At 58.1% G+C, this 41,093-nt stretch carries 38 protein-coding genes; 27 read left to right on the top strand and 11 right to left on the bottom strand.

Going from position 1 to position 41,093, the window contains the following annotated elements:
* Positions 1 to 131: 131 nt before the first annotated feature.
* The 3 genes from ACIOZM_RS15630 to trxA all read left to right on the top strand — a co-directional run bounded on the left by ACIOZM_RS15630 (position 132) and on the right by trxA (position 2,303).
* Positions 132 to 596, top strand: a complete 465-nt coding sequence (locus ACIOZM_RS15630) for a YbaY family lipoprotein (protein ID WP_401215422.1) — start codon at positions 132 to 134, stop codon at positions 594 to 596.
* Complete coding sequence (locus tag ACIOZM_RS15625) at positions 593 to 1,246, top strand: class I SAM-dependent methyltransferase (RefSeq protein ID WP_401215420.1); 654 nt, start codon at positions 593 to 595, stop codon at positions 1,244 to 1,246. The genes ACIOZM_RS15630 and ACIOZM_RS15625 overlap by 4 nt, the downstream gene beginning before the upstream one ends.
* 184 nt (positions 1,247 to 1,430) lie before the next feature.
* Complete coding sequence (gene trxA / locus ACIOZM_RS15620) at positions 1,431 to 2,303, top strand: thioredoxin (protein ID WP_401215417.1); 873 nt, start codon at positions 1,431 to 1,433, stop codon at positions 2,301 to 2,303.
* Between the two features lie 79 nt (positions 2,304 to 2,382).
* Here trxA and ACIOZM_RS15615 read toward each other — a convergent pair whose 3' ends face one another.
* A complete protein-coding gene (locus ACIOZM_RS15615) occupies positions 2,383 to 2,739 on the bottom strand; it encodes a hypothetical protein (protein ID WP_401215415.1) in 357 nt (118 codons plus the stop codon).
* Positions 2,740 to 2,874: 135 nt separating this feature from the next.
* On the opposite strand from ACIOZM_RS15615, the gene ACIOZM_RS15610 reads away from it, so the two are divergent.
* The 5 genes from ACIOZM_RS15610 to ACIOZM_RS15590 all read left to right on the top strand — a co-directional run bounded on the left by ACIOZM_RS15610 (position 2,875) and on the right by ACIOZM_RS15590 (position 7,047).
* Positions 2,875 to 3,477: a DUF2796 domain-containing protein gene (locus tag ACIOZM_RS15610; RefSeq protein ID WP_401215412.1), complete on the top strand. Its 603-nt coding sequence runs from the start codon at positions 2,875 to 2,877 to the stop codon at positions 3,475 to 3,477.
* 130 nt (positions 3,478 to 3,607) lie between these two features.
* Positions 3,608 to 4,318, top strand: coding sequence for an ABC transporter ATP-binding protein (locus ACIOZM_RS15605; protein WP_401215409.1), 711 nt, complete (start codon positions 3,608 to 3,610; stop codon positions 4,316 to 4,318).
* A gap of 1 nt (position 4,319) precedes the next feature.
* Positions 4,320 to 5,585: an ABC transporter permease gene (locus ACIOZM_RS15600; protein ID WP_401215406.1), complete on the top strand. Its 1,266-nt coding sequence runs from the start codon at positions 4,320 to 4,322 to the stop codon at positions 5,583 to 5,585.
* Positions 5,586 to 5,596: 11 nt separating this feature from the next.
* A complete protein-coding gene (locus ACIOZM_RS15595; RefSeq protein WP_401215404.1) occupies positions 5,597 to 6,115 on the top strand; it encodes a DUF3299 domain-containing protein in 519 nt (172 codons plus the stop codon).
* Positions 6,116 to 6,348: 233 nt separating this feature from the next.
* Positions 6,349 to 7,047, top strand: coding sequence for an OmpW family protein (locus ACIOZM_RS15590; RefSeq protein ID WP_401215403.1), 699 nt, complete (start codon positions 6,349 to 6,351; stop codon positions 7,045 to 7,047).
* A 170-nt stretch (positions 7,048 to 7,217) separates the two neighbouring features.
* Here ACIOZM_RS15590 and ACIOZM_RS15585 read toward each other — a convergent pair whose 3' ends face one another.
* Positions 7,218 to 8,150 (bottom strand): NAD-dependent epimerase/dehydratase family protein, encoded by a 933-nt coding sequence (locus tag ACIOZM_RS15585; protein WP_401215401.1) that lies wholly within the window; start codon positions 8,148 to 8,150, stop codon positions 7,218 to 7,220.
* The gene (locus tag ACIOZM_RS15580; RefSeq protein ID WP_401215399.1) at positions 8,143 to 9,027 is read right to left on the bottom strand and encodes a sugar nucleotide-binding protein; all 885 of its coding nucleotides are present in this window, start codon (positions 9,025 to 9,027) and stop codon (positions 8,143 to 8,145) included. The genes ACIOZM_RS15585 and ACIOZM_RS15580 overlap by 8 nt, the downstream gene beginning before the upstream one ends.
* A 593-nt stretch (positions 9,028 to 9,620) precedes the next feature.
* Between ACIOZM_RS15580 and ACIOZM_RS15575 the strand changes: the two genes are divergently transcribed.
* A complete protein-coding gene (locus tag ACIOZM_RS15575; protein ID WP_401215397.1) occupies positions 9,621 to 13,916 on the top strand; it encodes a DEAD/DEAH box helicase in 4,296 nt (1,431 codons plus the stop codon).
* A 116-nt stretch (positions 13,917 to 14,032) separates the two neighbouring features.
* On the opposite strand, the gene ACIOZM_RS15570 is transcribed toward ACIOZM_RS15575, so the two are convergent.
* A complete protein-coding gene (locus ACIOZM_RS15570) occupies positions 14,033 to 16,135 on the bottom strand; it encodes a mechanosensitive ion channel family protein (protein ID WP_401215394.1) in 2,103 nt (700 codons plus the stop codon).
* Positions 16,136 to 16,507: 372 nt separating this feature from the next.
* Here ACIOZM_RS15570 and ACIOZM_RS15565 point away from each other — a divergent pair, with 372 nt between their 5' ends.
* The 5 genes from ACIOZM_RS15565 (at position 16,508) to ACIOZM_RS15545 (ending at position 21,921) form a co-directional block, all read left to right on the top strand.
* Positions 16,508 to 17,710, top strand: coding sequence for an MFS transporter (locus ACIOZM_RS15565; RefSeq protein WP_401215391.1), 1,203 nt, complete (start codon positions 16,508 to 16,510; stop codon positions 17,708 to 17,710).
* A gap of 221 nt (positions 17,711 to 17,931) precedes the next feature.
* Positions 17,932 to 18,858, top strand: coding sequence for a DUF72 domain-containing protein (locus tag ACIOZM_RS15560; RefSeq protein ID WP_401215389.1), 927 nt, complete (start codon positions 17,932 to 17,934; stop codon positions 18,856 to 18,858).
* Positions 18,855 to 19,652 carry an endonuclease/exonuclease/phosphatase family protein gene (locus tag ACIOZM_RS15555; RefSeq protein ID WP_401215387.1) on the top strand — a complete coding sequence of 266 codons (798 nt, stop codon included), beginning with the start codon at positions 18,855 to 18,857 and terminating at the stop codon, positions 19,650 to 19,652. Before ACIOZM_RS15560 ends, ACIOZM_RS15555 begins: the two co-directional genes overlap by 4 nt.
* The gene (clsB, locus tag ACIOZM_RS15550; RefSeq protein WP_401215385.1) at positions 19,649 to 20,935 is read left to right on the top strand and encodes a cardiolipin synthase ClsB; all 1,287 of its coding nucleotides are present in this window, start codon (positions 19,649 to 19,651) and stop codon (positions 20,933 to 20,935) included. The genes ACIOZM_RS15555 and clsB overlap by 4 nt, the downstream gene beginning before the upstream one ends.
* Entirely contained in the window at positions 20,932 to 21,921 is a 990-nt protein-coding gene (locus ACIOZM_RS15545) for a lysylphosphatidylglycerol synthase domain-containing protein (protein ID WP_401215383.1), read from the top strand. Before clsB ends, ACIOZM_RS15545 begins: the two co-directional genes overlap by 4 nt.
* A 94-nt stretch (positions 21,922 to 22,015) precedes the next feature.
* On the opposite strand, the gene ACIOZM_RS15540 is transcribed toward ACIOZM_RS15545, so the two are convergent.
* The 3 genes from ACIOZM_RS15540 to ACIOZM_RS15530 form a co-directional block, all read right to left on the bottom strand.
* On the bottom strand, positions 22,016 to 22,771 hold the full coding sequence (locus ACIOZM_RS15540; protein ID WP_401215380.1) for an alpha/beta hydrolase family protein: 756 nt from the start codon (positions 22,769 to 22,771) through the stop codon (positions 22,016 to 22,018).
* On the bottom strand, positions 22,761 to 23,870 hold the full coding sequence (locus ACIOZM_RS15535) for a DUF3182 family protein (RefSeq protein ID WP_401215377.1): 1,110 nt from the start codon (positions 23,868 to 23,870) through the stop codon (positions 22,761 to 22,763). The genes ACIOZM_RS15540 and ACIOZM_RS15535 overlap by 11 nt, the downstream gene beginning before the upstream one ends.
* Before the next feature lie 296 nt (positions 23,871 to 24,166).
* A complete protein-coding gene (locus tag ACIOZM_RS15530; RefSeq protein WP_401215375.1) occupies positions 24,167 to 25,156 on the bottom strand; it encodes a GlxA family transcriptional regulator in 990 nt (329 codons plus the stop codon).
* A gap of 101 nt (positions 25,157 to 25,257) precedes the next feature.
* On the opposite strand from ACIOZM_RS15530, the gene ACIOZM_RS15525 reads away from it, so the two are divergent.
* The 7 genes from ACIOZM_RS15525 to ACIOZM_RS15495 all read left to right on the top strand — a co-directional run bounded on the left by ACIOZM_RS15525 (position 25,258) and on the right by ACIOZM_RS15495 (position 30,416).
* The gene (locus ACIOZM_RS15525; protein ID WP_401215372.1) at positions 25,258 to 25,806 is read left to right on the top strand and encodes a cysteine hydrolase family protein; all 549 of its coding nucleotides are present in this window, start codon (positions 25,258 to 25,260) and stop codon (positions 25,804 to 25,806) included.
* A 212-nt stretch (positions 25,807 to 26,018) separates the two neighbouring features.
* Positions 26,019 to 26,600 carry a YjfI family protein gene (locus tag ACIOZM_RS15520; protein WP_401215533.1) on the top strand — a complete coding sequence of 194 codons (582 nt, stop codon included), beginning with the start codon at positions 26,019 to 26,021 and terminating at the stop codon, positions 26,598 to 26,600.
* Between the two features lie 17 nt (positions 26,601 to 26,617).
* Positions 26,618 to 27,316 carry a PspA/IM30 family protein gene (locus ACIOZM_RS15515; protein WP_401215370.1) on the top strand — a complete coding sequence of 233 codons (699 nt, stop codon included), beginning with the start codon at positions 26,618 to 26,620 and terminating at the stop codon, positions 27,314 to 27,316.
* Positions 27,317 to 27,468: 152 nt separating this feature from the next.
* Positions 27,469 to 28,116, top strand: a complete 648-nt coding sequence (locus tag ACIOZM_RS15510) for a DUF2491 family protein (protein WP_401215367.1) — start codon at positions 27,469 to 27,471, stop codon at positions 28,114 to 28,116.
* A gap of 16 nt (positions 28,117 to 28,132) precedes the next feature.
* Entirely contained in the window at positions 28,133 to 28,558 is a 426-nt protein-coding gene (locus ACIOZM_RS15505) for a DUF350 domain-containing protein (RefSeq protein WP_401215364.1), read from the top strand.
* A 17-nt stretch (positions 28,559 to 28,575) separates the two neighbouring features.
* Positions 28,576 to 29,256 carry a DUF1190 domain-containing protein gene (locus tag ACIOZM_RS15500; protein ID WP_401215361.1) on the top strand — a complete coding sequence of 227 codons (681 nt, stop codon included), beginning with the start codon at positions 28,576 to 28,578 and terminating at the stop codon, positions 29,254 to 29,256.
* A gap of 2 nt (positions 29,257 to 29,258) precedes the next feature.
* Positions 29,259 to 30,416, top strand: coding sequence for a glutathionylspermidine synthase family protein (locus tag ACIOZM_RS15495; protein WP_401215358.1), 1,158 nt, complete (start codon positions 29,259 to 29,261; stop codon positions 30,414 to 30,416).
* A 77-nt stretch (positions 30,417 to 30,493) separates the two neighbouring features.
* Here the strand turns inward: ACIOZM_RS15495 and ACIOZM_RS15490 are convergent, their stop codons facing one another.
* The 4 genes from ACIOZM_RS15490 to ACIOZM_RS15475 form a co-directional block, all read right to left on the bottom strand.
* On the bottom strand, positions 30,494 to 31,777 hold the full coding sequence (locus tag ACIOZM_RS15490) for an acyltransferase family protein (protein WP_401215355.1): 1,284 nt from the start codon (positions 31,775 to 31,777) through the stop codon (positions 30,494 to 30,496).
* A 385-nt stretch (positions 31,778 to 32,162) separates the two neighbouring features.
* Entirely contained in the window at positions 32,163 to 32,651 is a 489-nt protein-coding gene (locus tag ACIOZM_RS15485) for a hypothetical protein (RefSeq protein ID WP_401215352.1), read from the bottom strand.
* A gap of 14 nt (positions 32,652 to 32,665) precedes the next feature.
* Entirely contained in the window at positions 32,666 to 33,259 is a 594-nt protein-coding gene (locus tag ACIOZM_RS15480) for an antitoxin Xre/MbcA/ParS toxin-binding domain-containing protein (RefSeq protein WP_401215349.1), read from the bottom strand.
* The gene (locus tag ACIOZM_RS15475) at positions 33,252 to 33,665 is read right to left on the bottom strand and encodes a hypothetical protein (RefSeq protein ID WP_401215346.1); all 414 of its coding nucleotides are present in this window, start codon (positions 33,663 to 33,665) and stop codon (positions 33,252 to 33,254) included. Before ACIOZM_RS15475 ends, ACIOZM_RS15480 begins: the two co-directional genes overlap by 8 nt.
* Positions 33,666 to 33,758: 93 nt before the next feature.
* On the opposite strand from ACIOZM_RS15475, the gene ACIOZM_RS15470 reads away from it, so the two are divergent.
* The 6 genes from ACIOZM_RS15470 to tnpB form a co-directional block, all read left to right on the top strand.
* Positions 33,759 to 34,073 (top strand): helix-turn-helix domain-containing protein, encoded by a 315-nt coding sequence (locus ACIOZM_RS15470; RefSeq protein WP_401215343.1) that lies wholly within the window; start codon positions 33,759 to 33,761, stop codon positions 34,071 to 34,073.
* A gap of 587 nt (positions 34,074 to 34,660) precedes the next feature.
* On the top strand, positions 34,661 to 36,196 hold the full coding sequence (locus ACIOZM_RS15465; RefSeq protein ID WP_401215340.1) for a hypothetical protein: 1,536 nt from the start codon (positions 34,661 to 34,663) through the stop codon (positions 36,194 to 36,196).
* Between the two features lie 191 nt (positions 36,197 to 36,387).
* Positions 36,388 to 37,764 carry an SIR2 family protein gene (locus ACIOZM_RS15460; RefSeq protein ID WP_401215338.1) on the top strand — a complete coding sequence of 459 codons (1,377 nt, stop codon included), beginning with the start codon at positions 36,388 to 36,390 and terminating at the stop codon, positions 37,762 to 37,764.
* Entirely contained in the window at positions 37,761 to 39,863 is a 2,103-nt protein-coding gene (locus tag ACIOZM_RS15455; RefSeq protein ID WP_401215335.1) for an ATP-binding protein, read from the top strand. Before ACIOZM_RS15460 ends, ACIOZM_RS15455 begins: the two co-directional genes overlap by 4 nt.
* Positions 39,864 to 40,450: 587 nt before the next feature.
* On the top strand, positions 40,451 to 40,774 hold the full coding sequence (gene tnpA / locus ACIOZM_RS15450; RefSeq protein ID WP_401215332.1) for an IS66-like element accessory protein TnpA: 324 nt from the start codon (positions 40,451 to 40,453) through the stop codon (positions 40,772 to 40,774).
* The coding region (tnpB, locus tag ACIOZM_RS15445) for an IS66 family insertion sequence element accessory protein TnpB (protein ID WP_401215329.1) at positions 40,771 to 41,093 on the top strand (323 nt) is incomplete at its 3' end. The genes tnpA and tnpB, both read left to right, overlap by 4 nt.

Below are 41,093 nucleotides of genomic sequence, written 5' to 3'. Positions count from 1 at the left end.
CATGGTGGCTGGCAACAAAAAAAGGGAGGGCCATGGTAGCGCATCCCGGTGGCAAGACAAGCCATAGGGTTTGCGGTATACAGACTGGCATGATCGTTTGATCCATGGATTTCATTTTGCTGGAGCAGCCAATGCCGTTACGTCCGCTCATTTTGCTCAGTCTTTTCAGCCTGCTGGTGGCCTGCGGCAGCGACAAACCCAAGCCGCAGCCGCCAACCCCGGGCCCGGCGCCGCAACAGGCGCAGAAAAAAGCCAAAGAGGCCGCTGATCTTGGCCCGCTGCCGGCCTATCAGCGTGAACTGAGCGGTACCTTGCAAGGCGTGCCGGCCGGCGCCGAAGTCGAACTGGCGTTGCTGGTGATCGATGAAAAGGATCGCCCGCAGCAATTGCTCGCCAGTTCCAGCCTGATCGGCAATAACCAGATTCTGCCGTTCCGTCTGCGTTTCAACCCGGAAGCCTTTCCGGCCGGGGCCCGTGTTGAATTGCGTGGCCGCGCCAGCCAGTCCGGCCAGTTGATCCTGCATCTGCCGTCGCAGGCCATCACTCAGCCGACCACCCAGGCGCTGGGACAACTGCAATTCGTCAAAGCACCATGAATGCACCGTTCGACCTGCAACAGGCATTAGGTGAATTGCTCGGCGATGCCCGGCTGGTGGCTTGCCCGCTGCCGGACACCGATCTGAAGCTGTGGCTGATCGACGGCGACAACATGGATCGCGCCTTCAGCCCCGATGAAACCCGGCGGATTCTGCACGAACCGCCGTACTGGAGTTTCTGCTGGGCCAGCGGCCTGGCGGTGGCGCGCTATCTGGCGCAATTTCCCGAGTGGGTCCGGGGCAAGCGAGTGCTGGATTTCGGCGCCGGTTCCGGGATCGCCGGGATTGCTGCGGTGAAGGCCGGTGCGCTGGAGGTGGTGGCGTGCGATCTGGACCCACTGGCGATTGCCGCGTGCCGGGCGAATGCCGAACTCAATGATGTGCAGATGGGTTATTCGACGGATTTCTTCGCCGAGGCGGATCGCTTTGATCTGATCCTGGTGGCGGACGTGCTGTATGACCGAGAGAATTTGCCATTGCTGGATGCTTTCCTCAGCCGAGGCCGGGAAGCGTTGGTGGCGGATTCGCGGGTACGGGATTTTCGTCACCCGTTGTATCGGCGCATTGAAATGCTTGAGGCGATGACGTTGCCGGATCTGGCGGAGCCGGAAGAGTTTCGCTATGTCAGCCTCTACCATGCGCGGCGTTAGCTGAAAGCATCGCCAGCAGGCTGGCTCCCACATTGGATCTGTGTCGTTTACAAATCCCCTGTGGGAGCCAGCCCTGCTGGCGAAGGCGTCCTGCCTGGCGACACCCCTCTCAAACCTGCGCCGCTTCCGGCCACACCCCGCCAAGCCGTATAGTTGCCCCATCCACGCTTTTACGAGATCCCCCATGAGTCAGCAAACGCCGTACATTTTCGACGCCACGACGGCCGATTTCGACCAGTCGGTGATCGAGGCCTCTTTCCAAAAACCGGTGCTGGTGGATTTCTGGGCCGAATGGTGTGCGCCGTGCAAGGCGCTGATGCCGATGCTGCAAACCATCGCCGAGAGCTATCAGGGTGAATTGCTGCTGGCCAAGGTCAATTGCGACGTCGAGCCGGACATCGTTTCGCGCTTCGGCATCCGCAGCCTGCCGACCGTGGTGCTGTTCAAGGACGGTCAACCGGTGGACGGTTTTGCCGGCGCACAACCGGAATCCGCCGTGCGCGCCCTGCTCGAGCCGCATGTGCAGATGCCGCCGCCAGTCGCTGCCGATCCGTTCGAACAGGCGCAGGCGCTGTTCGATGACGGCCGCTATGCGGATGCAGAAGCCACGCTGGTGGTGCTGCTCAATGAAGACAACACCAACGCCAAAGCACTGATCCTTTATGCCCGCTGCCTCACAGAGCGCGGTGAACTGGGCGAAGCGCAAGCCGTGCTTGATGCGGTCAAAAGCGATGAGGACAAAGCCGCGCTGGCCGGGGCCAAGGCGCAGATCAAGTTCCTCGGTCTGGCCAAGGATCTGCCGGACGCCGCCGACCTGAAAAGCCGTCTGGCGCAAAACCCGCAAGACGATGAAGCGCTGTATCAACTGGCGATCCAGCAACTGGCCCGCCAGCAATACGAAGCGGCGCTGGACGCGTTGCTCAAGCTGTTCATCCGCAATCGCAGCTACAGCGAAGGCTTGCCGCACAAAACTCTGCTGCAGGTGTTTGAGCTGTTGGGCAATGATCATCCGCTGGTGACGGTGTATCGACGCAAGTTGTTTGCGGCGCTTTATTAAGAAGATCAAAAGATCGCAGCGTGCCGCAGCTCCTACCTTGGAATGCATTCCCCTGTAGGAAGCTGCGATCTTTTGCTGTCTATTCGATCCAGCTGTAGAGCGGCGTATCCCCACCACTGGCGACTTTGACCTGCGTCGAATGGCGCAGGCGCACCAGCAAGCGCTTGCCCGCTGCCGCACTGCCGGTCAGTCCTTCAAGCTGTTCCAGCAGATCCGGGCCGCTGAGTTGCCCGGCCTTGCGCAACAGATCCTTGGCAACCTGCCACAACGCATCGTCCTGATTCAGCTGTTTCGCCGCTGGCGCCGCAACGGCTTCAGCTTGAGCGGTCGGCGTCTGCGCACCCAGTGCCGAACCGAGCCGCGCCCAATCGCTGTCATCCAGCTCTAAAGTCAAATCCACCGGCAAGTCACCGACGGTTCCGCGTATCCGCAACATTAGCTTCGCTCCTGCACATTTCTGACCTGCATGCTCCCATGGGACTTGTGCAACGCCAAGCAGGCGGGCAAACTCTGCGCACTTTCGTTATAAGATTACATAACAAACTCTTCACTTTACTTCCCGGAGACCGCCATGCGTCGTCTGCTGCTCGCTTTGCCGTTTGCCCTGTTGCCGCTGGCCATCGCCCACGCCGCCGATGAACACGACCATGACCATGAACACGGCAGCCTCGGCGCCCACGAACATGGCGTCGGCCGCCTCAACGCGGCGCTCGACGGTCAGACTCTGGAACTGGAGCTGGAGAGCCCGGCGATGAACCTGGTGGGTTTCGAACACGCCGCCGCCAGCGATGCCGACAAAGCCAAGGTCGCCGCTGCCCGCGCCCAACTCGAGAAGCCTCTGACGCTGTTCAACCTGCCTGCCGCTGCCGGCTGCAAAGTATCCAGCCAGGAACTGCAAAGCCCATTGTTCGGCGACAAGCCGGATGCCGACGATCATGACGATGATGACCACGACCAACCGGCCAAGGCTGGTGAAGAGCATCACCACGAGCACAGCGAAATCCATGCGCACTACCAATTCACCTGCGCCGCTCCGGGTGCGCTGAAGACGCTGGATCTGGCGAACATCTTCAATACCTTCCCGGCGACCCAGAAAATTCAGGTACAACTGATCGGCCCGAGCGGTCAGCAAGGTACGGAAGTCACGGCCAAGGCTGCTGCCCTGAAGTTCTAAACTCACTGAAGATCCCTGTAGGAGCTGCCGAAGGCTGCGATCTTTTGACTTTGTTTTAAAAGCAAGATCAAAAGATCGCAGCCTTCGGCAGCTCCTACAGGGTTTTGTGCTCAACCAAGAAATCGGCGCCATGACTCAAGCACTCATCGAACTGTCCGACCTGGGCTTCAGTTGGCCCGGTCACCCACAGCTGCTGGACATCCCGGCGTTTCGCCTCGAACCTGGCGAAACCCTGTTTCTCAAAGGCCCCAGCGGCAGTGGCAAGACCACCCTGCTCGGCTTGCTCGGCGGCGTGCAGAAACCGGATCGCGGCAGCATCCGCCTGCTCGGCCAGGAGTTGACCGAACTCTCCGCCGGCGCCCGCGATACTTTCCGCGTCGATCACACCGGCTACATCTTCCAGCAGTTCAACCTGCTGCCGTTTCTCTCGGTACGCGAGAACGTCGAACTGCCTTGCCACTTCTCGAAGCTGCGCGCCCAGCGCGCCAAACAGCGCCACGGCAGTGTCGATCAAGCCGCCGCCACCCTGCTCGCCCATTTGGGCCTGAAGGACGAAAGCATCCTCAGCCGCCGCGCCGACTCGCTGTCGATCGGTCAGCAGCAACGCGTCGCTGCCGCGCGGGCGTTGATCGGCCAACCGGAACTGGTGATCGCCGACGAACCGACCTCGGCGCTGGATTACGACGCTCGGGAAAACTTCATTCGGCTGTTGTTCGCCGAATGCCGCGAGGCCGGATCGAGCCTGTTGTTCGTCAGCCATGACCAGAGCCTCGCGCCGCTGTTCGACCGTCATCTGTCCCTGGCCGAGCTCAATCGCGCCGCCACGTCTGCCGAGGTCTGAGATGTATTTGTTCCGTCTGGCCATGGCCAGCCTGGCTAACCGCCGCTTCACCGCCCTGCTCACCGCATTCGCCATCGCCCTGTCGGTGTGCCTGCTGCTCGCCGTCGAACGGGTGCGCACCGAGGCCAAAGCCAGTTTCGCCAGCACCATCAGCGGCACCGACCTGATCGTCGGCGCGCGCTCGGGCTCGGTGAACCTGCTGCTGTACTCGGTGTTTCGCATCGGCAACGCCACCAACAACATCCGCTGGGACAGCTTCGAACACTTCGCCGCCAACCCGAAAGTGAAGTGGGCGATCCCGATGTCCCTCGGCGACTCCCATCGCGGCTACCGCGTGATGGGTACCACCGAAGCCTATTTCGAGCATTACCAGTACGGTCGCCAGCAACATCTGGAACTGGCCGACGGTCGCCCTTTCGCCACCGATCCGTTCGAAGTGGTGCTCGGCGCCGAAGTCGCCGATGCGCTGCACTACAAACTTGGCGACAAACTGGTGCTGGCCCACGGCGTGGCAGTGATCAGTCTGGTCAAACACGATGACAAGCCGTTCACCGTGGTCGGCATTCTCAAGCGCACCGGCACCCCGGTGGATCGCACGTTGCACATCAGCCTCGGCGGCATGGAAGCGATCCACATTGACTGGCACAACGGCGTGCCAGCGCAGGGCAAAGGCCGGATCAGCGCTGATCAGGCGCGCAACATGGACCTGACGCCGCAAGCGATTACCGCGTTCATGCTTGGCCTCAACAGCAAGATTTCCACCTTCGCCCTGCAACGCGAGATCAACGAGTTCCGTGGCGAACCGATGCTGGCGATTCTGCCGGGCGTGGCGTTGCAGGAACTGTGGAGCCTGATGAGCACCGCCGAAAAAGCCCTGTTCGTGGTCTCGCTGTTCGTGGTGTTGACCGGGTTGATCGGCATGCTCACAGCGATTCTCACCAGCCTCAACGAACGTCGCCGCGAAATGGCGATTCTGCGTTCGGTTGGCGCCCGGCCGTGGCACATCGCGAGTCTGTTGATACTGGAAGCCTTCGCCTTGGCGCTGACCGGTGTCATCGCCGGGCTGGCGCTGCTGTACATCGGCATTGCTGCTGCGCAGGGTTACGTGCAGGCCAACTACGGTCTGTTTCTGCCGCTGGCCTGGCCGAGCGAGTATGAATGGACGCTGCTCGGTGGCATTCTGGCAGCCGCGCTGCTGATGGGTAGCGTGCCGGCCTGGCGTGCGTATCGCCAGTCGTTGGCCGACGGCTTGTCGATCCGTTTATGAGGATGTTCACCATGCCCCGCGCTGTACTCGCGCTGTTATTGCTGGTCGCCCTGCCCGTGTGGGCAGCGGCGCCGAAAGATCTGACCTGGTCGGAAATGATCCCGCCGGACGCCGCCCCCGAAGTGCCGAACATGACGCCGCTGCACGACATGTCGAAGATGGGCGATGCGCTGTCCGCCGAAGCCGCCCCGGCCGCGAAACAGGACCTGCCCGATGCGCCGGTAGTGCAGAGCCTCGACGGGCAGAACATTCGCCTGCCGGGTTACATCGTGCCCCTGGAAGTCAGCGAAGAAGGCCGCACCACGGACTTCTTGCTGGTGCCGTATTTCGGCGCCTGCATCCACGTGCCGCCACCGCCGTCGAACCAGATCGTGCATGTGAAAAGCGAAGTCGGCGTGAAGCTCGATGAGCTGTATCAGCCGTACTGGGTTGAAGGGCCGTTGCAGGTCAAGGCGTCCAGCAGTGAACTGGCGGATGCCGGGTATCAGATGGAGGCGGACAAGATTTATGTGTATGAACTGCAGGAGTGAATCTGTCGGTTCTGTGTTGTTTGATCGATTGTCATCGCTAGCAGGCTAGCTCCCACAGGGGATTTGGGTTCAGACACAGATCCATTGTGGGAGCCAGCCTGCTGGCGATGGGGCCGGCAAAGGTTCCACAAAACCTGCAGGGATGAGTGTTTCATTGAGCTGAGTCAAAAGACCGTATCAGTTGGCTTCGTACCATAGGACATCAGAAATTTTTAACGTCCTCTGGAGCCCTCATGAACAAGTCCTTGCTCAGCGCCTCGCTGTTTGCCCTTGCGCTCGCAGCCCCTCTCGCCCACGCCCACGAAGCCGGTGACATCCTCATCCGCGCCGGTGCGATCACCGTCAACCCGAAGGCCGACAGCTCCAACGTCAAGGTCGATCAGGGTCCGTTGAGCGGCACCAATCTGGGCGGCAAGGCGACCATGAGCAGCGACACCCAACTGGGTCTCAACTTCGCTTACATGCTCACCAACAACATCGGTATCGAGTTGCTGGCGGCCACTCCGTTCGAGCATGACGTGAAAATCAAAGGCACCGCGCTGCCAGCTGCCAACGGCAAACTCGGTACCCTGAAACACCTGCCGCCAACCCTCAGCGTCGTGTACTACCCGCTGGATTCGAAATCGCCGTTCCAGCCCTACGTCGGCGGCGGTATCAACTACACCTGGATCTACGACGAGCACGTCGGCAGCGAAGCGCAGGCCAACGGCTTCAGCAACTTCAAGGCGAAAAACTCCTGGGGCCTGGCATGGCAGGTCGGTGCCGACTACATGCTGACCGACAACATCATGCTCAACGCCCAGGTGCGCTACATCGACATCGATACCCGCGCTACTGTCGACAACAACGCCGTGGCCCAGGGCACTCGGGCCAAAGTGAATGTTGATGTCGATCCATTTGTGTACATGGTCGGTCTGGGCTACAAGTTCTAAGGAACATTCGCGTGGTGGTGAATGAGGCTTTGGGTGAGCAGGCTTGATACTGACGACGACTGCAATGCAGTCGAACGGGGGATAAATCCCCTCGCCACAGGGATAGCGACAAATTCCGGCCGTGAAAAAGGCGCCTGTCAAAAGGCGCCTTTTTCATGCCTGCGAAAAGCCTATTTTTTGCCGAGCAGTCGCGCCAACCCGACGCTCATCGGCGTTTCCTGTGGCAGTTCGAAGCGCTCGATCAAGCGACTGTTGTTCGCCCGCGAATGGCGGATGTCACCGGAGCGTGCCGGACCATAACTGATCGGCGGCAACTCACCGACTACCGCACGCAGCGACTCAAGCATCTGCTTGAGATTCGTCGCCTTGTTCCAGCCGACATTGACCGCGCCGATTTGCACTTCAGGCTTTTCCAGCGCCTGAACCAGAATCTGCACCAGATCTTCGACGTAGAGGAAATCACGCGTCTGTTCGCCGTCACCAAATACCGTGATCGGCAAGCCCTTCTGCGCGCGTTCGCTGAAAATGCTGATCACCCCGGAGTACGGCGAGGACGGATCCTGTCGTGGGCCGAAGATGTTGAAGAAGCGGAAAATCACCGGTTCCAGCGCGTGCTGGCGACGGTAGAAATCGAAGTAATGCTCACCGGCCAGTTTGTCCGAGGCATACGGCGTCAGCGGTGCTTTGGGCGTGTCCTCGTCAATCGACGCGCCTTCGCCGTTGTTGCCGTACACCGCCGCGCTCGAAGCGAACAGCACACGCTTGACCCCGGCCTGGCGCATGGCTTCGCAGACATTCAAGGTGCCGATGAAATTGCTCTGGTGCGTCTTCACCGGATCGTCCACCGATGCCTGCACCGAAGCCACGGCAGCCAAGTGTGCAACGGCGCTGCAACCGAGCATCGCCCGCGCCACCAGCGCAGCATCGGCAACATCACCGACGATCAGTTCGACCTTGGGATTGTCCAGCGGCAGGTTGCTGCGTTTGCCGGTCGACAGATCATCAAGAATCCGTACCGAATGACCATTGGCCAGCAACGCGTCGGTCAGGTGCGAACCGATGAAACCGGCACCGCCGGTGATTAAAACAGGACCATCAACCATGACGATAAAACCTATCCAGTAAGCCCGGGAGTGCGGCGCGCCAGGCGCGCGGTTTGATCCCGAATGTGTGCAGAATTTTCTTGCAGGCGAGCACCGCGTGTTGCGGTTCTTCGGCGGCGTCCGGACGCGCGGCGTGAGCCTGGGCGGTCGGTGCTTCAATGGCCAGCTCATGCAGGCTGCGCGCTTCGGTGAGAATTGCCTGTCCCAGCGCCAGCGGTGTGGTCGCTTCGTGGCCGGCGTAGTGGTAAGTGCCCCACAACGGCGCCGCGCAATCGAGTTGCTTGAGCACCGAGATGATCACTCGCGCCGCATCGTCGACCGGGGTCGGATTGCCCCGGCGATCATCGGCCAGCAACAGTTCGTCCGGCTGTTCGGCGCGAGCGAGGAAACGCCCGAGCGTACCGTCGGCGCTGTCGTCGAGCAGCCAGCCGAAACGCAACAGCACATGCTGCGGGCACGTCGCACGCACGCTTTGCTCGATGCGCCACAACGCCTGACCACGCAGGCCAAGTGGCACCGGTTCATCTTTTTCGCTGTAAGCGGTCGCGCGCGAGCCGTCGAACACCCGATAACTGGAAGGCTGCACCAGGACGATGTTGTGATGCTGGCACAGTTCGGCCAGACGCTCGATGGCGCGTTCTTGCCCGGCCAGACGGCTTTCGCTGACCGTCTCGGCCTGGAACCAGTCGAAATAGTAGGCAAGGTTGATCAACGCATCGGGACGGGTGTCGTCGAGCAGTTGCGTCAGGCTCGCGGCATCCCAGCCGTCTTCGGGCGGGCGGGGGGCGAGGAAACCGATGTCTTCTTCCGCACCGAGGCGAATCAGCGCCTGCCCAAGGGCATTTCCGCCGCCCAGTAACATAAGGCGCATTCGCATAAAGTCAGCAGGCCCAGTCTGGTTGGAACGATGGCTTTGGCGACAGCGCTTGTGGCGCCATCGTCGATAATTGCCGGAATCGTTGCATTTTGCGGGTTTAGTGCGCAACCGTCACCCGTAAAGTATCGATATCCGGGATTTGTAACATGGCGACTGGCCCCATCGCTGGCAAGCCAGCTCCCACAGGGATTGCGCTGCATACAAAACCTGTGGGAGCTGGCTGCCAGCGATGAGGCCCTGAAGGTCACTCGAGATCCCCAGCGGTACTTGCAGCTCCCACAGGGATTGCGCTGCATACAAAACCTGTGGGAGCTGGCTTGCCAGCGATGAGGCCCTGAAGGTCACTCGAGATCCCCAGCGGTACTTGCATCTCCCACAGGGATTGCGCTGCATACAAAACCTGTGGGAGCTGGCTTGCCAGCGATGAGGCCCTGAAGGTCACACGAGATCCCCAGCGGTACTTGCATCTCCCACAGGGATTGCGCTGCATACAAAACCTGTGGGAGCTGGCTGCCAGCGATGAGGCCCTGAAGGTCACACGAGATCCCCAGCGGTACTTGCATCTTCAAGCCTGCGCCCGCATAACTTAAGCCATGAATCTGCCCATCCCCAAGGACGTGGCCCTGGCAGGCTTTCACCCTGCCGTCAGCGCCTGGTTCAACAACACATTCCCGACGGTCACCGCCGCCCAGGCCCGCGCATGGCCGTTGATCCGCCAGCGTCGCTCGACATTGATCGCCGCGCCCACCGGTTCCGGTAAAACCCTCACCGCGTTCCTCGCGGTACTCGACGACCTTGTCCACCGTGGTCTGGAAAGCGCCGAAGGCTTGCCCGACGAAACCCTGGTGGTCTACGTCTCGCCGCTCAAGGCGTTGTCCAACGATATCCAGATCAACCTGCAAAATCCCCTCGCCGGCATCACCGAACAGTTGCGCCAGATGAACCTGCCGCCGCTGGAAATCAGCACAGCCGTACGCACCGGCGACACCCCGCAGAAAGACCGCGCGGCCATGCGTAAAACCGCGCCGCACATTTTGGTGACCACGCCGGAATCGCTCTATGTGCTGCTCGGCTCCGAGTCCGGACGGAAAATGCTTGGCACCACGCGCACGGTGATCATCGACGAAATCCATGCCGTCGCCGCCAGCAAACGCGGCACTCACCTGGCGCTGAGCCTGGAACGCTTGCAGGCGCTGTGCACAGAACCGCTGACGCGCATCGGTCTCTCGGCCACGCAAAAGCCAATTGAAGCGGTGGCGCGGTTTCTGGTTGGCGTCGATCGCCCATGCGAGATCATCGACATCGGCCACGCCCGCCCACGGGACCTGGGAATCGAAGTGCCACCAGTGCCGTTATCCGCCGTGATGGCCAATGACGTCTGGGAACTGGTCTACGATCGCCTCGCCGAACTGGCCCGCGAGCACCGCACCACGCTGATTTTCGTCAACACCCGACGCCTCGCCGAACGCTTGAGCCGACACCTCAGCGAACGCCTCGGCAAACACGCGGTAGCGGCGCACCACGGCAGTCTGGCCAAGGAATTCCGCCTCGACGCCGAGCAAAGGCTCAAGCGCGGCGAACTGCAAGTGCTGATCGCCACTGCGTCGCTGGAGCTAGGGATCGATATCGGCGAAGTCGATCTGGTCTGCCAGATCGCCTCACCGCGTTCGATCGCCGGATTTCTGCAAAGAGTCGGCCGCTCCGGGCACCAGGTCGGCGGAACGCCCAAAGGCCGATTGTTTGCGACCACCCGTGATGACCTGATCGAATGCGCCGCCCTGCTCGACTGCGTGCGGCGCGGCGAACTCGACACCTTGCACATTCCCGTCGCACCGCTGGACGTTCTCGCGCAGCAGATCATCGCCGAAGTCAGTTGCCGGGAATGGTCGGAAGACGCGCTGCTGGCGACGTTCCGCAAGGCCTCGCCGTACCGAGATATCGACGAAAAACATTATCAGGCGCTGCTACAGATGCTCGCCGAAGGCTACAACGGACGGCAGGGAATACGCAGCGCCTATCTGCATCGTGATGCGGTCAGCCGCACCTTGCGCGGCCGGCGCGGCGCACAACTGGCCGCCGTGACCAGCGGCGGCACCATCCCCGACAACGCCGACTACAGCGTGCTGCTCGAACCTCAGGGCTTGAACATCGGCAGCGTCAACGAAGACTTCGCCGTGGAAAGCATTGCCGGCGATGTGTTCCAGCTCGGCAATACCTCCTACCGGATTTTGCGCGTCGAGACCGGTAAGGTCCGGGTCGAGGACGCGCATGGACAGCCGCCGACCATCCCGTTCTGGCTCGGTGAAGCGCCGGGGCGCAGCGCGGAATTGTCATCCGCCGTGGCGCGCCTGCAAGCGCAACTTGATGAGCTGCTCGGCGCCAGCCCCGGCAATCTGCAACCGGCGCTCGACTGGTTGACCACGACCCTCGGCCTCAATCTGGCCAGCGCCGAACAACTGGTCGAATATCTCGCCCGCGCACGCCAGACACTCGGCGCCCTGCCCTCGCAGGACACGTTGCTGATGGAACGATTTTTCGACGAGTCCGGCGGCACGCAACTGATCATTCATTCGCCATTCGGCAGCCGGATCAATCGCGCCTGGGGCCTGGCCTTGCGCAAGCGCTTTTGCCGCACCTTCAACTTCGAATTGCAGGCGGCCGCCAGCGAAGACGCGATTGTGCTGTCGCTCTCCACCAGCCACAGTTTTGAACTCGATGAAGTCTGGCGTTATCTGCACAGCAACAGCGCCGAGCACATCCTGATTCAGGCGATTCTCGATGCACCGCTGTTCGGTGTGCGCTGGCGCTGGAACGCCGGGGTGGCGCTGGCCTTGCCGCGTTTTACTGGCGGACGCAAAGTCGCGCCACAAATCCAGCGGATGAAAAGCGAGGACCTGATCGCCAGCGTCTTTCCGGACCAGATCGCCTGCCTGGAAAACCTCGCCGGCGAACGTGAAATCCCCGACCATCCCTTGGTTGAACAGACCCTCGACGATTGCCTGCACGAGGCGATGGACAGCGAAGGCTGGCTCGAGCTGTTGCGGCGCATGGAACGTGGCGAAGTGCGTTTGATCAGCCGCGACTTACCGGCACCCTCGCCGCTCGCCGCAGAGATTCTCAGCGCCCGGCCCTACACCTTTCTCGACGACGCACCGCTGGAAGAACGCCGCACACAAGCGGTGATCAATCGGCGCTGGAGCGATCCGCAATCCACTGATGATCTCGGCGCCCTCGACGCCGACGCCATCGCGGCCGTGCGTGAAGAGGCCTGGCCGGCGCCGGGCAATCTCGATGAAATGCACGAGGCGCTGATGAGTCTGGCGTGCATCAGCGATGCCGAAATGCAGGCCAATCCGCAGTGGAGCGAATGGCTGAAAACCCTCGCTGAAGGTGGGCGCGCCTGCCGCTTGCAGATTGATCCTGAGCATTCACTTTGGCTCGCACGCGAGCGGCTGAGTTGCCTGCAAGCACTTTATCCACAGGCCCGCGTACAACCGACGCTGGAAGCGCTACCCGGTTTCGATGAGGTCTGGTCTGGCGAAGACGCCCTGGTCGAGGTGATTCGCGCACGCCTCGGCGCCTTCGGCCCGCTGCCGTTGCAAGCCATTGCCGAGCCGCTCGCGCTACCTGCGAATCAAGTAACCCAAGCCCTCGCCCAACTGGAACGCGAGGGTTATGTGCTGCGCGGCCAATTCACTCCGGGGCTGAACATCGAGCAATGGTGCGAGCGGCATCTTTTGGCGCGAATCCATCGCTACACGGTCAAGCGCCTGCGCCGGGAAATCGAACCGGTGGCGTTGCAGGATTTCATGCGTTTTCTGTTCGACTGGCAGCATCTGACACCCGCAACACGCGGTCAGGGCAGTGCCGTGTTGCCGGCGATTATCGGCCAGTTCGAAGGTTATCCGGCGGCGGCTTCGGCGTGGGACAGCGATATTCTTCCGGCGCGGCTCAAGGACTATTCGCCGAGCTGGCTGGATGATCTGTGCCGCAACGGCAAACTGGTGTGGACGCGCCTCAGCGCCCGGCAAAAAGTCAGCGGCACCGCGTTGCGCAGCACACCGATTGTGCTGCTGCCCCGAGCCATGGTCGGATTGTGGAGTGCGCTGGCCGAGCAGACGCCGGTCAGCGAGTTGTCAGCGAAAACCCGGAAGGTGTTCGAGGCGCTGAGTCAGCACGGCGCGTTGTTTTTTGATGAGCTAATTCACGAGGCGCACCTACTGCGCTCGGAACTGGAAATCGCCTTGCAGGAATTGGTCGGTGCCGGGCTGGTCAACGCCGATAGTTTCGCCGGGCTGCGGGCACTGATCACCCCGGCGAGCAAGCGCCAGCAACGCAGCAGTCGACGTGGACGCGGGGCGTTTGTCGGTGGCATGGATGACGCCGGACGCTGGGCGCTGCTGCGGCGTGGGCCGGCGCCGCTGGCCAAGGATTCGTCAGAGGCGCTGGAACATATCGCCATGACCTTGCTGCGCCGCTATGGCGTGGTGTTCTGGCGTTTGCTGGAGCGTGAGGCTGACTGGCTGCCGAGTTGGCGTGAATTACTGCGCACGCTGCATCGACTGGAAGCACGCGGCGAGATTCGTGGCGGGCGGTTTGTCAGTGGTCTGGCGGGGGAACAATTTGCGCTGCCGGAAGCGATTCCGTTGCTGCGCGAAGTACGTCGGCGGCCGCATGATGGAAGCCTGATTGCGGTGTGCGGGGTCGATCCATTGAATCTGGCCGGGACGTTGTTGCCGGGGACGAAAGTGCCGGCGCTGGCGAGTAATCGGCTGGTGTACCGGGACGGGATTCCGGTGGCGGCGGAGATTGCCGGCAAACCGCAGTTCTGGGGGGATCTGGAGCCCGAAGTCTTGACGAATGTGCGGGACAAACTGATCCGGCATTGATGTTGTCTGATCTCGCTTCATCGCGAGCAGGCTCACTCCTACATTTTGAAATGCGTTCCCCTGTAGGAGTGAGCCTGCTCGCGATAAGGCCGGCAAGCCCACCACAAAATCTCCTGCTAAGTCCGGGTCTGCTCAGGCAACACGACCGACGAATGCTCCGGCGCCACCTCATCCTCCTGCCGCTTCGGCAACAAAACCTGCTGTGGATAAGTCTGCGCGAAATGCACCGACGGGCTGTTATCCACAAGCTTTTTCAAGCGCTGATTGAACGCCCGGCTCACCGCATATTGCCCACCCGACACCGTGCGGAACTGCGCTGTCAGCACCACGCCATTCAGATCCATCTTGTCCACGCCAAACACATCCAGCGCCCCTTGCAGGTTGTATTTGAGGAACGGGTCTTCGCGGATTGAATCACCGGTCTCGCGGATCAATTCAATGGCCTTGTCGACGTCCGTGTCGTAAGTGAACTGCACCGAGAAAAACGCATAAGCAAATTGCCGCGACTGGTTGGTGACAGCCTTGATCTGCCCGAACGGCACCGAGTGCACAAAACCCTTGCCGTCACGCAGGCGCAGCGTACGAATGGTCAGGCCCTCGACGGTGCCGGCGTGCCCGGAGTCGAGTACCACCCAGTCGCCAATCGACAGCGTGTCCTCGATGATGATGAACAGCCCGGTGATAACGTCCTGAACCAGTTGCTGCGAACCGAAACCAATCGCCAGACCGACCACCCCGGCACCCGCCAGCAACGGCGCAACGTTGATCCCCAGATTGGCCATGGTGGTGATTGCGCAGATCACCACCAAAATGATTTTGATCGCATTGCGCAGCAGCGGCAGGATGGTTTTCACCCGCGTACTGGGCTGGCGCGCTCCACGTTTACTGACCGGTGGTTTCAACGCTTCCTGAATCGCCGTGTCGAGCACCACCCATAACAGCCACGTCACCAGAAAGATCAGGCCGATACGACTGAGTGAATCGCTGATCGCCCGTCCGACCGTGCTGCTCTGGGCGAAGTCGATCAGCGACACGCCCCAGATCCGCCCGAGAATATCGATGAAAGCAATCGCGATGACGATCCGCAACAAGGCATGCAACAGGCTGAGAAAACGTTCCTTGTAGGCGCTGCTGCGCTGGATCGCCTCGGCTTTGCGCGACTTGAACAGATGCTGGAGGACGGTGCTGAGAAACACGGTACCGATCAACAACACCGTGGTGAACAACGCACAGCGCAGTGCTTTCTGGTTGTCCTCACCGATGCCGATCAGATTGACTGCCGAGACCAGCACCATCAGCACAATCGGCCAATACCAGAGCCCGGAAAAAATCCGCAGCGACTCCTGCAATGACGGCTGTTTCAAGCGCTGCGCCAGCGGGCGGTTGCGGATCAGGTGCGCCACTGGCCGACGCAGGCGGATCACCAATAAGCCGAAGATGATCGACGCCGTCAGTCCGGTGAACACCGCAACGCTGCTGGTGATATTACCGCCCAGTTGTCGGGCGATCTGCGGACTGGTGAGGGCGTCGCTAAGGGCGGCGAGGAAGCCGATCAGGAACAGCGGTCGTGGACAGTAATCGCGGATGATGCGTGCAGCCGGCCGTTTGTGCCCGACGTTGAACATCACCACCACGCACAACAACATCGAGGTGGAGAAAATCCCGCTGCTGGTGGCATAGGCAAAACACAGCGCCAGCGCTCGACCGACCGAGGCCTCAAGAAAGTGGCTGACATACAGGGTCAATGGCAGGCAGATCAGCGCGGGCAGCGTGTAGGGCAGCAAATAGCCGAGCAAGTCCTGACTACGCTGGCGAGTGCGCAGCCAGCGGCCTTCGCGCAGACGCTTGGCCAACAGACTGCCGAGCACCGTGAGCACGGCGAACGTGCCGAGCCATACGCCGGAGAGCATCAGGAAATCGCCAGCAACGCTCCAGCCCGAGCGGTCCGAAGGTTGGTTGACCAGTCTGTCGACTTCGTCTGCGGCGCGGTCGGCACGCAGGCGCCAGGCATCGACCAGATGCTCGTTGAGATCGAGTTTGTCCTGCACGTCGTCGATGCTCGAACTGATGGCGCCGAGCAGACCGCCCTGGACGATGGGCTCCGGCTCCGCCGCTTTAGTGCTGGCCGCCGGGAGGCCCGGCAATGCGGCGGCTTCTAGCTCGTTGGCGCCGAGAAACAACAATGCTCCCAGCAGAATCACGATCCTGAACTTGATCAAAACTCCGATCTCCCTTGGCTGAACCTGTAAGGAACTGATCGGTAAATGCCCGGCAAGTTCGGTTTTCACCTGATTTGCGTGCCGAACATTGGCTCCCGTGGCGAGGGGATTTATCCCCGTTCGGCTGCGCAGCAGTCGTCAACCGAACAACCGATATGCCAGAGAAGCAGGCGGGCTCTGGTATTGGGGTCGCTTCGCAACCCAACGGGGATAAATCCCCTCGCCACAAAATCTCCTCACCACAGGACTCGGTGTTGCAGCCGGGATCTTTGCGCCCAAGGCAAATATCAAATGCCCACCCCTATATTTTTCCGCCCCCACCAAACCCCGACACTGCGCTCCATCCAATCTACTCACCCCAGGAGTGCCGTCATGCCCATTGCCCTGCTCGCGCTGACCCTCAGCGCTTTCGCCATCGGGACGACCGAGTTCGTCATCGTTGGCCTGCTTCCCACCATTGGCGCCGATCTCGGCGTCAGCCTGCCCTCCGCCGGGCTGCTGGTCAGTCTCTATGCGCTGGGCGTTGCCATCGGCGCGCCGGTGTTGACCGCCCTCACCGGCAAAGTCCCACGCAAACTTCTGCTGCTGTCGCTGATGGTGTTGTTCACCCTCGGTAACTTGCTGGCCTGGCTCGCGCCAAGTTATGAATCGCTGGTGCTGGCGCGGATCGTCACTGGTCTCGCCCACGGCGTGTTTTTCTCGATCGGCTCGACCATCGCCACCAGTCTGGTGCCCAAGGAAAAAGCCGCCAGCGCGATTGCGATCATGTTCACCGGCCTGACCGTGGCGCTGGTCACCGGCGTGCCGCTGGGTACGTTTATCGGTCAGCATTTCGGCTGGCGTGAAACCTTCCTCGCCGTGTCGGCGCTGGGTGTGATCGCGTTCATCGGCAGCCTGATCTACGTACCGAAAAACATCGCCCACAGCAAACCGGCATCCTTGCTGCAGCAATTGCAGGTGTTGAAACAGCCACGCCTGCTGCTGGTGTACGCCATGACCGCCATCGGTTACGGCGGCTCGTTTATCGCTTTCACTTTTCTCGCGCCGATCCTCCAGGACATCTCCGGCTTCAGCGCCGGCACCGTCAGCCTGGTGTTGCTGGTGTACGGCGTATCCGTGGCGGCCGGCAATATCTGGGGCGGCAAACTGGCGGACAAACGCGGGCCGATCAGCGCGCTGAAAATCATCTTCGCCCTGCTTGCTGCGGTGCTGTTCGTGCTGACTTTCACCGCAGGCAATCCATGGTTGGCGCTCGCAACAGTGCTGGTCTGGGGCGCCGTCGCTTTCGGTAACGTGCCGGGGCTTCAGGTGTATGTGGTGCGTCAGGCCGAACACCACACGCCGCATGCGGTGGACGTGGCGTCGGGGCTGAACATTGCTGCGTTCAACCTCGGGATTGCCGGGGGCGCCTGGGGTGGTGGTCTGATCGTTGAACATCTCGGCCTGATTCACACCGCATGGATCGGCGGCCTGGTGGTGTTGGTGGCACTGGCACTTACGGCATGGAGCGGTCGTCTTGATCGGCTCGGCCCCGTCTACGCCGAAAGCAATTCCCGCGTCGTCACAGGCCATTGATTCAACACAAATCCCCTGTGGGAGCTAGCCTGCTAGCGATTGCGAAGTGTCAGTCAAAGACAAGCTGACTGACCCACCGCCTTCGCTAGCAGGCTAGCTCCCACAGAGGTTTGTGGTGTTCGGGAGCATGCACCGTCCGTAATGCCGTCGAAACTTTCCCGAACCGCCCGCAGTCATCAGCAAACGCAGGCGGTAAGGGGATTTTTCACGGGAGGGACGGCATGACCACGATTCACATCGGTATTTCCGGCTGGCGCTACACTCCGTGGCGCGGGGGTTTCTACCCGAAAGGACTGGCGCAGAAACGCGAGCTGCAATTCGCTTCGCGCGCGGTCAACAGCATCGAAATCAATGGATCGTTCTACGCCCTGCAACGGCCCGAACGCTATGCCCAGTGGTACGCCGAAACGCCGGAGGACTTCGTCTTCAGCGTCAAGGCGCCACGCTTCATCACCCATATCCGTCGCTTGCGTGACATCCACATTCCACTGGCGAATTTCTTTGCCTCCGGCGTGCTGGAACTCAAGGAAAAACTCGGCCCGATCCTTTGGCAATTCCCGCCGAACTTCAAATTCGACGCCGAGCTGTTCGAACACTTCCTCAGCCAGTTACCCCACGATACCGAAGCAGCCGCCGCCCTCGCCCGGCAACACGACTCGCACCTGCACGGTCACGCGAGCCTAAAGGCTTATCGAAAAAAGCCGCTGCGCCACGCCGTGGAAATCCGCAATGAAAGCTTCATCGATCCCGAGTTCGTCCGATTGCTTAAACGCAACAATATCGCGCTGGTGATCGCTGATACCGCCGGCAAGTGGCCTTACCGCGAAGACCTCACCAGCGACTTCGTGTACCTGCGTCTGCACGGCGCTGAAGAGCTTTACGCCAGCGGCTATACCGCGCCAGCGATCAAGCGTTGGGCCGAGCGAATCGACGCCTGGCATCACGGTCGCCAACCGGGCGATGCGCATCTGATCGCCCCACGTCTGAAACCCCGGGCACGCAAATCCCGCGAGGTGTTCTGCTACTTCGACAACGACGTCAAAGTCCACGCGCCCTACGACGCACGGCAACTGCTGGAGCGTTTCGACCTCGACAAGCAACTCGCCGTCACCCCCGGCAAACCCGCTGCCGAAGGGGTGCTGGCATGAGCATTCCCGAGCCGGTCGGCGTGACCGACGAACAGGAAACGGTGATCCCCACGGTGCATCGCTTCACTGTGCTGACGGTTAATACCCACAAGGGTTTCACCGCGCTCAATCGGCGCTTCATCCTCCCGGAATTACGCGAGGCGGTGCGCAGTGTATCCGCCGACGTGGTGTTCTTGCAGGAAGTCCACGGCACTCACGAACAGCACCCCAAGCGCTACAGCAACTGGCCGGCGATGCCGCAGTATGAATTCCTCGCCGACAGCCTGTGGCCGCAGTTCGCCTACGGGCGTAACGCGGTGTACCCGGCCGGCGATCACGGCAATGCGCTGCTGTCGAAATTCCAGATTATTCGTCACGACAATCTCGACGTTTCAATCAGCGGCCACGAGAATCGCGGCCTGCTGCATTGCGTATTACGTCTGCCCGGCGACGGCCCGGAACTGCATGCGATCTGCGTGCATCTGGGGTTGCAAGAAAGTCATCGCAACGCGCAGATCGAACTGTTGAAAAAACGCATTGCCGAGTTGCCGGATGACGCACCGGTCATCGTTGCCGGCGACTTCAATGACTGGCGCCAGCGGGCCGACGCGTTACTCAAACCGTGCGGCTTGCGCGAGGTTTTCGCTGAACATCATGGCAAACCGGCGCGCAGTTTCCCCGCGCGTTTACCGGCGCTACGACTGGACCGCATCTACGTACGCAACCTCAAGGCCAGCCAGCCGAAAGTCCTGGCGAACAGGCCCTGGTCACACCTCTCCGATCATGTCCCGCTGTCAGTGGAGATAGAACTATGAGCAGCGCGCCCATGGGGAAATCCGTCGTCGAACCCTTATCCGCCGCACCGCCGACCGGTGAGCCAGGGACAGTCGATGTCGAGTACGGCTGGCAAGGTAACAACCGTGTCGAGATTCTGGAAAACGGCGAGGACTATTTCCCTCGGGTATTCGAAGCTTTACGCGCGGCGCAGAACGAAATCCTCCTCGAAACCTTCATCGTTTTCGAGGACAAGGTCGGCAACGAGCTCCAGCAGATTTTGATCGATGCCGCACAGCGCGGCGTGCGCACCACCGTGAGTTTCGACGGCTTCGGCTGTGGCGAACTGACCACCGGTTACCTCACTGCACTGAGCAAGGCTGGCGTGCATCTGCAAATGTTCGATCCGGCGCCGAAACGGCTGGGTTTCCGCACCAACTGGTTCCGCCGTTTGCATCGCAAGATCGTGGTGATCGACGGCAGCATCGCGTTCATCGGCGGGATCAATTTCTCGGGTGATCATCTGGCCGATTACGGCCCCGAAGCGAAGCAGGATTACGCGGTGCAAATCGAAGGCCCGGCGGTGGCAGACATTCATCATTTTGCGCTGCTGCAAAGCGGTCGGCCGGCGCGCGCCAAATACTGGTGGCAACGCCGCAGACAACGCCGCGCCGAGCTGGCGATGGAAGATCACGACGGCCAGGTACGCCTGGTGTTTCGTGATAACGATCAGCACCACACCGATATCGAAGACGTGTATTTGCAGGTGCTGCGCAAAGCCAAACGGCGGGTGGTGATCGCCAACGCCTACTTCTTTCCCGGTTACCGCTTGCTGCGCGAGATCCGCAATGCTGCTCGGCGTGGCGTCGATGTGCGGCTGATCCTGCAAGGACAGCCGGACATGTTGGTAGCGAAGATCGCCGCGCGCATGACCTACGACTATTTGCTCAAGGCCGGGGTGCAGATCCACGAATACTGCGACCGGCCATTGCACGGCAAAGTGGCTCTGGTGGATGAAGAATGGAGCACCGTTGGTTCAAGCAATCTGGACCCGTTGAGCCTGTCGCTGAACCTGGAAGCCAACGTGCTGATCCGCGACCGGGCGTTCAACCGCGAACTGTTCCAGCGCCTCGAAAACCTCAGCCAGAACCACTGCAAAGTGATGACGCCAGGCAACGCCCCGAACGGGCGGTTGTGGCACATGACCGTGGGCTTTCTGGTGTTTCACTTTCTGCGGCATTTCCCGGCAATGGCCGGTTGGCTACCGGCGCACAAACCGCGCTTGAAACTGTTCAAACATACCGTCAAGAGTGATCCGTCATGAGCCGCTCTGAGAGCCAATCCGCCGGTCATGCGACGCCCACAACCCAGTCTCGCTGGAGCCGCTGGAAGCGTCCGCTGACCGTGCTGTTTTTTCTTGCGCTGATCGCCCTGCTGACCATGTTCGCCCGACGTATCGAATGGGCCGAGGTGCTGACTACCCTTGCCGATTTCAAGGTGCGCACGCTGATCATCGCCGCCAGCCTGACCTTGCTGAGTTTTCTGGTGTACGCCAGTTTCGACCTGATCGGCCGCACTTACATTCGTCAGGATCTGACCTGGAAACAGATCCTGCCGGTGGGCGTGATCAGCTATGCGTTCAATCTCAATCTTAGCGCCTGGGTCGGCGGGATCGCCATGCGTTATCGCTTGTATTCGCGGCTCGGGGTGAGCAAGTCGAACATCGCCAAAATCCTCGGTCTGAGTCTGGCAACCAACTGGTTCGGCTACATGACCGTTGCCGGTGCGGTGTTCAGCAGCGGGCTGGTGAGCATGGCGCCGGGCTGGAAACTCAGCAGTACCGCGCTGCAAGGTGTTGGTGTGTTGTTGCTGATAGTGAGTGCCGGGTATCTCGCGGCGTGCCAGTTTTCCAAACGCCGGGAATGGTCGATTCGCGGGGTGGAAATCAATCTGCCGTCGCTGCGTATGGCTGTCCTGCAACTGCTGCTCGGGGCGTTGAACTGGTCGCTGATGGCCGCAGTGATTTTCACCTTGTTGCCGAGCAAACTGGATTATCCGCTGGTGCTTGGCGTGTTGTTGATCAGCGCGATTGCCGGGGTAATCACGCACATTCCTGCGGGGCTCGGGGTGCTGGAAGCGGTGTTCGTTGCGCTGCTGCAACATGAGGCGTCGCGGGGCAGTCTGGTGGCGGGGTTGCTGGCGTATCGGGCGATTTATTTTCTGCTGCCGTTGTTGATCACGGTGGTGATGTATCTGGTGGTGGAGGCCAAGGCCAAGGCTCTACGAATTGAAAAGAAACCGAAGCACTGACAGGCAAGATCAAAAGATCGCAGCCTTCGGCAGCTCCTACAGTTGGAATGCGTTTCCCATGTAGGAGCTGCCGAAGGCTGCGATCTTTTGATTTTTACGACTGGATAATGCTCAACCGCTCGCCAACAACCATCTCGGTAATCCAGTCGACCAGAATCGAGGTATAGGCCTGCTGCGAAACCGGGTCGCTCAGGGCATGGTCGGCGCCATCGATAATCCGGTGGGTCAATGAATGCGTCTGCTGACACGCCGCCCGATAACTCATGATCGTCGCGTGGGGCACGTAGTCGTCGGTTTCCGATTGCACCAGCAATACATCTCCGGTGAATTGCGAGCAGGCATGCAATGCCCGATTGCTGTCGGCGCGCACCAGCGTGCCGCGATAGTCACGCAGGTCAGCCTTGTCCAGATCACGCTTGGGCGTGTGCCATTGCTCGTCGCGATACAGCGCCGGTACGCGCAGCGCCAGCCAGCGCACCGGGCGCAGCGAGGTAAGGATCGAGGCGAGATAACCGCCATAACTGGTGCCGACCACGGCGATCGCCGAGGTGTCCAGCGCCGGGTGCGAGAGCAGCCGATCATAGGCCGCCAGCAAGTCGCGCAGGTTGTCTTCGCGGGTTACCCGACTCAACGAAAGGCCGGTGCCGCCAGTGTGCCCGCGCAGGTCGAACGTCAGGCACACGCAGCCAAGACCGGCGATGCCTTTGGCTCGCTCAAGGTCTCGCTCCTGGCTGCCGCCCCAACCGTGCACGAACAGCACGCCGGGGACTTTCGATTTGGGACTGAGAAAAGTCCCGCTCATCTGTTCATCATCGATGTCGATTTGAATGCTTTCGCTTCTAGCCGTCATAAGATTTGACCGTTACGTATTTGAGAAGAAAGTCGCTGTTTTCAGCCGGGCCGCGATAGACCTCGATGGCGTCTGCCGGCAGCGGCTGATCGATGTAGGTTTCCACCGAAGACACGCGGATCGCGCGCATCTCAGGACCGTTGATAAAGCTTTGCAGCGCGGCCACTTCGGCACTGCTCGCGCCGCCCATGCGCCACGATTGTTCGAGCACACCGCTGCGGGATACGCCGCCGCTGTCCAGCCCCTGGGCAATGTCATAGTTACGACGAGAGGCGTAAAAGCGCGGATAGGCTTCATCCGCCGCACGGTCGAAAACTTGCGCCTGTTCGATGGCAAGACGTACATCGTCGGCCAGATCCAGCGCCAGCAAATCCTCATAACCGCCCTGCACCACCAACAGGTTTGAGCCGCCGTAGACCTCTTCGCCGTGAGCGTCCTTGGTCAAGTATTGATCACCGCAGTAACTCAGTACTGTCCCGGCGATGAATGACTGGCCGACGCTGTGAGTGATGACCTCGCTCAAGTCCTGTTCCAGCACCACGCCTTCGCTGAACAGTTTCTCGGCTTCGAGTCGAGCGAGGATTTCGTCGAATGCGTCCAGACTTTCGATCACCTCCTGACCGCGACCGGCACAGGCATGAACCGGTTTCAGACGGATCGGGCCGCCGTACAACAGATGCTCGGCGGCGGGCCGCGCATCTTCCAGCGCGAACACACTGAGACCGTCGAGCACCACGTTACGCGTGCGCTCGGAAAACAGCGGCGCCCAGCCCTTTGGCGCATGGGCCTGATAGCTGCGCAAACCGTGGCTGATGGCTTTGGTGCAGATGAAATCGTGCTCGACCACGCCACCCCACAAGTCGTCCGGGCCTTTGACACCCAAGTCGCACGCGGCGGCAGCGCCGACGATGGTTTGCGTCGGCAGCAGATACAGTTCACGCCCCTTGTGCTTGGCCGGGTCGTAACTGCCACCGTATTTCAGCCCGAGAATTTGCGCCAGCCAACGCGCGAGGGCCTTGTTGGTTTCCACTTCGTGCTGCGGCGCATCGGGGCGCACAGAGTGGGCGAGCACCAGTTTTTTGCCAGGTGTCGGGGTCATGCGGCCCCCTTCAACGGTTCGATGAATGTAGTCGTGAGAGGTGCAGAGATCAGGCCAATACGGGATCTGTGGAAAACTTTGGCGAATCAGCTATTTGCGAAAAACCTGATGGCACCGCGCCTGTTTCAATCTGCACGACTGAACGCAGAGCCCCGGCAAATTGCACGATTATGAGCATTCCCTAAAACCATATGTAAGAGTGAGCCTGCTCGCGATAGCGGTAGATCAGCCACCATTGAATGATAGAGGGCTATCGCGAGCAGGCTCACTCCTACAGGGGTTTTGTGGTGTCTGGGCTAGCGGGAGCCGAACCGCGCCCGATAATCACTCGGCGCCAGCCCGGTGATTTTCTTGAACGTGGCGCGAAACGCACCCGGGTCCTGATATCCCACTGTCCATGCAATATGGTCAATGGTGCCGTTGGTGAACTCCAGCATCTCCCGGGCCTTGCCGACGCGCAGATGCTGGCAGTATTCAGTCGGTTTCAACCCCGTCGCTGCACGAAACCGACGCAGGAAGGTGCGCTCTTCCAGCCCCGCACGCTCGGCCATCGCCGGCAGCGAGACATCGGTCGCGCCGGTGCTTTGCAGCCAGTGTTGTACTTTCAAAATCGACGCATCGCCATGACCGAGGATCGGCGCAAAATTGCTCCCGCAGGCGCTGGCGCTATCGCTGTGCTCCATCACCAGAAAGCGTGCAGTGGCGGTGGCGATACTTGGCCCAAGCAGTCGGTCAACCAACCGCAGCCCAAGCTCCGACCAGGCCATCAATCCGGCAGTGGTGATCAAGTCGCCGTCATCGACAATTGGTGTGTCGGCCTTGAGCCTGATCTTTGGATATCGCTCGGCAAACGCCTTGGCCGACGTCCAGTGCGTGGTGGCGCTGCGACCATCGAGCAGTCCGCTCTCTGCCAGCAGCAACGACCCCACGCACACACCGCCGAGCGTGGCGCCGCGAGCATGTTGATCGCGCAGCCATTGCATCAGGCCCGCCGACATTTGCGCCGCATTGAAGCCACCGATTGATGGAGGAATCAGCACCGCAAGCAGCCTCGTGTCCGGGGCAGGATAACTGTCGTAAACCCGCGTCGGTGGTTGCTCGCCCTCGACCTGCCAATGGCCAATCCGCAACAGCGGCAATTGCGCAGCCTGATGCTCGGCGGCAATCCGGTTGGCCACCGCAAACAGATCGGTCAAGCCATGCACCGCCGCCATTTGCGCGCCGGGATAGATCAACACGCCTATTTCAGCAACAGCCGGCTCGGCAATGGCTCTTTCTGCGCTCATTGTCAGTTTTCCCCTGTCTATTGTCGGTGCGGCCAATCCTCGAAGCGTCGGCCAGCGCCAATACTGTCGCCACACCCAACCGATACTTCGAGGACCCACCCATGGCCAAGCAAGCGCTCATCGTAGTCGATATCCAGAACGACTACTTCCCTCAAGGCAAGTGGCCGCTGGACGGGGTCGAGGCGGCTGCCGACAATGCCGCCCGCCTGATTGCGGCCTTCCGCGAAGCAGGCGATTCGGTGGTGCATATTCGCCATGAATTCACTTCGCCCGACGCACCGTTTTTCGTCCCGGGCTCTGAAGGCGCCAAGCTGCATCCGAAGGTCATCAACCGTGCCGATGAGCCGGTGGTGCTCAAGCACTTCGTCAACTCGTTCCGTGAAACCGAGTTGCAATCGATCCTTGACGAACAGGGCATCAAAGACTTGGTGGTCGTTGGCAGCATGAGCCACATGTGTGTCGATGGCATCACCCGCGCGGCGGCGGATCTGGGTTACAGCGTCACCGTCATTCACGATGCCTGCGCCAGCCGCGACCTGGAGTTCAACGGGCTCACTGTGCCGGCCGCTCACGTACACGCTGCGTACATGTCAGCGCTGGGGTTCGCCTACGCCAGCGTGGTGTCCACTGACGAGTTCCTCGCTCGTTGATCGTCCGGCAACACTTGGTAAAACCTTGCGCCCGCCCACGTTGCGGGCGTTCTTTCGTGTTCCGGAAAAATCTCACGCGTGAGCCATTGATGGCATTTTGGATTGGTTGTAGTGTGGCTCACGCGTGAGATGTTCATAACGGAGTCACTGCCATGAAAAGCCTCGTTCCCGAGCGCTCGAAACCGTCCGCGAAAAAGCCGTCGAGCTTCTATATGAAGCAGATGCGCGCGGGCCTGGCTGCCGCCGGTTATGTGAAACACGAAACTTGGGTGCTTCCCGAAAACCGAAGCTTGCTCAAGCAAATGGAGCAACAGCTACGCCAACCGATTCTGGCTGGCTCATTCATGTCGGAGAATTACATGAGCGCAGGCAACAACTGGAACATCGATAGCCTCTTCAACGCCCTCAAGGCACTGGACGAGGTGGCTTCGCAAGAGATCACGCTGTCTCTGATCCAGAGCTCCGAACCCAGCCTCAAGCTGGAAATGAACGAATTCGGCGGCCTGCCGATTCACATCGCCCTGGCGGGTGCACAGATCATCGTCGACACCGTGCTGGTGGACGTCGATTCGATCACCGACGTGCGCGCCTTCAACGATGCCGTGCTGCGCAGCCGGGAAATGTTTCCGCTGTCGTCGATCGGTATCGAGTCGATGCCGAACGGGCAGACCGTTTACAACATGTTTGGCGCACTCAGTGCCGATTCGAGCCTGACCAACGTAGTCACCGAGGTGAAAACCCTGGTCGACAACGTGCAGCGCGCCAGCGAAGCCTTCGAACACTTCTTCAAGTAATCAACAGGGAATATCCAATGACTCAGTCCATCTGGAGCAAGTTGTTCACCGCATTGCGCGGCGGCGCCAATGAAGTCGGCGAAGCAATCGTCGATCAACAGGCCCTGCGCATCCTCGATCAGGAAATCCGTGACGCCGACACCGCACTGTCGAACGCCCGTCGCGAACTGGTCACCATCATGGCCAAGCACAAACTGGCCGCCGACCGCGTGAGCGAGTACGACGCCAAGATCAAGGATCTGGAAGCCAAGGCAGTTTCCGCGCTGAACGCCGGTCGCGAAGACCTGGCAATGGAAGTGGCCGAAGCGATTTCGACCCTGACCAACGACCTGACCACCGAAAAAGCGCAGAGCGACGAATTCGGCACCTACGCCGAGAACATGCGCAAAGACATCTCCAAAGCCGAGTCGCGGATCAAGAGCCTGCGCCAGCAAGTGGACATGGCCAAGGCCCGCGATAGCGTGCAGAAGGCTCAGGTCAGTGCGTCCATCGCCAGCGGCGGCGCCAACGGCAAGCTGGAAACAGCGGTCGGCACCTTGAACCGTCTGCAAGAAAAGCAAAAACAACGTGCCGCCGAGCTGAGCGCTGCTGACGAACTGGCTGACGCTTCGACCGGCAATGACCTGGACCGCAAACTGCGCGACGCCGGCATCACGCCGAACGAAGGCAGCGCCAACGCGATTCTTGAGCGTCTGAAGCAGAAGTCCGCTCAGTAACACCGCCCTCTGTGCAGGAGCTGCCGACAGCTCCTGCACGGGTTCTTTGGCTCCACAAGATTTGTATTTTGCCTGCCTCGTTCGTCCGCAGCCCGGTACACTGGCGGCGTTTTTTGTGACTAACACCTCCACCCGCCTCAAGGAAAGTACCCATGGGATGGTTCAAAGATTTGCTGGGCACCAGCAACTGGCAGCCAGCCGCGCCCGCTCCAGTGGCCAGCGGTCCGCTCGGTATGGCGCAAGGCAAAGGCGTGCGATTCGATTCGACTCTGGCCCTGCTGCTCGACGGCAACACCTCAGTGCAGGTCCCCGCTGCGGAAGCGATCTGGAGCGCCGGTTGGGTCGATCTCGGCCAGTCCAACAAACTGCATCGCTACTACCTCAACAATGAAGATTTCTGGGTGCAGATCCACGTCACCGGTGACGACCAGATTGAATCGGTAACGCTGTTCAACTACCTCAGTTACGTGACCGTCAACAGTGACGCCGAACTGCAGCGCCTCGCCGGCCCGAACAGCCTGATCGGTCTGCCGACCTACACCCACGATGGCGTCAAGTTCACCCGCGAATGGGGTACCGAACAAGGCCAGACTGAACTGGTACCGATGACCGAACACGTGGTCAATCCGGACGAAAGCTACACCATCGAACACCATTCAATGCTTTACGCCCGCGAGACCGGCCTGACCGATCGCCGCGAGCTGCTGCTGTTCTCCGTCGAACAGGACGAAGAAGGCACCGTCAGCCTCAGCACTTCGCTGGGCATTTCGCTGTACACGACTGATCTGAGCACCATTTAAAAAAGGAAGTTTTTTCATGCTGGAAGTGCTGGCCGTCTCCCTGAACAAGACCGCACTGGTCGGTTTCGTCGTTTACCTGATCGGCGCCGTGCTGCTGTTCATGCTGTTTCAATTCGTCTACACGCGGATCACTCCGCACAAGGAATTCGAACTGATCCGCTCGGGCAACACCGCCGCTGCAATCGCCCTGTCCGGCGCAATCATCGGCTTCGCGATTCCGGCGAGCAACGTGATCGCCTTCTCGGTCAACGTCCTCGACTTCGTGTTGTGGGCAGTGATTGCCGGCGTCGTGCAACTGTTGGCATTTCTCGCCACGGGCCTGGTGCTCAAAGGCACTTCCCAGCGCATCGTCAACGGTGAAATTGCCTCCGGTATTTATGTGGCAGCCGTTGCCATCAGCGTCGGCATGATCAACGCCGCGTGCATGACACCGTCGCACTGACCGGCAGGGAGCCCTTGATGAAACGAAGCAAGTACGTTCAGCTGTCCCTCGCCGCATCGGTGGCCATGGCCATTTCCGGTCAGGTGTCGGCACAGGATCAGCAACAACATTTCCAGAGCGTGGAACAGTGCGTCAATGCCGAAGTGGCAGCCGATGTCTGCTCGAACGCCTACGTCGCGGCACTCACCGAACACCGACGCATCGCCCCGGCATACGACGACAAAGCCAAGTGCGATGCGGATTTTGCCGCGGACTGGTGTCAGAAAAATTCCGATGGCCGTTTTGTACCAAAACTCGGCGGCTTCAAACTGCCGCAAGCCGAAGCGGCGCAGGATCTGAATGCGCTGGCCAATAGCGAAATGCCGGTGGGCGATGCGTCCAACGTCCAGGCCGCCCAGACCACTTCACATTCGTCCGGTGGTGGCAGCGGCTGGCTCAGCGGCTTGCTGATTGGCAACGCATTAAGCAACAGCCGTTCGAACCAGACGGTCTACCGTGATCGCGATACTCGCCAGACCTACAACACTTCGACACAGAACCGCAGAATCGAATCGGCGCCAGCGCCTCGCAGCGATACCAGCTACGACAGCTCCCGCAGCAAACCGGTCAACGTCGCCTCATCGACCTCCCGTGGTGGCTTCGGCAGCCAGTCGTCTGCCCGCAGCGGTTGGGGCGGCTGGGGCAGTTCGAGCAGCTGACCATGAAAAAGATCCTCTGCGCCGAGCGCCCCGACTGGAAACAGACTGCCGAAAGCCTCGGCTTTATGTTTCACACCATCGACGACGAACCGTACTGGGACGAAAGCGCCTATTACCAGTTCACGCTCGCGCAGATCGAAAACGATCTTGAGGACCCGACCACCGAACTGCACGAGATGTGCATGGATCTGGTCGACCGCGTCGTGCGTAGCGAGGAGCTGCTCGATCGCCTGAGTATTCCCGCTTCGTACTACGACATGATCCGAACGTCCTGGCTGGAAGGTCATCCGCATCTGTACGGCCGAATGGACTTCTCCTACAGCGGAAACGGCCCGGCCAAACTGCTCGAACTCAACTACGACACGCCGACCAGCCTCTACGAAGCGGCGGCGTTCCAGTGGGGTTGGCTGGAGCAGTGCATCGAGCGCGGAACACTGCCGGCCCATGCCGACCAGTTCAACAGCATTGACACCAAACTGCACCAGGCCTTTGCCGAGTTACAACTGAAGCGGCCGTTCTACTTCGCCTCGATGAAAGACTCGGTCGAAGACAAAGGCACCACCGACTATCTGCGTTTGATCGCAGAGAAGGTCGGCATTGAATCGCGACATATAGACATAGAAGACATCGGCCTGACTTCCGACGGTCGCTTCGTCGATCTGCAAGATCGATGGATTCCGCACCTGTTCAAGCTGCACGCCTGGGAGTTCATCTTCCACGAGCCATTCGGCGCGGCGATTGCCGAGTGCGACACGCAGTTTTTCGAACCGGCCTGGAAGGCGATTCTCTCCAACAAGGGCGCCCTGCCGTTGTTGTGGGAACTGCACAAGGGCCATCCGAATCTGCTTGCGGCGCATCTCGATCCGAATCCTGCCAGCGCGGTGCCCAAGGGTTGGGTGCGCAAACCGTACTTCTCCCGCGAAGGCGCCAACATCGAGTTGCAAACCGCCGAAGGTCTGATCGTCAAAGAGGACGGTCCTTACACCGATGCGCCGTTCATCCTGCAAGAGTTCGCGCCGCTACCGAAGTTTGGCGACAGCTATACGCTGGTTGGTTCGTGGGTGATTGGCGATCAGGCAGCGGGGATTGGGGTGCGCGAGGACAACAGCTTGATCACCAAGGACTCAAGCCGGTTTTTGCCGCATCTGATCCTCGACTGATTGTTCAGCCACAGTTAATTCCGGCCAAAAAAAACCGTAGCGTGAACGCGCTACGGTTTTTTTGTGCTTGCCGTGGCTTACGACAACTCGGTTGTACGCACCGGGGCCGGCGTCGCGACGTCTTGCTTGTCGCGGCCTGGCGTGATCACGCCAGCCATTCTGCGGCGGGCTATCTCCGCGCCCCGACGACGCAAAGGTGATTCGACGAACCGGTAATTGAGTTCACTGCACACCAACATGATCACCAGGGACGTGAGCAGGAGCTGGATTGTATATCCCGCCCCGAGCGTTTCGCCGCTGTTGGCTGCAATGCGCGTCCAGATTTCAGTGCTCAAGTGGTAGGCGAAGATGTGCACGACATACAACGCGTACGAGCGCGATCCCAACCATTCAAACAAGCCGCCCAGCAGCGCCGGGCAATAGATATAGCCCTTCTGATAGCTGGCCAGCCAGACGAGTATCAACGCCGTTATAGCAATCAGGCCGACAGCAATCGGCACGCTGATCATTTGGGCAGCGATGGCGCCCAGCATGTACAAAAGAAATAGCGTAACTGCGAGCCGTTTGAACGAACTGGTGCCGAGCCCGACTGGCTCAAAGTCTTTGTACAAAGACGTGCGGGAGAACATGCAGAGCAGAATCCCCCACATCATCGCATCCAGCCGGAACGAAAAAAGCATAGGCGCGGGCGGTGCGCCGAAACCATTGCGGTCAAAGCCGAATTGCAAAGCGATCAGTGCGATCAGAATAATCACTCGCCAACGTGGCGAAGTCACCAGCAGCAAAAATAACGGGAAGATGAGGTAAAACTGCTCCTCCAGCGCCAGGCTCCAATACACCGAATTAGGCCCCAGAATCATGCCGTACTGGTTGGCGAGGTTACCGGTGAAAGTCGCAACAGCAGTGAAGCTGCACAGGTTGTAGAACCAGGACTGAAATGCGTCCGACTGATTGAAGAAAATCGAGAATGCCAGCGGTATGAGCACCCACAACCAGGCCGTAGGCAGCAGTCGATAAGCCCGCCTGATCCAGAAAGAACTCGCTGCAAGACCAAACCTGTTCTGCTCTCGGCTTTGGTCGAAATAATCAAGGTAAGCCTTGCTTACGACATAGCCCGAAATACAGAAAAACAGATCCACACCGGTCCATGGCCAATACACATTGAACAGCTTGCCCAAGAGCAAATCATGGAACGGCAGCAACTGTGGGAGGTGGGTAAAAACCGTCATAAGGATGGCCACACCCCGCAAATACTCGATTTCCTTATTCTTGCTACTGCTCATCGGACTCTCTTGTTTTTGTGAACGAACAGCGAGCTGATCGTTGGGTATTCTTCGGTGGAAAAACGGGCTGCGGATCATGGAACGGCTTCCCCTTCGCCTTCAAGCTCTACTTCCACCAAAACGACAAAACCCTCGCCATGCGAGGGTTTTGTGCTTAAGCCAGGTAACGACTCATTCTGAAATCAAAAAGGTTATAAATACCAGAAAGCCTTCAGTGTGACCGAGTGAGTGAGTAAATAGCCAGTGTTTACTGGATATATTCATTATCTCTTCTCGATATCTCGAAAAATTACGTTAAATATTTTGTTAATTTTTAGCCGAAATCACTCGATTTGGGCTAAAAAACTTACAAAACGCAGCGCTGCCGCCAACCCGTTAAGAGTTGAAAAGAATCGTCTTCAACCCGACGAACGGTAGCGCCATAACTGAGTGAGCCACCCTGATAGTAGATGTGGCAGTTGACTTAAAACTCATCAGTGTAGAAGCCCCACTCACTAACCAGCTCATCAATAGCGAGCGAAATCCTCGACTCTGCCATCAATTCGTTCGGCATGTAGCTCAGAGCTATAGCGATGACCATCGCGAAGTCGTCAAGACTTTGTGGGGGGTATGGCCATATTTGAAGCTTCATCACTGAAGCATCTCGAAGGTCATATTCTTCGACAAATTCCATAGCCCCCACTAGCTGGTCAAATTCACAAATCGATATGGCCCAGGTTTTTTGGGGGTAGTCGGCTAGCCGCGTTCGCGCATCCAGGTACGAATCTCCAACAGGAGTAAGTGATGGATGACTGAATGCTCTCACGCAAAACGACATCAACCGGGGCGTCGATACGAGGCTCCGCACGTTCCTCAAGTTGACTGGACCTTGAGTAAACTCCCACGCCAGCGCGCTACTCAGGTGGTATTGGAGGTTAGGGTGATTGGCCATCACGACTTTTGCAGCGGTCATGCAATTCATGAGGATTACACGCCTACTCCATGTTCGAGCCGCTTCAGCAGTTTGTAAACCGCCTGACACCCGTCTTCAGTCCCCAATATTTCGCAGGGGCGCTTCCCGCCAAGTGCGATGCTCTCCTGCTGAACCCAACGCACGGCGTCCGCTCCGAAGAACGACAAGATTGAATCTACGCTTCGTACGTAGCTACCGATGTAGCGTTCATCAGCGCTCTGACTCTCGACCAGTTCCATATGACTGCTGTCGCCATGCTTATCGCACCGAGCCAGTATCCACCCATCAGACATGGTCAAATTGCCTGACTTGCCACACAGTTCGCAGACACAGCTGGACACTAGCTCGCAGATATCAAGAACCTGGCAAACTTTCTCCTCACCACCACGCTGGTAGATCCGGAGCAGTCCGAACTTCTCCTTTACCTGCGTAATTTTCACATCGCTTGCCAATCCGACGTATCGCTGGATCAGCTGCAAACTCCCTTCGATGAGATCCGACCAGCCATCCATACACTCAAAACCGAATATCTCCTGGTCAGAAGCATTTCTCCGAAAAAGCAGGGTTCGGTAATTAGATGCTAGGCGCCTTTCAGTGAAATTATCCATTCGCTGTATCGCCCTTGGTCCACTGAGTATCGCTAGGATGTCCGAGCAGCTCTGATGGATACATCTGTCCATCCAAAAGCTCATAGCAAATCCGCTCACCGACCCTATGAATCGCTTGAATTGGTTCCATTAGCCAACCGTTTTTCTCGTTCAGCCACGGCGGTGATACGAGCTGAATCCCTTGGATATACATCTCCGAGGTGTCTCTGGCAGCCAACCCAAGCAAGACGGGCACAGTCGGGATCAAGAACTGTTGTTGCGAGGTCACGCCATCGCCGACTGTTTCGTACGTCACAAAAAACCATTCACTGTTCGCAGTCTGTGCGATGTAGGCCCAGCGATGAGTTCCCTCCTCCAAGACGAATAGCGGACTCTGCAATCGCGCCCTCTCATGCGTTTCAAACATATTATTTCTCCAAATCGGCAATTACTGCGTACTATAGTACGCTGCATCGGCCAGCTCAATGTGGCTACATACTCCTTTTTTAGGAGTAGCCGCATGCGCGAGCTGAACGACGCATTTGCGCTGGCTCTGAGGGATTTGAGGCATCAAGCCAATTTGGCTCAGAGTGACTTCCCACCAAAAGTCAGCAGGGAATACATCAGCCTACTGGAGCGTGGTCTGCGCTCACCTAGCCTGAAGGTGATAGACGATCTTGCTGATGTGATGGGCATCTCACCACTGACACTTGTACTTCAGTGCTACCTTCATCGCGACTCGAACAAAAGCTTCGAGACCCTTCTTGCAAAAGCAGTCCGCGATCTTCGGATAGAAATGATCCCAGGCAAACGTGAAGGTGAGGACGATAGCTAGGCAGTTTTTCGCTGCTGCACGCTCACGGACAATTTTTTCCGATAGTGGAAACGAAGCAATCGACGGCAACCACATCGTTTCGCCCTTCCTACGCTTTTTACTCCTCTTAGCCTTCTGATGGGCCGACAAGCCGCACTGGTCCTTAATTCTCATTGACCGGCTTCGCCAAATGAATCCATAGGGGCTTTTACTCCAGGTTCATCGGCTTAGCTGGGAAAGCAAAGCGGAAGTCATTCTGAATGTGCGATAAGAAGCGAGGGTCTGGGAGGCGCCGCTTCACCGCCCATGTTGGTGGTTATTTCGTATTGTGACATTTTTGGAAAAAATCAGAACCGACCATGCCTGAAAGCCCTATTTTTACTATGTGCAAGAGCAAGGCCGCGAAACAGCGCCCTGACCTTGTTTACAAGGAGTATAAATAGCGCAGTGTGACATTCAGGAGAATCATGATGGCCGCGAACCCAATCGCAGAAATCCTAAAACGCGATGGCCCAATGCTGAGCAGCGACTTATCGAAGCTACTTGAACAACGGCATGGGCTGAATGCTACCGCTGCCCGAAAACGGGTTGAGCGAGGATGCGAGGGAATGAGCAAGTTGAGCCACATCATTTTTCCCCACCGAGCCCGATTCCTATACATGGAGCAAAATTACGGCTCCCCTTTTTTCTTTCATAGCCTGTTGGCCGCACTGAAAAAAACTGGCAGTTCGTATTTCACTGCTCTCAATGCATTGGACTTGCGCGAAAACATCATGCCTCGCTCTCATTTTCTGATCGCCTGCGGAGCGCCGGTGGCCCAGAAAAAACACATCTCATCCGAGAGTTTGCTTGAGAGGCTAATCAAAGCAACCTTGGTAAAGGAGATAAAGATTCCAGGTGGAGAGACCTGCATCGTACGGTGCGACATTGAACATCTCCTAGATGCAACGTCGCTCTGGGCAAAAATGAAAGGCCGTCTAATCGCAGAAAAAATCACATTACTGGCAGTTAAAGACTGGTCCCGAAACTTGGGTATGGTCAGCTATGACTCAGTCGAAACGCGTGAGGATGAGGATTCCACAACCTTGCCTAAGGTCGGAACCTTCAACTGGGATTTGGCGGGACCGTCGTATTTATTCCCTATGCGAGGGCAAGGAAGCGTCGGTATAAAGCCAGGCTTTCTAGTTTGTGATATGGCGTTGAGCGGCAGAGTGTCTCTTGAGCACATCGGCGCATTTGTACGCAAATGCACAACCCTCAGAAGCCTGCCAAAAGTAGGTAAGTGCCTTCAGATATTCGTGGCAGAAGAGTACGAAAGCGACGCTTTTGCTTTACTCAAGAAAGAAGGAATTATTCCTGCTACGACAGAAAGCCTGTTTGGCCGAGACGTTGCCAAAGCCCTGAAAAATCTATGCTCGATACTGACAGACACAGCAAAGCTGACTCAAAACCCTGAGGCGCTGGAGAAAGTCTTCGATGACCTTTCTCGCATTGAAGGTGCTGCTTCTACTTTAAGAGGCAGCCTTTTTGAGTTCGCCGTGGCTCAAATCGCCAAATTTACCCTTCCTGGGTACGAGCAGGAAATGAACCGAATCGTCAAAAACTTGCTTGGCGATAAAGCCGAAATCGATGTGTTGGCAGTCCGAAGAAATCATGAAGTCGTCTTCATCGAATGCAAAGGAATTCATCCGATCACAACGCTTGATGATGACGAAATAAGCAAATGGCTCGATAAAAGAATCCCAGTGCTTAGGGCGTTCGCTAAGACTCATTCGGAGTGGGCTGGATTGAATCAAAGGTTCGAGCTTTGGACCAGTGGCCGCGTATCTGAGAGCACTCTATCGCTGGTGAGTGCCAAGCAGGCTGAGAGCCATAAATTTCAAATTCAGCTTCGTGATGCAGATTACGTATTAGCACAAGCGGTCGCTAGCAAGGACGCTGGACTGCTGAGAACGTACGAGCAGCACTTCGTCAAACACCCCATGCAAGAGTTTGAGGAGGCGCAAAAGCGAGCAAAACGGAAAGCGGAGAGAGCAGCAAATCGAAAAAAAGGAGAGGAAGTCGCTCCAACAAAAACGACTCCCCCTCCACCTCTTCAGGCATCTGAGACCTATACAGGCTATTTAGGCGAAGCCATTAACTAGCTTGGCGATAGATACGTATGGGCCTGTTCTTCAGCAGCACATGGAATTGACAGCCCGGAATGGTGCTTTCAACGCTCCTGCTCACAAAAAATACGCTAGCTTATGTGAGTCGCTTCGCTAGCTGCTGCCTCCGGCAATTGCGTGACACAGCCATGCAACGACCTCGAATAATGCCTTGCATGGAGTAGCAAATGAGCGCGACCGTGAATGTACTAAAGGTCAGAGATGACCACCGTCCGGTGAGCTTCACTACACTGGAAAACGGCGAATTTGCATTGGCACTCGATGGTAACGAGCCTCCAGGGTGGGTTGCTGACGACCGTTTTAGCATCAAAGAACTGCGTAGCCGCATAGAACCTTGGCTAACATCTCTATTTCAATCCGAGTATTTGTCTTTTCTTGCAGGGTCAGGATTGACCCACGCGGTTCATTATCTTGCCGCCGGAGAAGGAGCGGCTGGTATGGGGGCCGTAGCTTTAACGGGGTATCAAGCGGAAATTTGCAAGGCGGCGGAAGAAACGAGTGAACGAGCGGGCCGTAAGAAAGGAAATCTCGAAGATCAGCTTCGTGCGGCGAATGAGTTGTTACGTGGGTTAGAGATCCTGGGAAAAACTGATGACGCCCAAAAACTACGCCTAGAGCTGCTTGAAACCCTCAACGTTTTTTCCAATTCGATATTGCAAACCGAAGCTCGCATAGCAACCGCAGACGAAACGAGACGCGAGCAAGCCTTCAATACACTCGTGACATTCTTGATGAGCTTTGCAAGCAGGTCCGGGGTACGCGACAGGCTTAATATATTTACGACGAATTACGACCGCCTTATAGAGGCCGGAGCTGAGCTAGCAGGACTGCACCTACTAGACCGTTTTGTAGGCAACCTAACACCAATCTTCCGGTCATCACGGCTTGACCTAGACATGCACTATAACCCCCCTGGAATTCGAGGCGAACCTCGTTATCTAGAGGGCGTAGCTCGCTTTACCAAGCTACATGGCTCGGTAGATTGGGTTCAAACGGGCAAGGACATACGTCGTATTGGGCTAGCGTTTGGTGCGGACGAAATAACACCTTACCTTCAAGCTCCAGGCTTAGACGATGCAACCTCCCACAAAATAATGATCTATCCGAACGCAGCTAAGGATCGAGAGACGTCCGATTATCCCTACGTTGAGCTGTTTCGGGATCTCGCGGCGGCTGTATGCCGCCCCAACAGCACGTTGGTGACTTACGGCTACAGTTTTGGCGACGAACATATAAACCGCGTAATTCGCGACATGCTCACCATCCCATCAACCCATTTAGTGATCATTTCCTATGATGACCCGCTGGGTCGAATTATGAAAACCTACGATGAAATGGGGAGGCCATCGCAGATCAGCCTGCTGATTGGTCCGGCTCTATCGGATCTGAAAACACTTACTGAGACCTTTTTGCCGAAGGCGGCAATTGATAAGACAACGTCACGAATGAGCGATCTTATTAAACAACGCTTTGGGACCGAGCAGAGGCCAAATCACGGTACTAACTCCGGGGCTGATGGATTCAATCTGGAGGATCTCGTATGAGCCTTTCCCCGCAGGCATATGCAGATTCACTACGAATAGGAAGCATCGACTTCGTCTCTCCCGACGAAATTAAGGTTCTTATAGATGCCGATGCCCCTGGAACGGTCGCCCTTAACACTGGCACCCCTCGACCATTTCCACGCATCAATGGTTATGTTTTGGTTCCTAGCGATGACGGCTATCTTGTGGCCCAGGTGGAATGGATCACAGTGGAGCGTTCGCAATATCCAAAACGAACATCGATGCAAGACATCGGCTTGGTCGACCTTCCTTACCCCCTTAGAAAGATGAGCCTTAATCCGTTGGGTTGTCTTGCATACGAGGGGCAATTTGATGGTAATGAACGCTACGTCTTTAGGAGAGGCGTGGATGCTTACCCAACTGTAGGCGATCCAGTACTGCTACCCACTCAGGTCCAACTCCGTGCCATCGTAGAATCCGGCGATAACCGTCACGTAAAGATCGGTACGAGTCCGCTAGCTGCTAACGCGGAAGTAAAAATCGATCCAGATCGCCTGTTCGGCCGCCATCTTGCCGTACTGGGGAATACCGGCAGTGGTAAGTCATGCTCTGTAGCGGGCCTGATAAGGTGGTCACTGGAAGCTGCCAAGAAGGCTTCGGACGGGGCCGATCCAAATGCTCGGTTTATTGTTTTAGATCCTAATGGAGAATACGCGAATACTTTCCGAGACTTGAGTAAGGTGAGAGTCTTTGCAGTTGAACCGAGCGCAGGGGTAGAACAGCTCCAAGTCCCCCTATGGTTTTGGAACACTGCCGAATGGAGCGCTTTTACTCAAGCAAGCGCAAAGGCACAACGCCCTACCCTAATCCAGGCGTTACGATCAGTTCGCGACGGAGCAGTCGAAAATCCCGTGAGTCGTAGCCATGAAATGCGGCGATTTCTTCGCACTCTTGTCAGCATCATTCAAATTGAACGCAATGCAGGTCGTCCTTGGGCTAATTTCCCACACCCTAAGAATTTCTTTGAGAAGATTCTAAAGTGGCAGGAAGGGATGGAGCAGGACGCGGATTTTTCCCAGAAAGAACAACAGACGCTCCAAGCTCTCAGCGATCAAATCGCCGAATTTGCGAATACTCGAACAGGGAAATATCCCTCGTACGACTTCACGAAGCAGGAAATCGATCTGTTCTTACTCAACGCGCAAGCTGCCCATACAGCCTTTGGGGGCAGTGATACCGATATACTTCCAATGGATGCCGACGTACCACGTGAGTTTACGGGCGAACAGTTCCTGCGTAGCGTAGAAGCGAATGCAGAACTGCTAAATGTCTCCGAGTATGTAGACACGATGCTAATGCGCATCCGGACGATCTTATCGGATAGCCGCATGAAAACAGTCACCGCCGACACGGAAGACATAACCCTCGACGGTTGGCTGGCCGACTACATAGGCGATAATCAAGCGTCAAATGGCACAATTACGGTCATTGATCTTTCTCTGGTGCCGGCAGAGGTTATCCACATCATTACCGCCGTGATAGCGCGCATGACATTGGAAGCTTTGCAACGATACCGAAAACTCAATGACGGCAGGACGCTGCCGACCGTTCTTGTAATGGAAGAGGCGCACACATTCATAAAACGCTACCCGGAGAGCGCCGAAAATCAAAGTTCTGCAACTATCTGCTGTCAGGTTTTCGAAAAAATCGCACGAGAGGGTCGCAAATTTGGGCTGGGTTTAGTCCTTTCATCACAGCGTCCCAGCGAGTTGTCGCCCACAGTGCTATCTCAATGCAATAGTTATCTGTTGCACCGAATCAGCAATGATCGGGATCAAGAACTTGTTCATCGACTTGTCCCAGACAATCTCAGAGGACTGCTGCGCGATTTGCCCTCACTTCCCTCACGACATGCCATTTTGCTGGGCTGGGCATCGGAGTTACCGGTTCTCGTTCAAATGAACTCCCTTCCCGATTCTCATCGACCAAAATCTGACGATCCCGATTTTTGGGCAGTTTGGTCAGGTAAACGCGTCGATGCACGCGGAGAAGTCAAAGTGGAGCGAGATGTTGACTGGAGGAAAATCGCCGATGATTGGCAGCAGCGTCCTCACGTGCCCGATCAAGAGGATTTCTAGCCTAGCTATACGACCAAATCCCTTATGTGAATGTGCGACGGGCTGTCACGTAGTCGAGGCTTTGGTCATTACCTAGAGCCTCTCAGGCGAGGGGTATCTTGGCGTTCCAGTCATTAGCCTGCGAAGCGGCCCTCCACTTCGCCAGTAGCAGGCATTCTCCCGGATCAATCTGGAGTAGCTCTATTAGGTTCAGTGTCGCACTCTCGACGAGATATGAGCAGCGAATGGACGTGATGTAATATGCGCTAGCACATAAATGGTCAGGCTCAGGAAGCTGGCTTCCAGGACGGTTGCTACCACTGCGCGGTTAAAAACTCGATGGCAATAAAAATTACCCCTCATCTTGTTCAACTGGCCTATGAGGCTGCTCTTAAATCCTTCTGGCGCAAGGAGTCACTCCGTAAATTTCTCCGTCAGTCTCATGTTGCAGAATCTCACTTAGCAACATGGGCGCCGGAAGAGAGTAAGCGTGATTTTTTGGATCGTATGCGTCCGGCCAAGTCATCTACCCAACCCCGCAATGCGCGGACATGGTGTGCACTTAAATTTAAGTGGGCACCAGTTCTAGCCTTTTAAGCGGGTATTTCATGCAGCCAACACGCCGTTCCTATTCCAAATCCTTCAAGGCTCAGGTCATTCAAGAGTGCGCCCAGCCCGGCGCTTCAATCGCCAGTATCGCCCTCGGCCATAGCCTCAACGCTAACCTCGTCCACAAATGGATTCGGGTGCAAGCGCAGAAAAGCACGGCGCTTCAACCTGCATTCATCCCATTGCCTATGCAAACGACGGCGCACCTGTCTTCATCGAATATCAGCGTTGAGATTCTGCACCCGCGCGGCACCGTCAAAGTGAACTGGCCAACCGATAGTGCTGCTGCCTGCGCCGCTTTCCTTCGAGACCTGTTGCGATGATCCGCATCGACGCCATCTGGCTAGCCACTGAGCCCATGGACATGCGCGCCGGTACCGAGACCGCGCTGGCCAGGGTGATCGCGGTCTTCGGTGCGGCGAAGCCGCACTGTGCTTATCTGTTTGCCAATCGCCGGGCCAATCGCATGAAGGTGCTGGTTCACGATGGGATTGGTGTTTGGCTGGCGGCACGTCGCTTGAACCAGGGCAAGTTTCACTGGCTCAGCCTTCGACAAGGCAGCGAAATGCAGTTGGATACCGAACAACTTCAGGCCTTGGTGCTCGGTCTACCTTGGCAACGTGTTGGCGCTGGCGGTGCAAT

The sequence above is a fragment of the Pseudomonas sp. NPDC087346 genome, from assembly GCF_044744235.1.
Taxonomy (GTDB): Bacteria; Pseudomonadota; Gammaproteobacteria; order Pseudomonadales; family Pseudomonadaceae; genus Aquipseudomonas.
Note: the sequence above shows the minus strand (reverse complement) of the source record. Positions and strands in the feature narration are given on the sequence as shown.

What these genes read in the sequence shown, in the direction of transcription:
- ACIOZM_RS15585 (WP_401215401.1), bottom strand. Translation starts at nt 8,150, where the DNA reads ATGGTTGATGGTCCTGTTTTAATCACCGGCGGTGCCGGTTTCATCGGT.
- ACIOZM_RS15495 (WP_401215358.1), top strand. Translation starts at nt 29,259, where the DNA reads ATGAAAAAGATCCTCTGCGCCGAGCGCCCCGACTGGAAACAGACTGCC.
- clsB (WP_401215385.1), top strand. Translation starts at nt 19,649, where the DNA reads ATGAGCAGCGCGCCCATGGGGAAATCCGTCGTCGAACCCTTATCCGCC.
- ACIOZM_RS15580 (WP_401215399.1), bottom strand. Translation starts at nt 9,027, where the DNA reads ATGCGAATGCGCCTTATGTTACTGGGCGGCGGAAATGCCCTTGGGCAG.
- ACIOZM_RS15540 (WP_401215380.1), bottom strand. Translation starts at nt 22,771, where the DNA reads ATGACGGCTAGAAGCGAAAGCATTCAAATCGACATCGATGATGAACAG.
- ACIOZM_RS15565 (WP_401215391.1), top strand. Translation starts at nt 16,508, where the DNA reads ATGCCCATTGCCCTGCTCGCGCTGACCCTCAGCGCTTTCGCCATCGGG.
- ACIOZM_RS15490 (WP_401215355.1), bottom strand. Translation starts at nt 31,777, where the DNA reads ATGATCCGCAGCCCGTTTTTCCACCGAAGAATACCCAACGATCAGCTC.
- ACIOZM_RS15545 (WP_401215383.1), top strand. Translation starts at nt 20,932, where the DNA reads ATGAGCCGCTCTGAGAGCCAATCCGCCGGTCATGCGACGCCCACAACC.
- ACIOZM_RS15520 (WP_401215533.1), top strand. Translation starts at nt 26,019, where the DNA reads ATGAAGCAGATGCGCGCGGGCCTGGCTGCCGCCGGTTATGTGAAACAC.
- tnpA (WP_401215332.1), top strand. Translation starts at nt 40,451, where the DNA reads ATGCAGCCAACACGCCGTTCCTATTCCAAATCCTTCAAGGCTCAGGTC.
- ACIOZM_RS15455 (WP_401215335.1), top strand. Translation starts at nt 37,761, where the DNA reads ATGAGCCTTTCCCCGCAGGCATATGCAGATTCACTACGAATAGGAAGC.
- ACIOZM_RS15605 (WP_401215409.1), top strand. Translation starts at nt 3,608, where the DNA reads ATGACTCAAGCACTCATCGAACTGTCCGACCTGGGCTTCAGTTGGCCC.
- ACIOZM_RS15600 (WP_401215406.1), top strand. Translation starts at nt 4,320, where the DNA reads ATGTATTTGTTCCGTCTGGCCATGGCCAGCCTGGCTAACCGCCGCTTC.
- ACIOZM_RS15630 (WP_401215422.1), top strand. Translation starts at nt 132, where the DNA reads ATGCCGTTACGTCCGCTCATTTTGCTCAGTCTTTTCAGCCTGCTGGTG.
- ACIOZM_RS15460 (WP_401215338.1), top strand. Translation starts at nt 36,388, where the DNA reads ATGAGCGCGACCGTGAATGTACTAAAGGTCAGAGATGACCACCGTCCG.
- trxA (WP_401215417.1), top strand. Translation starts at nt 1,431, where the DNA reads ATGAGTCAGCAAACGCCGTACATTTTCGACGCCACGACGGCCGATTTC.
- ACIOZM_RS15615 (WP_401215415.1), bottom strand. Translation starts at nt 2,739, where the DNA reads ATGTTGCGGATACGCGGAACCGTCGGTGACTTGCCGGTGGATTTGACT.
- ACIOZM_RS15555 (WP_401215387.1), top strand. Translation starts at nt 18,855, where the DNA reads ATGAGCATTCCCGAGCCGGTCGGCGTGACCGACGAACAGGAAACGGTG.
- ACIOZM_RS15575 (WP_401215397.1), top strand. Translation starts at nt 9,621, where the DNA reads ATGAATCTGCCCATCCCCAAGGACGTGGCCCTGGCAGGCTTTCACCCT.
- ACIOZM_RS15625 (WP_401215420.1), top strand. Translation starts at nt 593, where the DNA reads ATGAATGCACCGTTCGACCTGCAACAGGCATTAGGTGAATTGCTCGGC.
- ACIOZM_RS15595 (WP_401215404.1), top strand. Translation starts at nt 5,597, where the DNA reads ATGCCCCGCGCTGTACTCGCGCTGTTATTGCTGGTCGCCCTGCCCGTG.
- ACIOZM_RS15610 (WP_401215412.1), top strand. Translation starts at nt 2,875, where the DNA reads ATGCGTCGTCTGCTGCTCGCTTTGCCGTTTGCCCTGTTGCCGCTGGCC.
- ACIOZM_RS15525 (WP_401215372.1), top strand. Translation starts at nt 25,258, where the DNA reads ATGGCCAAGCAAGCGCTCATCGTAGTCGATATCCAGAACGACTACTTC.
- ACIOZM_RS15480 (WP_401215349.1), bottom strand. Translation starts at nt 33,259, where the DNA reads ATGGATAATTTCACTGAAAGGCGCCTAGCATCTAATTACCGAACCCTG.
- ACIOZM_RS15475 (WP_401215346.1), bottom strand. Translation starts at nt 33,665, where the DNA reads ATGTTTGAAACGCATGAGAGGGCGCGATTGCAGAGTCCGCTATTCGTC.
- ACIOZM_RS15485 (WP_401215352.1), bottom strand. Translation starts at nt 32,651, where the DNA reads ATGACCGCTGCAAAAGTCGTGATGGCCAATCACCCTAACCTCCAATAC.
- ACIOZM_RS15465 (WP_401215340.1), top strand. Translation starts at nt 34,661, where the DNA reads ATGAGCAAGTTGAGCCACATCATTTTTCCCCACCGAGCCCGATTCCTA.
- ACIOZM_RS15500 (WP_401215361.1), top strand. Translation starts at nt 28,576, where the DNA reads ATGAAACGAAGCAAGTACGTTCAGCTGTCCCTCGCCGCATCGGTGGCC.
- ACIOZM_RS15560 (WP_401215389.1), top strand. Translation starts at nt 17,932, where the DNA reads ATGACCACGATTCACATCGGTATTTCCGGCTGGCGCTACACTCCGTGG.
- ACIOZM_RS15515 (WP_401215370.1), top strand. Translation starts at nt 26,618, where the DNA reads ATGACTCAGTCCATCTGGAGCAAGTTGTTCACCGCATTGCGCGGCGGC.
- ACIOZM_RS15530 (WP_401215375.1), bottom strand. Translation starts at nt 25,156, where the DNA reads ATGAGCGCAGAAAGAGCCATTGCCGAGCCGGCTGTTGCTGAAATAGGC.
- ACIOZM_RS15505 (WP_401215364.1), top strand. Translation starts at nt 28,133, where the DNA reads ATGCTGGAAGTGCTGGCCGTCTCCCTGAACAAGACCGCACTGGTCGGT.
- ACIOZM_RS15590 (WP_401215403.1), top strand. Translation starts at nt 6,349, where the DNA reads ATGAACAAGTCCTTGCTCAGCGCCTCGCTGTTTGCCCTTGCGCTCGCA.
- ACIOZM_RS15535 (WP_401215377.1), bottom strand. Translation starts at nt 23,870, where the DNA reads ATGACCCCGACACCTGGCAAAAAACTGGTGCTCGCCCACTCTGTGCGC.
- ACIOZM_RS15510 (WP_401215367.1), top strand. Translation starts at nt 27,469, where the DNA reads ATGGGATGGTTCAAAGATTTGCTGGGCACCAGCAACTGGCAGCCAGCC.
- ACIOZM_RS15470 (WP_401215343.1), top strand. Translation starts at nt 33,759, where the DNA reads ATGCGCGAGCTGAACGACGCATTTGCGCTGGCTCTGAGGGATTTGAGG.